Source organism: Rhodococcus sp. MEB041 (genome assembly GCF_030208955.1).
Lineage (GTDB): Bacteria > Actinomycetota > Actinomycetes > Mycobacteriales > Mycobacteriaceae > Rhodococcoides.
Genome location: NZ_JARVSZ010000002.1, coordinates 689,361 through 746,111, shown reverse-complemented (window position 1 = coordinate 746,111; position 56,751 = coordinate 689,361). Strand labels below are relative to the sequence as shown.

56 protein-coding genes, 1 tRNA gene and 2 pseudogenes (1 of these 59 cut by a window edge) are annotated in these 56,751 nt (G+C 68.5%); 39 read left to right on the top strand and 20 right to left on the bottom strand.

All coding sequences use genetic code 11. From position 1 onward, the window contains the following. Positions 1-93 precede the first annotated feature (93 nt). The 3 genes from QRN16_RS07505 to QRN16_RS07495 all read left to right on the top strand — a co-directional run bounded on the left by QRN16_RS07505 (position 94) and on the right by QRN16_RS07495 (position 2,436). Positions 94-732, top strand: coding sequence for a hypothetical protein (locus QRN16_RS07505; protein ID WP_222641506.1), 639 nt, complete (start codon positions 94-96; stop codon positions 730-732). Positions 733-964: 232 nt separating this feature from the next. Next, the gene (locus QRN16_RS07500) at positions 965-1,612 is read left to right on the top strand and encodes a cutinase family protein (protein ID WP_285185424.1); all 648 of its coding nucleotides are present in this window, start codon (positions 965-967) and stop codon (positions 1,610-1,612) included. A 350-nt stretch (positions 1,613-1,962) separates the two neighbouring features. Further along, positions 1,963-2,436, top strand: a complete 474-nt coding sequence (locus QRN16_RS07495) for a WKL family lipoprotein (protein ID WP_261769496.1) — start codon at positions 1,963-1,965, stop codon at positions 2,434-2,436. A gap of 62 nt (positions 2,437-2,498) precedes the next feature. Here QRN16_RS07495 and QRN16_RS07490 read toward each other — a convergent pair whose 3' ends face one another. Continuing rightward, positions 2,499-3,254 carry a hypothetical protein gene (locus tag QRN16_RS07490; RefSeq protein WP_285185421.1) on the bottom strand — a complete coding sequence of 252 codons (756 nt, stop codon included), beginning with the start codon at positions 3,252-3,254 and terminating at the stop codon, positions 2,499-2,501. Further along, on the bottom strand, positions 3,245-4,186 hold the full coding sequence (locus QRN16_RS07485) for a hypothetical protein (protein WP_156380553.1): 942 nt from the start codon (positions 4,184-4,186) through the stop codon (positions 3,245-3,247). Before QRN16_RS07485 ends, QRN16_RS07490 begins: the two co-directional genes overlap by 10 nt. A gap of 69 nt (positions 4,187-4,255) precedes the next feature. On the opposite strand from QRN16_RS07485, the gene lspA reads away from it, so the two are divergent. From lspA to QRN16_RS07470, 3 genes are read left to right on the top strand one after another with little or no spacing between them, the layout of a single operon-like run. After that, positions 4,256-4,834, top strand: a complete 579-nt coding sequence (gene lspA, locus QRN16_RS07480) for a signal peptidase II (protein ID WP_231476321.1) — start codon at positions 4,256-4,258, stop codon at positions 4,832-4,834. After that, entirely contained in the window at positions 4,831-5,757 is a 927-nt protein-coding gene (locus QRN16_RS07475) for an RluA family pseudouridine synthase (protein WP_027505865.1), read from the top strand. Before lspA ends, QRN16_RS07475 begins: the two co-directional genes overlap by 4 nt. Positions 5,758-5,762: 5 nt before the next feature. Continuing rightward, the gene (locus tag QRN16_RS07470; protein ID WP_051613372.1) at positions 5,763-6,389 is read left to right on the top strand and encodes a hypothetical protein; all 627 of its coding nucleotides are present in this window, start codon (positions 5,763-5,765) and stop codon (positions 6,387-6,389) included. Positions 6,390-6,391: 2 nt separating this feature from the next. On the opposite strand, the gene QRN16_RS07465 is transcribed toward QRN16_RS07470, so the two are convergent. Continuing rightward, on the bottom strand, positions 6,392-6,982 hold the full coding sequence (locus QRN16_RS07465) for a CHAP domain-containing protein (protein ID WP_222630607.1): 591 nt from the start codon (positions 6,980-6,982) through the stop codon (positions 6,392-6,394). Between the two features lie 92 nt (positions 6,983-7,074). On the opposite strand from QRN16_RS07465, the gene QRN16_RS07460 reads away from it, so the two are divergent. Both QRN16_RS07460 and QRN16_RS07455 read left to right on the top strand, forming a co-directional pair. Then, the gene (locus tag QRN16_RS07460; RefSeq protein ID WP_502943992.1) at positions 7,075-7,728 is read left to right on the top strand and encodes a SanA/YdcF family protein; all 654 of its coding nucleotides are present in this window, start codon (positions 7,075-7,077) and stop codon (positions 7,726-7,728) included. 96 nt (positions 7,729-7,824) lie between these two features. Next, positions 7,825-7,941, top strand: a pseudogene (locus QRN16_RS07455) (carbonic anhydrase); the annotation flags it as partial. A gap of 13 nt (positions 7,942-7,954) precedes the next feature. Here QRN16_RS07455 and QRN16_RS07450 read toward each other — a convergent pair. After that, positions 7,955-8,608 (bottom strand): hypothetical protein, encoded by a 654-nt coding sequence (locus QRN16_RS07450; RefSeq protein WP_285185407.1) that lies wholly within the window; start codon positions 8,606-8,608, stop codon positions 7,955-7,957. Between the two features lie 186 nt (positions 8,609-8,794). Here QRN16_RS07450 and QRN16_RS07445 point away from each other — a divergent pair, with 186 nt between their 5' ends. Next, positions 8,795-9,562, top strand: coding sequence for an MBL fold metallo-hydrolase (locus tag QRN16_RS07445; RefSeq protein WP_027505869.1), 768 nt, complete (start codon positions 8,795-8,797; stop codon positions 9,560-9,562). Positions 9,563-9,574: 12 nt separating this feature from the next. Here QRN16_RS07445 and QRN16_RS07440 read toward each other — a convergent pair whose 3' ends face one another. Both QRN16_RS07440 and QRN16_RS07435 read right to left on the bottom strand, forming a co-directional pair. Continuing rightward, on the bottom strand, positions 9,575-9,862 hold the full coding sequence (locus QRN16_RS07440; protein ID WP_285186082.1) for a DUF3253 domain-containing protein: 288 nt from the start codon (positions 9,860-9,862) through the stop codon (positions 9,575-9,577). Further along, positions 9,845-9,979: pseudogene (locus tag QRN16_RS07435) on the bottom strand (DUF2256 domain-containing protein); the annotation flags it as partial. The gene QRN16_RS07440 and the pseudogene QRN16_RS07435, both read right to left, overlap by 18 nt. Positions 9,980-10,086: 107 nt before the next feature. On the opposite strand from QRN16_RS07435, the gene rarD reads away from it, so the two are divergent. Both rarD and dnaE read left to right on the top strand, forming a co-directional pair. Then, a complete protein-coding gene (gene rarD, locus QRN16_RS07430) occupies positions 10,087-10,986 on the top strand; it encodes an EamA family transporter RarD (protein ID WP_222631447.1) in 900 nt (299 codons plus the stop codon). Positions 10,987-11,027: 41 nt separating this feature from the next. Next, a complete protein-coding gene (gene dnaE / locus QRN16_RS07425; protein ID WP_051613374.1) occupies positions 11,028-14,594 on the top strand; it encodes a DNA polymerase III subunit alpha in 3,567 nt (1,188 codons plus the stop codon). Positions 14,595-14,601: 7 nt separating this feature from the next. Here the strand turns inward: dnaE and QRN16_RS07420 are convergent, their stop codons facing one another. Both QRN16_RS07420 and QRN16_RS07415 read right to left on the bottom strand, forming a co-directional pair. Continuing rightward, entirely contained in the window at positions 14,602-15,219 is a 618-nt protein-coding gene (locus tag QRN16_RS07420) for a hypothetical protein (RefSeq protein WP_285185402.1), read from the bottom strand. A 235-nt stretch (positions 15,220-15,454) separates the two neighbouring features. Then, on the bottom strand, positions 15,455-15,694 hold the full coding sequence (locus tag QRN16_RS07415; protein ID WP_027505874.1) for a hypothetical protein: 240 nt from the start codon (positions 15,692-15,694) through the stop codon (positions 15,455-15,457). A 141-nt stretch (positions 15,695-15,835) separates the two neighbouring features. Between QRN16_RS07415 and QRN16_RS07410 the strand changes: the two genes are divergently transcribed. Together QRN16_RS07410 and ilvA are read left to right on the top strand one after the other, a co-directional pair. After that, the gene (locus QRN16_RS07410; RefSeq protein WP_027505875.1) at positions 15,836-16,270 is read left to right on the top strand and encodes a nitroreductase family deazaflavin-dependent oxidoreductase; all 435 of its coding nucleotides are present in this window, start codon (positions 15,836-15,838) and stop codon (positions 16,268-16,270) included. A gap of 85 nt (positions 16,271-16,355) precedes the next feature. Further along, complete coding sequence (gene ilvA, locus QRN16_RS07405) at positions 16,356-17,687, top strand: threonine ammonia-lyase IlvA (RefSeq protein WP_285185398.1); 1,332 nt, start codon at positions 16,356-16,358, stop codon at positions 17,685-17,687. A 1-nt stretch (position 17,688) separates the two neighbouring features. On the opposite strand, the gene QRN16_RS07400 is transcribed toward ilvA, so the two are convergent. Further along, on the bottom strand, positions 17,689-18,255 hold the full coding sequence (locus tag QRN16_RS07400) for a TetR/AcrR family transcriptional regulator (protein ID WP_027505877.1): 567 nt from the start codon (positions 18,253-18,255) through the stop codon (positions 17,689-17,691). Between the two features lie 89 nt (positions 18,256-18,344). Here QRN16_RS07400 and QRN16_RS07395 point away from each other — a divergent pair, with 89 nt between their 5' ends. Beyond that, entirely contained in the window at positions 18,345-19,949 is a 1,605-nt protein-coding gene (locus tag QRN16_RS07395) for an MFS transporter (RefSeq protein WP_285185396.1), read from the top strand. On the opposite strand, the gene treZ is transcribed toward QRN16_RS07395, so the two are convergent. Continuing rightward, complete coding sequence (treZ, locus tag QRN16_RS07390; protein WP_285185393.1) at positions 19,925-21,703, bottom strand: malto-oligosyltrehalose trehalohydrolase; 1,779 nt, start codon at positions 21,701-21,703, stop codon at positions 19,925-19,927. The genes QRN16_RS07395 and treZ overlap by 25 nt on opposite strands. A gap of 114 nt (positions 21,704-21,817) precedes the next feature. Here treZ and QRN16_RS07385 point away from each other — a divergent pair, with 114 nt between their 5' ends. From QRN16_RS07385 to QRN16_RS07375, 3 genes are all read left to right on the top strand, one after another. Beyond that, positions 21,818-22,492, top strand: coding sequence for an LON peptidase substrate-binding domain-containing protein (locus tag QRN16_RS07385; protein ID WP_222637780.1), 675 nt, complete (start codon positions 21,818-21,820; stop codon positions 22,490-22,492). A gap of 110 nt (positions 22,493-22,602) precedes the next feature. Further along, the gene (pgm, locus tag QRN16_RS07380; RefSeq protein ID WP_285185390.1) at positions 22,603-24,243 is read left to right on the top strand and encodes a phosphoglucomutase (alpha-D-glucose-1,6-bisphosphate-dependent); all 1,641 of its coding nucleotides are present in this window, start codon (positions 22,603-22,605) and stop codon (positions 24,241-24,243) included. Continuing rightward, positions 24,240-25,565, top strand: a complete 1,326-nt coding sequence (locus QRN16_RS07375; RefSeq protein ID WP_081821272.1) for an MFS transporter — start codon at positions 24,240-24,242, stop codon at positions 25,563-25,565. The genes pgm and QRN16_RS07375 overlap by 4 nt, the downstream gene beginning before the upstream one ends. On the opposite strand, the gene QRN16_RS07370 is transcribed toward QRN16_RS07375, so the two are convergent. Then, complete coding sequence (locus QRN16_RS07370; RefSeq protein ID WP_373428384.1) at positions 25,506-26,258, bottom strand: VIT1/CCC1 transporter family protein; 753 nt, start codon at positions 26,256-26,258, stop codon at positions 25,506-25,508. The genes QRN16_RS07375 and QRN16_RS07370 overlap by 60 nt on opposite strands. 111 nt (positions 26,259-26,369) lie before the next feature. On the opposite strand from QRN16_RS07370, the gene QRN16_RS07365 reads away from it, so the two are divergent. Beyond that, a complete protein-coding gene (locus QRN16_RS07365) occupies positions 26,370-27,128 on the top strand; it encodes a DsbA family protein (protein ID WP_027505882.1) in 759 nt (252 codons plus the stop codon). 93 nt (positions 27,129-27,221) lie between these two features. After that, positions 27,222-27,294: transfer RNA gene (locus QRN16_RS07360), tRNA-Ala, on the top strand. 85 nt (positions 27,295-27,379) lie between these two features. On the opposite strand, the gene QRN16_RS07355 is transcribed toward QRN16_RS07360, so the two are convergent. Continuing rightward, positions 27,380-27,724 carry a histone-like nucleoid-structuring protein Lsr2 gene (locus QRN16_RS07355; protein WP_027505883.1) on the bottom strand — a complete coding sequence of 115 codons (345 nt, stop codon included), beginning with the start codon at positions 27,722-27,724 and terminating at the stop codon, positions 27,380-27,382. A 288-nt stretch (positions 27,725-28,012) separates the two neighbouring features. On the opposite strand from QRN16_RS07355, the gene QRN16_RS07350 reads away from it, so the two are divergent. Both QRN16_RS07350 and QRN16_RS07345 read left to right on the top strand, forming a co-directional pair. Then, positions 28,013-28,813, top strand: a complete 801-nt coding sequence (locus QRN16_RS07350; protein ID WP_502943984.1) for an N-acetylmuramoyl-L-alanine amidase — start codon at positions 28,013-28,015, stop codon at positions 28,811-28,813. A 96-nt stretch (positions 28,814-28,909) separates the two neighbouring features. Next, entirely contained in the window at positions 28,910-29,917 is a 1,008-nt protein-coding gene (locus QRN16_RS07345) for a CobW family GTP-binding protein (protein WP_027505884.1), read from the top strand. Here the strand turns inward: QRN16_RS07345 and QRN16_RS07340 are convergent. From QRN16_RS07340 to QRN16_RS07330, 3 genes are read right to left on the bottom strand one after another with little or no spacing between them, the layout of a single operon-like run. Further along, complete coding sequence (locus QRN16_RS07340; RefSeq protein WP_204868029.1) at positions 29,914-30,327, bottom strand: molybdenum cofactor biosynthesis protein MoaE; 414 nt, start codon at positions 30,325-30,327, stop codon at positions 29,914-29,916. The genes QRN16_RS07345 and QRN16_RS07340 overlap by 4 nt on opposite strands. After that, a complete protein-coding gene (gene moaCB / locus QRN16_RS07335; protein WP_285185367.1) occupies positions 30,324-31,346 on the bottom strand; it encodes a bifunctional molybdenum cofactor biosynthesis protein MoaC/MoaB in 1,023 nt (340 codons plus the stop codon). The genes QRN16_RS07340 and moaCB overlap by 4 nt, the downstream gene beginning before the upstream one ends. Beyond that, positions 31,343-32,548 carry a molybdopterin molybdotransferase MoeA gene (locus tag QRN16_RS07330; RefSeq protein WP_222630635.1) on the bottom strand — a complete coding sequence of 402 codons (1,206 nt, stop codon included), beginning with the start codon at positions 32,546-32,548 and terminating at the stop codon, positions 31,343-31,345. The genes moaCB and QRN16_RS07330 overlap by 4 nt, the downstream gene beginning before the upstream one ends. Before the next feature lie 89 nt (positions 32,549-32,637). Here QRN16_RS07330 and moaA point away from each other — a divergent pair, with 89 nt between their 5' ends. Genes moaA through QRN16_RS07315 form a run of 3 tightly spaced genes read left to right on the top strand, consistent with a single transcriptional unit; the run spans position 32,638 to position 34,710 of the window. Continuing rightward, the gene (moaA, locus tag QRN16_RS07325) at positions 32,638-33,702 is read left to right on the top strand and encodes a GTP 3',8-cyclase MoaA (RefSeq protein ID WP_222630637.1); all 1,065 of its coding nucleotides are present in this window, start codon (positions 32,638-32,640) and stop codon (positions 33,700-33,702) included. 4 nt (positions 33,703-33,706) lie between these two features. After that, positions 33,707-33,952: a MoaD/ThiS family protein gene (locus QRN16_RS07320; RefSeq protein WP_231476463.1), complete on the top strand. Its 246-nt coding sequence runs from the start codon at positions 33,707-33,709 to the stop codon at positions 33,950-33,952. 2 nt (positions 33,953-33,954) lie between these two features. Next, positions 33,955-34,710: a fructosamine kinase family protein gene (locus tag QRN16_RS07315; RefSeq protein WP_027507051.1), complete on the top strand. Its 756-nt coding sequence runs from the start codon at positions 33,955-33,957 to the stop codon at positions 34,708-34,710. Between the two features lie 2 nt (positions 34,711-34,712). Here the strand turns inward: QRN16_RS07315 and QRN16_RS07310 are convergent, their stop codons facing one another. Further along, complete coding sequence (locus QRN16_RS07310; protein ID WP_027507050.1) at positions 34,713-35,309, bottom strand: TetR/AcrR family transcriptional regulator; 597 nt, start codon at positions 35,307-35,309, stop codon at positions 34,713-34,715. Between the two features lie 84 nt (positions 35,310-35,393). Here QRN16_RS07310 and QRN16_RS07305 point away from each other — a divergent pair, with 84 nt between their 5' ends. The 6 genes from QRN16_RS07305 to nrdF all read left to right on the top strand — a co-directional run bounded on the left by QRN16_RS07305 (position 35,394) and on the right by nrdF (position 41,739). Further along, positions 35,394-35,954, top strand: a complete 561-nt coding sequence (locus QRN16_RS07305; protein WP_027507049.1) for an NAD(P)H-dependent oxidoreductase — start codon at positions 35,394-35,396, stop codon at positions 35,952-35,954. Between the two features lie 367 nt (positions 35,955-36,321). Further along, on the top strand, positions 36,322-36,564 hold the full coding sequence (locus tag QRN16_RS07300; RefSeq protein WP_027507048.1) for a redoxin NrdH: 243 nt from the start codon (positions 36,322-36,324) through the stop codon (positions 36,562-36,564). Between the two features lie 135 nt (positions 36,565-36,699). Continuing rightward, complete coding sequence (gene nrdI, locus QRN16_RS07295; RefSeq protein ID WP_037187075.1) at positions 36,700-37,137, top strand: class Ib ribonucleoside-diphosphate reductase assembly flavoprotein NrdI; 438 nt, start codon at positions 36,700-36,702, stop codon at positions 37,135-37,137. A gap of 45 nt (positions 37,138-37,182) precedes the next feature. Further along, complete coding sequence (gene nrdE / locus QRN16_RS07290) at positions 37,183-39,345, top strand: class 1b ribonucleoside-diphosphate reductase subunit alpha (protein ID WP_027507046.1); 2,163 nt, start codon at positions 37,183-37,185, stop codon at positions 39,343-39,345. 311 nt (positions 39,346-39,656) lie between these two features. Then, entirely contained in the window at positions 39,657-40,445 is a 789-nt protein-coding gene (locus QRN16_RS07285) for a DUF8370 family protein (protein WP_502943983.1), read from the top strand. Positions 40,446-40,731: 286 nt separating this feature from the next. Next, positions 40,732-41,739, top strand: coding sequence for a class 1b ribonucleoside-diphosphate reductase subunit beta (gene nrdF / locus QRN16_RS07280; protein ID WP_285185344.1), 1,008 nt, complete (start codon positions 40,732-40,734; stop codon positions 41,737-41,739). A 293-nt stretch (positions 41,740-42,032) separates the two neighbouring features. Here nrdF and QRN16_RS07275 read toward each other — a convergent pair whose 3' ends face one another. Both QRN16_RS07275 and QRN16_RS07270 read right to left on the bottom strand, forming a co-directional pair. Beyond that, positions 42,033-42,506: an NUDIX hydrolase gene (locus QRN16_RS07275; RefSeq protein WP_027507044.1), complete on the bottom strand. Its 474-nt coding sequence runs from the start codon at positions 42,504-42,506 to the stop codon at positions 42,033-42,035. Between the two features lie 24 nt (positions 42,507-42,530). Continuing rightward, positions 42,531-43,601, bottom strand: a complete 1,071-nt coding sequence (locus QRN16_RS07270) for an ABC transporter substrate-binding protein (protein ID WP_027507043.1) — start codon at positions 43,599-43,601, stop codon at positions 42,531-42,533. 244 nt (positions 43,602-43,845) lie between these two features. Here QRN16_RS07270 and ctaD point away from each other — a divergent pair, with 244 nt between their 5' ends. From ctaD to QRN16_RS07255, 3 genes are all read left to right on the top strand, one after another. Continuing rightward, positions 43,846-45,633, top strand: coding sequence for an aa3-type cytochrome oxidase subunit I (ctaD, locus tag QRN16_RS07265; RefSeq protein ID WP_027507042.1), 1,788 nt, complete (start codon positions 43,846-43,848; stop codon positions 45,631-45,633). Positions 45,634-45,714: 81 nt separating this feature from the next. Continuing rightward, positions 45,715-46,965 (top strand): phosphoserine phosphatase SerB, encoded by a 1,251-nt coding sequence (gene serB, locus QRN16_RS07260; RefSeq protein ID WP_027507041.1) that lies wholly within the window; start codon positions 45,715-45,717, stop codon positions 46,963-46,965. Next, on the top strand, positions 46,962-47,750 hold the full coding sequence (locus QRN16_RS07255; RefSeq protein WP_374198517.1) for a peptidyl-tRNA hydrolase: 789 nt from the start codon (positions 46,962-46,964) through the stop codon (positions 47,748-47,750). The genes serB and QRN16_RS07255 overlap by 4 nt, the downstream gene beginning before the upstream one ends. Before the next feature lies 1 nt (position 47,751). Here QRN16_RS07255 and glgX read toward each other — a convergent pair whose 3' ends face one another. Beyond that, on the bottom strand, positions 47,752-49,917 hold the full coding sequence (gene glgX, locus QRN16_RS07250; protein ID WP_285185339.1) for a glycogen debranching protein GlgX: 2,166 nt from the start codon (positions 49,915-49,917) through the stop codon (positions 47,752-47,754). Between the two features lie 43 nt (positions 49,918-49,960). Between glgX and QRN16_RS07245 the strand changes: the two genes are divergently transcribed. From QRN16_RS07245 to QRN16_RS07225, 5 genes are read left to right on the top strand one after another with little or no spacing between them, the layout of a single operon-like run. Then, entirely contained in the window at positions 49,961-50,797 is an 837-nt protein-coding gene (locus tag QRN16_RS07245) for an ABC transporter ATP-binding protein (protein ID WP_027507055.1), read from the top strand. Continuing rightward, positions 50,794-51,612 carry an NUDIX hydrolase gene (locus QRN16_RS07240; protein WP_285185337.1) on the top strand — a complete coding sequence of 273 codons (819 nt, stop codon included), beginning with the start codon at positions 50,794-50,796 and terminating at the stop codon, positions 51,610-51,612. The genes QRN16_RS07245 and QRN16_RS07240 overlap by 4 nt, the downstream gene beginning before the upstream one ends. 10 nt (positions 51,613-51,622) lie before the next feature. Next, entirely contained in the window at positions 51,623-52,402 is a 780-nt protein-coding gene (locus QRN16_RS07235) for an enoyl-CoA hydratase/isomerase family protein (RefSeq protein ID WP_056446209.1), read from the top strand. Positions 52,403-52,435: 33 nt separating this feature from the next. Next, entirely contained in the window at positions 52,436-53,446 is a 1,011-nt protein-coding gene (locus tag QRN16_RS07230) for a class I SAM-dependent methyltransferase (RefSeq protein ID WP_027507036.1), read from the top strand. A 7-nt stretch (positions 53,447-53,453) separates the two neighbouring features. Further along, complete coding sequence (locus QRN16_RS07225; protein ID WP_027507035.1) at positions 53,454-54,641, top strand: THUMP-like domain-containing protein; 1,188 nt, start codon at positions 53,454-53,456, stop codon at positions 54,639-54,641. Here the strand turns inward: QRN16_RS07225 and QRN16_RS07220 are convergent. Next, on the bottom strand, positions 54,626-55,951 hold the full coding sequence (locus QRN16_RS07220) for an outer membrane protein assembly factor BamB family protein (RefSeq protein WP_285185332.1): 1,326 nt from the start codon (positions 55,949-55,951) through the stop codon (positions 54,626-54,628). The two genes, QRN16_RS07225 and QRN16_RS07220, sit on opposite strands and share 16 nt — an antisense overlap. Before the next feature lie 126 nt (positions 55,952-56,077). Between QRN16_RS07220 and QRN16_RS07215 the strand changes: the two genes are divergently transcribed. Then, positions 56,078-56,751, top strand: partial view of an acyltransferase gene (locus QRN16_RS07215; RefSeq protein ID WP_027507033.1) — the 5' portion only. It continues 70 nt past the right edge of the window; only the first 674 of its 744 coding nucleotides appear in the window; its start codon is at positions 56,078-56,080; the stop codon falls past the right edge of the window.

The following is a 56,751-nucleotide window of genomic DNA, read 5'->3' as shown; positions in this document are numbered from 1 at the left end:
CCGAATACGCGTGACTGCGGCGTCTGTCGCCGCACCCGTACGACGAGGAGTGCCCGTGCCCGGCACCGAGTTCACGCTGCGAGCCTCGCTCCCATGGTGAGCGATCAGCGGCACCCGCTCGCGGGTCTGCGCGGAGCCGAGTGGGTCGCCGTCTGTGCAGATCTCCTGCACGCGGACGGAGCGACCGCGGTACTCACCTCCACGCACGCCCCGGACAGCAGGCGCGTGCTGTACCCGACCGCCCACGATGCCGTGCAGCTGGCGGATCTGCAGTACCTCCTGGGCGAGGGACCGCACGCGGAGACGATGGCGGACGGTCGGATGCACAGTGTGTCGGTCGACTCGGCGGCGGATCGCGTGCGATGGCCCCTGCTGGTCGACTGTCTCATCGAGTCGGGGGTGCGATGGGTCCGGACCGTCGCGGTCGGAGCGAGCAGCCGCGTCGGCACCCTGCAGTGCCACGGACGCGGTCCCCTCGGCACACCCGACGAGAGGACCGTCGCGGCGGTGGGCAGACTCGCCGATGTGCTGGGCGACGAACTGGTCACCTCCGGCCTGGCAGGCGTACCGGCGGATCCGGGCGGTGAGTGCGACCTGATCGACGAGGCCATCGGTGTCCTGGCCGGTCGTCACCGGATCGACGCGCCCGCGGCGTCGGCCGTGCTGCGGGCGGCGGCGTTCGCGGCGGATCGCACGGTGGCCCTCCAGGCCCGAGCCGTTCTCGGCGTCTGAGCGGTGCGTCGGCAGCATCTGTCGACGCCCGGGACGACACGAGGAGGTTTCGGCGTCCGAACTGCTCGTCGTGACGGTCTTCCGGCGCTCGTTCCTTCCGTGTCTTCGGCGTTTCCGGTGACATGCGGGAAATGCGTTCGTGCAATTGTGATGTGTGCGAACAAGTACTGTCACCCGACATTTCCGTCCGTTACTGTGACCGAGTCCACTGACCTTCGGGGAAAGGCTCGTCATGAATGTCAGACTTCTCGCTCGGGTGTGTGCAGCGGCGTCTGTCGCCGCTGCGGCCCTGGTCGTTCCCAGCGCTGTGGCCACCGCGGCGCCGTGTACGGACGTCGACGTCTCGTTTGCACGCGGGACCGGTGAACTGCCCGGACTCGGCATCACCGGTGGACCTTTCACCAGCAGTGTCACCTCCACGCTCGCCGGACGGTCCGTCAGCACCTACGCCGTGAACTACGCTGCCGACTTCTCGCAGGCCAGCGCCGGGCCCGGCTCGCGTGACCTGGTCGCGCACATCACCTCCGTCGCAGCAGCATGTCCTGCAACGCAATTCATCATCGGTGGGTACTCACAGGGTGCCACTGTGGTCACCAATGCCGTGGGTCTGCGCACCCCGAGCAGTCTCACCGGTTCCGTGCTGCCCGCCGGCGTCGCCGACAGGGTCGAGGCCGTCGTCGTGTTCGGCAACCCGTTCGGTCTGACCGGGAGGACCATCGAGTCGGCGAGCGGAACCTACGGCCCGCGCGCCCGCAGTTTCTGCAACTTCGGAGACCCGGTGTGCCAGATCGGCGGATTCAATTCCTTTGCGCATCTCACCTACGCGAGCAATGGCAGCGCGGGTCAGGGTGCGACATTCGCAGCCTCCCGAATCAGCTGAATCGCTCATTGTTCGACTGATCGGAGCTCGGTGGACCGAATGTGCGCGGTGCATGCAGGTTCGGCGTCGAACCCGGCATCCTCCACCCGGCCAGGGGTTCGCCCCGTGCGCAGCGCGCGGTGTTCTGCGCAGGATGCAGAGTGCGCGCTACCCCGTGCGGTGCGCGCGGCGGCCACCGCGCCGGCCGACGCCGCCCACCCTGTGACCCCTCTCGAGAGCGCGACGAGCTTTACCGTTTCCTCAGAACTGGTCGGTAAGGTCTGGCCCGACGCTCGATACCGAGTCAACTCACGAGATGTAAGGACGTACACGTGAAGCTTCCCCGTACCGGACGCGCACTGGTGGCAGGCATGGCAGTCGCCGCCGCCCTGACGATGACGGCGTGCAGCAGCGGCGAGGACGGCGGCACCACCGACGCCACCACGTCGGCAGCCACCACCTCCAGCGCAGTTGCCGAGGCACCGTCCGATCTCCCCCCGGTTCCCACCGCCGAGGAGCTGAACACGCGCCTGCAGGAGAGCCTCGATCCCAACGTGCCGCTCGAGCAGAAGGTCCAGTACGTGCAGGGCGCGGAAGCCGATCCGGAGCTCATCAACAAGGTCGCCGAGGCCGCTCGCGTGAACAACGCGAAGATTCAGGTCCTCGACGTGACCGATCTGGGCGACGGCACGCTCAGCTCCAACGCCACCATCGATCTCGGTGGCCAGGTCAACCCGCTCCAGGTCGCCTACGTGGCCGAGGACGGGGAGTGGAAGCTGTCGAAGGACAACGCTTGCGCGATCGTGTCGCTGGCGCAGCTGACCTCGCCTGCCTGCACCGCCTGACACCGCAGTACCGACCACACGACGCCGGCATCACCTTCGGGTGGTGCCGGCGTCGTCGTGTCTCAGCGCAGCCGGTCGGCGGCGGTGCGCGCGAGCGTCCGCACCAGGTCGGGGTCGACGGGCTCGGTCCCGGTGGCCACCAGTTGGCTCAGGGTGGATCCGGAGACGGTGAGGATCGCGTCCGTCGTCAGGGACACGCCGTCGCTGCTCGCCGCGAGTCGCACCGCCACGGAGGCATCGCCGATCGGGGCGACGTCGGTGAGCAGGGTCGAGGCGCCGACGCGGTAGTCCACCCGCACACCGTCGGCGTCCGTGCCGCTGAAGGTCGCGCATCGTGTGAGCGAGTCCTGCACGGCCGTGAACGCGGTGAGGGCGCCGGGACCGTCGTAGCTCGCGGCGTCCTGGTCGATCGACGAGAAGTCGGGTCCGCCGTAGGAGACGGATGCGGCGCTGATGACGCCGGGCACCTGGGTGGCGATGGGCGCCAGCACCGCGGCGCACTCGGCGGGGTCGGTGCTCGACCGGTCCTCGGCCGTCGCGCCCGGAGCGCTGGGGTCGAGCGGAGGCAGGTCGTAGCCGGTGTAGCCGGGTGGGAGGTCGGCGATGCTCAGGAGCCGACCGGCGAGCAGAGCGTTGTCGGTGATCGGGCCGGTGCCGGTGGCCGACGGCGGAGGGACCGGAGTGAAGGCGGGGAGCCCGACGGTGGGCGCCTCGGGCGTGGCCTCGCTCGGTGTGTCGCCGACGTCCCGATCGGTGCCGCATCCGACGAGCACCACCGCGAGCGCTGCCGTGACCGCGCCCAGTCGTCTCAACTCCACGTCACCGTGTTGCTGGTGGTCTGCTTCAGCGTCGTCTGGCTGTTGGCGTCCCGGTAGACCTGGTCGCCGCCGACGGCGACCGTGCCGCCCAGGGGAAGCGGCTTGGACGGATCGATCCGCAGCTGCCCCTGGCCGGTCATCACGAACGACTCGATGTTCAGGGTGCCCTGCTCGTCGGGCAGCTGCCAGATCGGTTCCTCCGGCGACTGGGTCACGGCGACGTCGACCGTCGCGACGCCGTCGTCGAACGAGGTGAGTGTCGCCGTCGTCGTCTGCAGCAGCGAGATCCCGCTGACGACCTCCTGGGTGACGGTCCATCTCGCGCCGACGCCGATGGGCTCTGCCGGGAACGGGACGGCGCGGTACACCGCCTGGGACAGCGCCTGCTCGACGGCTGATCGAGCGATGTCCCGGGCGTCCGGCGACGGATCGATGGTGAGTGCGGTGACGGCACCCGACGGCGTGGTCGCGAAGCCTGCGGACGATCCCGCGGTGGGCCCGAGGCTCGCCTGCAGGGTGGCGTCCGACGTGGTGGCCGCACCGAGTGTCATGTCGACCTGGAGTCCGTCGGACCCGGCCGCCGAGCGTGAGGTCGCCGTCATCGGCAGCGTCAGCGGCGGGGTCGAGAAGTCCTGCGCCTCGGCAGCGTCGATCTGCTGGCTGATGGTCGACTCGGCCACGAGGGTCGCGGTCTGCTCTGCTTCCGACGGGGTCGCGGTGACGACGGTCCGCGGCTCGGCTCCGGCATCGACCAGAGTGGTGGTGACGGCGGAGACCGGGAGGGTGACCGCGGACGTGCTGGGGGTCAGCTCCTCGGTCGCGGGTACGTCGGTGTCGGTCCCGCACGCCCCGAGCGAGAGGACGACGGTGACCGCTGCCGCGGCGACGAGGGTGGTGGAGCGTCGGCGGGGTCGTGTCGAGAGCAGTGTCACGCGCCCGAGGTTAGCGTCGGATCCTGAGCGGCCGGTGAGCGGTGAGGGCAGGTAGTGGACAATGGTGGGGTGACCGACGTGGAGAATCCGGACCGACCCCTGGCCCGACGTACCCGACGGCTGTTCGCTGTCGCGGCGGTCGTGCTCGCCCTGGACCTGCTCACGAAGATCGTCGCGGTCGCCGTCATCGAGCCCGGTCGACCGATCGAGATCATCGGTGACACCGTCACCCTCCGCATGGTGCGCAACGCGGGCGCGGCGTTCTCGATGGCCACGGGCATGACCTGGCTGTTGACGCTGGTGGCCGTCGCCGTCGTGGTGGGTGTGATCCGCATCGGACGCACTCTTCGCTCCGGCTGGTGGGCCGTGGGCCTCGGCCTGGTGCTGGGCGGCGCGCTCGGCAATCTGATCGACCGATTCTTCCGCTCGCCCGGCCCGCTGCAGGGTCACGTCGTGGACTTCGTGTCCATCGGCTGGTGGCCGGTCTTCAACGTCGCCGATTCCTCCATCGTCTGCGGGGCCGTCCTGCTGGTGATCATCACGCTGTTCGGGATCGAGCCGGACGGGACTCGCCGTGCCGACGACAAGGGTGACGACCCCGCGGTGACCGAGAGCGCAGCGGCGACGGAGTCGGAGAAGAAGGCGTGAGGGAGACACGGTCGATGCCCGTTCCGGACGGGCTCGACGGCATGCGCGTGGATGCGGGACTGGCTCGGCTGCTGGGGTTGTCGCGGACCGTCGTCGCGACCCTCGCCGAGGAGGGCGCCGTCCAGGTCGACGGTTCCACTGTGGCGAAGTCCGACCGTCTCGGCGGCGGCACGTGGCTCGAGGTGGAACTGCCCGAGCCCGCGCGTCCGTTGACCATCGAGGCACAGCCGGTGCCGGGCATGGAGATCCTGTACTCGGACGACCACATCGTCGTCGTGGACAAGCCGGTCGGAGTGGCCGCGCACGCGAGCGTGGGCTGGACGGGACCGACGGTGATCGGTGGTCTCGCGGCCGCTGGATTCCGCATCTCGACGTCCGGGGTCCACGAGCGTCAGGGCATCGTGCACCGTCTCGACGTCGGGACGTCCGGCGTGATGGTGGTGGCGACGTCGGAGCATGCGTACACCGTGCTCAAGCGCGCGTTCAAGGAGCGCACCATCGACAAGCGCTATCACGCTCTGGTGCAGGGACATCCGGACCCGAGCAGCGGAACCGTCGATGCGCCCATCGGACGACACCGCAGCAACGACTGGAAGTTCGCCGTCACGGCCGACGGCAAGCCCAGCATCACCCACTACGACACGGTCGAGGCGTTCCAGGCCGCGAGCCTGCTGGACGTGCACCTCGAGACCGGGCGCACTCACCAGATCCGGGTGCACTTCTCGGCGCTGCGGCATCCGTGCTGCGGTGATCTGACCTACGGTGCCGATCCGCGCCTGGCCGAACGGCTCGGCCTCGAACGCCAGTGGCTGCACGCCCGCGCACTCGGGTTCACTCATCCCGGTGACGGCCGCTACGTGGAGTTCTCGAGCCCGTACCCGGCGGATCTGCAGCACGCACTGGACGTGTTGAGAGCGGGCTGAGACGCGTGCGCGCCGTGTCCGCGGCGTCGGTCGTCGCGTTGATCGTCGCGGTGCTCGTGCTCGGTGTCCTCGACCCGGTCCGTGGTTCGTCGGTTCGCACCGATGCCCTCGGTCCCGACAACGACGAGACCGCCGCGCAGTACGTGGCCCGGGTGGACCCGCCCTCCGGCGACGGAGATCGGTGGGCGCTGGTGTCCTTCACCCGGTCGATGCGTGCCGACGAGATCGCGCCCACCGTCGACGGAATCAGGGTCTCGGTCGTCTATGCGCACGTGCCGATCGACCGCGTGCAGACCCCGCTCGTGGTGGTCCCGGTGCCGGACACCGACTCCGTGCTCGCGTCGTCCGTCCGTCTCGCCGCCGGCCTCGTTCCGCCCGGACGCGACCAGCGCGGGAACGCGATCGCGACGGTGGTGCGCGCACGCCTGCAGGCCGACTGTGACTGCGCCGCAGGAGTTCTGGTACGTGCGAGTGTTCCGGAACTCGCCGCGCTCGCGGGCCTGGACGGCATCCGCGCGGTCGAGGCATTGCCGGGGGACGCGGTCTACGGCCGGTTCGCGGTGGCACCGCTGTATCCCGAACGCGACGGCGACGCGGTGCAGCCCGACGACGGCCCGGTTCCCGCCTCCTGACCTCAGGACCCGAGCAGGCCGAAGCCGAGCACCGCCGAGTCGTCCGCCCAGTCCAGATCGTGAATGCGGATCCCGCCCATCTCGTTGCCGCCGACGGTCGTGACCGTGTCCCCGTCCACCGCGACCACGATGTTCGTGTGCTGCCCGACGAGCAGATCCCCGACGGGCCCACCCGACTCGTACAGGACGACGTCGCCGACCGCGGGGGAGTGGTCGCCGACCGGCGCGAAACGGCCCTGTTCCTGGTAGTACTCCGTCAACGTGTAGACACCGGGAATGCGCCACCCACCCGAATGCGGATTGGTGAACGGCTGTCCGGCCTGGCGCATCACGTGACTGACGAAGTCGGCGCACCAGGCCTCGTCGACGCCCTCGGAGTAGAACGTGGCGGGACGGGGATCGCGATACTCACGCTCCACCACCTCGAGCACACGCTGCTGCGCAGGGGACAGGGACGCGTCGGCCGCGGGGAAGTCGGCGGTGTCCCACGGGTACCACCGCTCGGGCGCGGTCCACAGCACCGCCGCGACGGCGACCACCGCGAGGGCGACGACGCCGGCGACGGTACGGCGGACGCGGGTGCTGGTGGGCATGCCTCGACGCTACCGAGCCGGGTCTCCGTGGTCAGGATCGCGGCGCCGATCTTCACGGAACCCTCACATGATGGACTGGGGACATGAGACGTGTGGGGCGCCGACATCTGATCCGTGCCGTCGGCGGGTCCGCCGCCGCGGTGCTCGTCGTCGTGCTCGGATCGGCGGCGTGGGTCGCCGCCTCGTCCCACGGTCGGCTGTACACGGCGGACACCGCGCCGCGCGCTCCCGTCGCCATCGTGCTGGGCGCTCGGGTCCAGGAGGGCGAACCGTCGTCGTTTCTCGCCGGTCGTCTCGACGCGGCACTCGATCTGGTGCGGCGCGGTACCGTGCGCGCACTTCTGTTGTCGGGCAACGCCGCCGGCACGTCGGGTGACGAGGTGGAGGTGATGACGCGCTACCTGGTGCGCCGCGGCGTCGATCCCGACCGCATCGTGGCCGACCCGTACGGTCTGACGACCCACGACACGTGTCGACGCGCTGTGGCGACGTACGGAGTGTCGACGGCCCTGATTGTCAGTCAGGACACCCATGCCGCACGTGCGGTGGCCCTGTGCCGAGCTGCTGGGATCGATGCCGGCGGTGTCGTCGCTCCCTGTGACTGTTCCCGGCGCTTGCTGCTGCGGCAGTTCGTACGCGAGATGCTCGCGCGTCCCAAGGCCGTGCTGGACGTGCTCCGCGGCTCCGCGCCCGCGGTGCAGTCGCCACCGACCGACGCGGTGCGCCGCGCCGTCGAGATCGGCTGACCCGAGTCACTCGGATCACCTCGAGCCCAACCCTGTTCGCACCGTCGCACCGCGAGCAGTCCGGAGACCCGAGCGCGAGTGTTCCTGTCGCGATGCTTGCGGCGACAGCTCCGGCGCATCGAGCTCAGTCCGTTCGTCTCGCGGACGACGTCGTTGCGCGGCTTCGTGTTCGACGTGGCGACCGGTGCGCTGCGTGAGGTTCAGCCGGCCTGATCGAGCGTGTCGGTCAGCCTGCGCTGCCGCGGCGGGCCTTCTCCAGCGCGGCCAGTGTCGACATGACGGTGGCGCGCTGACGTTGCAGGTCGCTGAGCCGGGCACGCGCGGGCAGACCCGACGACGCCTCGGCGTCGGCGATGCCGGTCTCGATGGCGGTGAGCTGCTCGAGCAGACCGGTCACGCGATCGGCGAGCACGGCGACGTCCACCGTGCTGACGGCACCCGACGGAGCGGAGGACGACGAGCGGGACGGGGTGGTGCGGACGGCGGCGGACGCACCGGCGCGGGCCGAGGCCTTCCGGACGTCGGCGGCCGCGGGACGCTTCGGCAGGCGGACCCGGTCGAGAGCGGCACGCGCACTGCGAGCCGCGGTGCGGTGCTCGAGCTCCTCGTCGTCGTCGGACGTCACCGCGCCGCCCAGGGGACGCAGGCCGTACATGCCGATGAAGCGACGCGCCGTGTCGATCGTGTTCTCGTGTTCACGGCACTCACCGCACCGGGGCTCGTCCCGGTAGATCTCGATGTCGGTCCGGCTGCCGCACCACACGCAGCCGCCGGGACTCCACCGCCGGGTGACGGGGGTGTCGTCCGCAGCGGTGTCGTGGGGTGAGGTGGTGGTCATCGTGGAGGAGGCGCCGGAGCCGAGATTTCGATCATCGATCACGTCGAACCAGCGTAGTGCACGACACGAGGCCCGAGGAGCGGGAGCGGCTGTCGCCTCGTGCTTTTCGCGTCGTCGGTGACCAACGTCATGACACACCCGGCTCCGCTCGGTCGTGTCATCGGCGTGTCGCGTCAGCAGACTCGTCGGTCTTCCCCCGGGGCTCCCGACCGTCCATACTCGGCAGTCGTGAGCACACTCGAAGTCACGACCGTCGCCGACGGCGTGCACGTCGCGTTCGGGCCGGACGTCAACTGGACACTGTTGGTCGACGGCGAGGACGTGACGCTGGTCGACTCGGGATATCCGCGGTACGTCGGTGCGGTCGTCGAATCGCTCCGTCGTGTCGGTCGGCGTCCGGAGGACGTGCGGGCGATCCTGCTGACACACGCGCACATCGACCACATCGGCGGCGCCGGCCACTTCGCCTCGACCTACGGCACGCCGGTGCTCACCTCGGACACCGAGGCGCGGCATGCCCGACGTGAGTATCTCGAACAGGCATCGCCGCTCGACGTGGCGCGTAACGTCTGGCGGCGCGGTGCGCTCGCATGGACGGTGCGCATCGCTCGCGCGGGCGGAACCGAATCGGGCGCCGTCGCCGACGCCGAGGGGTTCGACTCGGTCGTCGGATCCGTGCCGGGTGGGCCGTTGGACCTGCCGGGCGGGCCGGTGCCGCTCGACAGTTCGGGTCACACGTCCGGTCACACCGGGTATCACGTGCCGGGTGCGGGGGCCGTTCTGTCCGGTGACGCCCTGGTCACCGGACACGCTTTGAGCGTTCGGACCGGACCGCAGATGCTGCCGCCCCTGTTCGCGCACGATCGGCCGCGGGAGTTCGACGCGCTCGACGCTTTCGTCGGCCTGGACGCCGACGTCCTGATTCCCGGACACGGGGGAGTGCATCGCGGGTCCGTCGACGACGCGGTGCGGCGGGTCAGGTCCGCACGCGCCTGAGTCGACTCCGGGTCAGCGGGGTCGCCGAATGCGGATGGGACCCTTCGCCGTCGACGGGTCGACCACGTTTCCGCCCTGCGTGATCTCCGCCTCGCCCGCGGCGACGAGACGGCGGGCGGCGCGGCGGACGGGTTCCATCAGGGGGCGCCAGTCGTCCGGCGCCACGGCGCGAGCCACGTCGGAGGGACAGATCGACGAATCGCGCGAGCGACTGTCGAGCAGCCGCCGGATCGCGTCCTCGAGGCCGTCGTCGGCTCCCGCGGAGCCCGTGCGTCGGCACGCGTCGCTGCAGTACTTCACCGAGTCCCAGTCGCGTTCCCACTTCTTGCGCCACTCGATCCGTCGACCGCAGACGGCGCAGGTCTTGTCCGCCCGAGCCTCGGCCTCGCCGCTCGGCGCCTTCTTCCTGTGTGCCACCTCGTCGATTGTGCACCGGTCGGGGATAGCGTGAGCGCGTGCGCAGTCTCACGTCCTCTCTCGGCTCCCGGCGCGGTGGAGCTCCCCGGTCGTCCTCCAGCGTCGGCATGGCCAGCGGTGTCGGTGCGTACGGACTGTGGGGACTGTTCCCGGCCTTCTTCGGCGTGCTGTCCTTCGCCGGACCCGTCGAGGTCCTCGCGCACCGCATCGTGTGGACGTTGGTGCTCATGCTCGTCGTCCTGGCGGTGTTGGGACGACTGTCCACGCTGCGCGGTCTCCCGGCGCGCACGTGGGGTGTGGTGGCGTTGTCGTCGGCGTTCATCTCGATCAACTGGGGCGTCTACATCTTCGCGGTCTCGCAGGACCGTGTGGTCGAGGCAGCCCTCGGATACTTCGTCAATCCGCTCGTCAGTGTCCTGCTCGGCGTCGTGGTGTTCCGGGAGCGGTTGGGCCGTGCGCAGATCGCGGCCCTCGCGCTGGCCTTCGTCGCGGTGGTCGTGCTCACCGTCGACTACGGACGGCCTCCCGTCATCGCCCTCACCCTGGCCTTCTCGTTCGCGCTGTACGGCGTCATGAAAAAGGTGGTCCGGCTCGAACCCACCACGTCTCTGACCGCGGAGGGGCTCGTGGGGGCGCCGATCGCGATCGGTTACCTGGTGGTGCTGGGCGTCACCGGGGGAGCGAGCGCCCTCTCGCTCGGGGTGCCGCACGCCCTGCTGCTCGTCCTCGCCGGGCCCGTCACCGCGCTGCCGCTGCTGCTGTTCGGGGTCGCCGCGCAGAAGCTGCCGTTGGTCACCCTCGGTCTGCTGCAGTACCTGACACCGGGCCTGCAGCTCGCGTGGGGAGTGCTGGTGCTGAACGAGGACATGCCCGCGTCGCGGTGGATCGGTTTCGCACTCATCTGGTGCGCGCTGGCGATCTTCACGGTCGACTCCGTGCGGCGTCTGCGGGCGCATCGCGTGGCGTCGGTGCCGGTCGAGGCGGCGTCCGCGGACGCCCCGCGCTAGTCCTCATCCGTCACAGTCGTCACACGCCGCGTGTGCGGAGAATGTTGTCGGCTCGACGACCTAGAGTGGCTCCCGTGTCGGACTTCGTTCATCTCCACAATCACACCGAGTACTCCATGCTGGACGGGGCGGCGAAGATCGCGCCGATGTTCGCGGAGGCCCAGCGCCTGGGGATGAGCGCGGTCGGGATGACCGACCACGGCAACATGTACGGGGCCAGTGAGTTCTACAACGAGGCCAAGAAGGCCGGGGTCAAGCCCATCATCGGGATCGAGGCCTACATCGCCCCGGAGTCCCGTTTCAACAAGAAGCGCGTGCTGTGGGGAGACCGCAGCCAGAAGTCGGACGACGTCTCGGGCAGCGGCGCGTACACGCACATGACGATGGTGGCGGAGAACGCGACGGGTCTGCGCAACCTGTTCAAGCTGTCGTCCCTCGCGTCCACCGAGGGGCAGCTGGGCAAGTGGGCGCGCATGGACGAGGAGATCATCGCCAACCACGCCGAGGGCATCATCGCCACCACCGGCTGCCCGTCCGGCGAGATCCAGACCCGGCTTCGTCTGGGCCACGAGCGTGAGGCGCTCGAGGCGGCGGCCAAGTGGCAGGAGATCTGGGGCCCCGACAACTTCTTCCTCGAACTGATGGACCACGGTCTGTCGATCGAGCGGAGGGTGCGAGAAGGACTGCTGAGCATCGGGGAGCAGCTCGGCATCCCCCCGCTCGCGACCAACGACTGCCACTACGTCACCAAGGACGCGTCGGTCAATCACGAAGCGCTGCTGTGCATCCAGACCGGTAAGACGCTGAGCGATCCCACCCGGTTCAAGTTCGACGGCGACGGCTACTACCTCAAGTCCGCGGAGGAGATGCGCGCCCTCTGGGACGACGAGGTGCCCGGCGCGTGCGACTCCACGTTGCTCATCGCCGAACGCGTCCAGTCCTACGACGAGGTGTGGGAACACCGCGACCGGATGCCGGTGTTCCCGGTGCCGGAGGGCTACACGCAGGGCACCTGGCTCCGCAAGGAGGTCATGGACGGCCTGCACCGCCGCTTCCCCGACGGTCCGACGGAGGAGTACCTCTCCCGTGCGGACTACGAGATCAGCGTCATCCTCGAGATGGGCTTCCCCGCCTACTTCCTCGTCGTCGGTGACCTCATCAACCACGCCAAGGAGGTCGGCATCCGCGTCGGCCCCGGTCGAGGTTCGGCGGCCGGGTCGCTCGTCGCCTACGCGATGGGGATCACCAACATCGACCCGCTCCCGCACGGTCTGCTGTTCGAGCGGTTCCTCAATCCCGAGCGCGTCTCCATGCCCGACATCGACATCGACTTCGACGATCGCCGACGCGGCGAGATGGTGCGCTACGCCACCGAGAAGTGGGGCAGTGATCGTGTCGCGCAGGTGATCACGTTCGGCACCATCAAGACGAAGGCCGCCATCAAGGACTCGGCCCGCGTGCAGTTCGGGCAGCCGGGCTTCGCCATCGCCGACCAGATCACCAAGGCACTGCCCCCGCCCGTGATGGCGAAGGACATCTCGGTCGCGGGCATCACCGATCCGACGCACGAGCGGTACAAGGAGGCCACCGAGGTCCGCTCGCTGATCGACTCGAACCCCGACGTCGCGAAGATCTACCAGACGGCCAAGGGTCTCGAGGGGCTGATCCGCAACGCTGGCGTCCACGCCTGCGCGGTCATCATGTCCTCGGAGCCGCTGACCGACGCCATCCCGGTGTGGAAGCGTCCGCAGGACGGCGCCATCATCACCGGCTGGGACTACCCGTCCTGCGAGGCCATCGGCCTGCTGAAGATGGACTTCCTGGGGCTGCGCAACCTCACGGTCATCGGTGACGCCATCGACAACATCAAGGCCAATCGCGGCATCGACATCGACCTCGACGCCCTGCCTCTCGATGATCCGGCGACGTTCGAACTGCTCTCGCGCGGAGACACTCTCGGCGTGTTCCAGCTCGACGGCAGCGCGATGCGGGACCTGCTGCGCAAGATGCAGCCCACCGGATTCGAGGACATCGTCGCCGTCCTGGCGCTCTACCGGCCCGGTCCGATGGGCATGAACTCGCACAACGACTACGCCGATCGCAAGAACGGTCGTCAAGAGGTCAAGCCGATTCACGCGGAACTCGAGGAACCGCTGAAGGTCATCCTCGGCGAGACGTACGGCCTGGTGGTCTATCAGGAGCAGATCATGCAGCTGGCGCAGAAGGTCGCCGGCTACTCGCTCGGCCAGGCCGACCTGCTGCGGCGCGCCATGGGAAAGAAGAAGCTGTCCGAGCTGGAGAAGGCGTACGCCGGATTCCGCCAGGGCATGCTGGACAACGATTTCTCCGAGGCCGCCATCAAGGCGCTCTGGGACACCGTGCTCCCGTTCGCCGGCTACGCGTTCAACAAGTCGCACTCGGCGGGGTACGGGCTGGTGTCCTACTGGACGGCGTATCTCAAGGCCAACTACCCGGCCGAGTACATGGCCGGACTGCTCACCAGTGTCGGCGACGACAAGGACAAGGCGGCGATCTATCTCGCCGACTGCAGACGGCTCGGCATCACCGTGCTGCCGCCGGACGTCAACGAGTCCGAGCTCAACTTCGCCTCGGTGGGCGAGGACATCCGCTTCGGTATGGGCGCGGTGCGCAACGTGGGCGCCAACGTCGTGGCGTCCATCATCTCGGCGCGCAAGGAGAAGGGGAAGTTCACCGACTTCTCCGACTACCTGGCCAAGATCGATGCGACTGCCTGCAACAAGAAGGTCACCGAGTCTCTCGTCAAGGCCGGTGGTTTCGATTCGCTGGACCATCCACGCAAGGGTTTGATGCTGATCCACGCCGACGCGATCGACTCGGTGCTGGGCACCAAGAAGGCGGAGGCCATCGGCCAGTTCGACCTGTTCGGCGGCGTCGACGCCGACGAGTCCATCACCTCCGTCTTCAACGTGAAGATCCCGCCCGAGGAGTGGGACAGCAAGCACCGTCTCGCTTTGGAGCGGGAGATGTTGGGGCTGTACGTGTCCGGGCATCCGCTGAACGGAGTCGAGCACGTGCTCGCGGCTCAGTCGGACACCGCCATTCCCACGATCCTCGAGGGCAGTCTGAAGGACGGCACGCAGGTCACGGTGGGCGGCATTCTGGCGTCGGTCAACCGACGGGTGAACAAGAACGGTCTGACCTGGGCGTCCGCCCAGCTCGAGGATCTCACCGGCGGTATCGAGGTGCTGTTCTTCCCGCAGGCGTACTCCGTGTTCGGTGCGGACGTCGCCGAGGACGCCGTGGTGCTGGTGAAGGCCAGGGTGTCGGCTCGGGACGATCGGATCTCGCTCATCGCGAACGACATCGCGGTTCCCGATCTGTCGTCCGTCGGTGTCGCCAAGCCCGTCGCCGTCAGCTTGCCGACGCGTCAGTGCACCGCGGACAAGGTCGGGGCGCTCAAGCGGGTGCTGGCCAGCCATCCCGGCACCACCGACGTGCACCTGCGCCTCATCAGTGGCGACCGGGTCACCATGCTCAAGGTGGACGAGAAGCTGCGCGTCACACCGTCATCGGCGCTGATGGGCGATCTCAAGGCGCTGCTCGGACCCGGCTGCCTCACCGTCTGACGCGGCCTCACCGTCTGACGACGGCCGACCGCTCGACGGCTGCCGCGAGGTAGGCATCGGGCTCGACGCCGAACGGGTTGTCCCGCAAGCCCTCCGCGATGACGTCGCGGTAGCGGTCGGCCGGCACTCCGCGTTCTCGCACGTGGCTCGACGTCAGAGTCATCGCCGGGACGCCGTCGATGTCGTCCAGGCGCAGCGCCGCGTCGTACTTGCCGCGGTGCGGCTCGGGCGACACCTCGACCGGCAGCAGCGCCCACGCTCCCGGCCGTGTCGGTAGGGACGCGCGGACGTCGAGTGTCTGCTCCGTCTGCGCGTTCTCCACAGTCGCGATGTGGTCGAGGGCGGCCCAGTCGAGCAGGTAGGCACGGGCGATGCTGTCGGAGTCGGGGGAGGGTGTGAGCGAGAGGAACGCGGACGCGCCGGTCCACCGGGCCGAGACGCCGGCGAAGTACACCGCGTGCGGCACGGTGATCCACCGGTGTTCGCGAGGAAGCGAGAGTGTCCGCGGGGCGGCGTGCGCACCGAATCTGCTGTCGGCCGCGGAGCCGCCCAGGTAGGCGTCGAGGCGTGCGGGCAGGGTGTTCGAGCCGTAGCCGACGTACCAGACGAGTTCGTGACCGTTCACAGGAACGGACGGTACCGTCGGATCGTCACGTCGAACTCGACCGAGAGGGATGATCCCATGATCACGAACTTCATCAACGCCGTGCTCGAACTCGTCGGTGGCATCGCCGCCGGAAGCAGCGGTCTCTACCTGGCCCCCGGTGTCCTGCCGTTCGGTTCCTGACATACGGCCGGACCACACGAACGCCGACGGGGCGCCCACGTGGAGTGGGCGCCCCGTCGGTGTCTGTCCGTGATCAGTGTCGGGTGCGGAACCGCTCGGTCGCGCCGAGGGCCCACCACAGCGTCACGCCGACAGCGGCGGAGGTGAGGACTGCCGTCTGCATGCTGACTGTCAGTGCGAGAGCGGCGAAGAGGATGACGGCGACCATGATGCTCTCGAGCTTGTAGAGCGGCCAGTCGGTGCCGGCCACGTCCACGGTACGAACGCTCGTCGAGTGCCGCGGGCGTGTGAACTGCAGGTCGACCGTGGTCATATTCGCCTCCCGAACCATTCGTGTTCCGTGTGCCGTGCGTTGGTCCCCAGGCTACACGTACATGGAAGTTAGGGCGACCGAAACCTCCTGATCACCCTGCGGATGGTTGCCGGAGACCGCCGAGGTGTGTGTACTGGGACCATGCCGCTGCACGGAGAGTACGAGCCGAGTCCGTCCACCTGGGCCGCCGATCAGGCCGACCTGTACGAGAGCTCGGGAGGGACCGAGGGCACCGAGATGCGGGGGATGCCCGTCATCCTCCTCACGACCATCGGGAACAAGACGGGCAAGCTCCGTCGGACCCCTCTGATGCGCGTGGAGCACGACGGTGCGTACGCCGCCGTCGCGTCGCTCGGCGGCGCGCCTAAGCACCCCGTCTGGTACTTCAACGTGCTCGCGAACCCCCACGTCGAACTGCGGGACAAGACCGAGAAGTGGGACATGGTCGCGCGCGAGGTCCACGGCGAGGAGAAGGCGCAGTGGTGGGAGCGCGCGGTCGCGGCCTACCCCGACTACGCGGACTACCAGAAGAAGACCGACCGCGAGATCCCTGTCTTCGTGCTCGAGCGGGCCTGAGCGCTGATTCGTCACCCCCGCCGGCGGCCGCTCCGCAGGTGAGGGTGGGTCGGTGGTCGTCGCACCACCGTGGCAGCATGTCCGTGTGACCGAGACGACGAGCCGTACCGACGCCGCTGCGCCGACCGCAGACGACATCGATGCCGCGGCCGTCCGGCTGCGGGACGTGGCCACCCGCACCCCGCTCGAGTTCTGCGAGCGGTTGTCCGAGCAGACGGGTGCGCGGATCCACCTCAAGCGCGAGGATCTCCAGCGCGTGCGCTCGTACAAGTTGCGCGGCGCGTACAACCTCATGCTGCAACTCGACGACGACGAGCGCGCGGTCGGTGTCGTGGCGGCGAGCGCCGGCAATCACGCGCAGGGTGTCGCGTTCGCGTGTCGGGCGCTCGGCATCCGCGGTCGCATCTACGTGCCGACCAACACCCCGAAGCAGAAGCGCGATCGCATCGCCTTCCACGGCGGCGACATGGTGCAGGTCATCAGCGTCGGCTCCACCTTCGATGCGGCCGCGGCGGCCGCCCTCGCCGACGTCCGCACCACCGGGGCCACCATCGTGCCGCCGTTCGACGACCCGAGAACCGTGGCGGGACAGGGAACCATCGCCGCGGAGATCCTGGAGCAGCTCGGTGCCGCTCCGGACGTCGTCGTGGTCGCGGTGGGCGGTGGTGGGTGCATGACGGGCATGTCGGCCTACCTCGCCGAGCGGTCGCCGAACACCTCCGTCGTCGGTGCGGAGCCCACCGGCGCCGCATCCATGGCGGCGGCGCTCATGGCCGGCGGCCCCGTCACACTCGACGAGATCGACCCGTTCGTCGACGGCGCCGCCGTGCGCCGGATCGGCGATCTCCCGTACCGGGTCGTGTCGTCGCTCGGCGCGACCGTCGCCTCGCATGCCTCGGTGACGGTCGGTGCGGGCCACGACGGACGCGGGTCGGTGGTGATCACGCAGGTGGACGAGGGTGCCATCTGCACCGCGATGCTGGATCTGTACCAGAGTGAGGGCATCATCGCCGAACCCGCCGGAGCGCTGTCGGTGGCCGCGCTGTCGCAGATCGACATCCCGGCCGGCTCGTCCGTCGTGTGCCTGATCTCGGGCGGTAACAACGACGTCTCGCGCTACGGGGAGATTCTCGAACGGTCGCTCGTGCACAAGGGGCTCAAGCACTACTTCCTCGTCGATTTCCCGCAGGAGCCGGGCGCACTGCGCACGTTCCTCGACGTCGTTCTCGGTCCGGAGGACGACGTGACGCTGTTCGAGTACGTCAAGCGCAACAATCGCGAGACGGGTGCCGCGCTGGTGGGTATCGAGCTCGGTTCGGCCGCGGGCCTGTCGTCCCTCCTCGAGCGGATGGAGACGTCGCCGATGCACGTCGAGCATCTCGAGCCCGGGTCTCCCGCATACCGCTACCTGACCTGAGTCATCCGGCCGACCCCTGACCGCTCGGGTCGACACTGCTCGAACCGCCACCGAGGAGCCGTTCGACCACGTCACGGTGCAGGTCGGGCGGTGTGTGGGGGAGGCCGAGCAGCGCGGCGAGATAGATGCCGTCGCCCACCAGCCGCACGATCTCGGCCTGCACCGGATCGGTCACCTCGCGCTGCAGCGCGCGGTCCCACATGCCCATGACGTCGATGACGGCCTGCTGCACCTCGCCGGGTCTGCCGTCGATGCTGCGCAGCGCGGCGAGAGTGGAGCGGTAGAGCGCCACCTCCTCGGCGGACGAGGCGTCCGGTGGCTGGAGATACCACTGCGCCAGCGAGGTGCCGGCGGCCTCCGCCTCGACGCGTTGGACGTCGGATCGTTCACCGAGGCGACGCACCAGCGCGGCCATCATCGCGTCCTTGCTGGGGAAGTGGTACAGCAGACCGCCTTTCGAGACGCCGGCCCGAGAGGCCACCGCCTCGAGGGTGGCCTTGTCCGTGCCGTCGTCGAGGAGCAGCGTCTCGAGGGCGTCCAGGATGCGGTCGCGTGTGTCGGCTGCCATGACACGCACTGTACCGGCCGGACGGTTGTTGCTACGCTGTCGGTGTCCGTCGACTGTACCGTCCGGACGGTAAACGAAAGAGGTGCCTCGTGTCCGTGTCCCCGGCAGCGTCCGTGCAGCCGAATCCCGACGATCTCGTACCGGCCGGCGCCACCCGCCGCGACTGGCTCGGTCTGGTGGTGCTGGCCGGTGCCGTGATGCTCATCGCCGTCGACGGCACCGTCCTCGACATCGCGCTGCCGTTCCTCAGCGCGGATCTCCGCCCGAGCAGCACCGAGCTGCTGTGGATCATCGACGTCTACTCGTTCGTCCTCGCCGGCCTGCTGGTCACCATGGGCACCGTCGGCGACCGCATCGGACGACGGCGGTTGCTCCTGATCGGCGCGGTCGGTTTCGGGCTGTCCTCGGTGCTCGCCGCCTTCGCGGTCGACCCCGCGATGATGATCGCGGCCCGTGTGCTGCAGGGCATCTCGGGTGCCACGTTGATGCCCGCCACCCTGGGCCTGATCCGCACGATGTTCCAGGTGCGCCGTGAACGCACGCTCGCGATCGGTGTCTGGGGTGCCATGGCCGGCGGCGGCGCGGCGGCGGGTCCTCTGGTGGGCGGGTGGCTTCTCGAGCACTTCTGGTGGGGCTCGGTCTTCCTGATCAACGTGCCGATCATGATCGCGCTGGTCGTCGTGGGTCCGTTCACCATCCCGGAGTCCAAGGATCCGGAACCGGGCCGATTCGACGTACCCAGCGCCGCGCTGTCGATCCTGGCCATCGTTCCCGTCGTCTACGCGATCAAGGAGACCGCGGCTCACGGGCCGCACCCGTCGATGATTCCGGTCGCGCTGGTCGGTCTGGCCGCGGGCACCGTCTTCGTCCGCCGGCAGGGCCGACTCGCCGCTCCGATGATCGACCTGACGCTGTTCGCGCAGCGTCGCTTCGCGACGGCCGTCGCGACGAACCTGCTGTCCGTCTTCGCGCTCGCGGGAGTGCTGTTCTTCGGCTCGCAGTACCTGCAGTCGGTTCTCGGCACGTCCCCGCTGGAGGCCGGTCTGATCATGCTGCCGGGAACGGCGACGAGCATCGTCGCGTCGCTCGCCGCCGCACATCTCGTACGCCGCTGGGAGGCGGGCACCGTTCTCGCCGTGGGACTCGGGGTCTCCGCGGCGGGGGCACTGCTCCTGACACGTCTCGGTCAGACCGACGGCATCCCCGTGTTCATGGCGTCGTTCGTCCTGGTCGGTGTCGGCGCGGGCCTCGCGCTGACGCTGACGTCGGATCTGGTGGTCGCCTCGGTTCCCGCGCCGCGCGCCGGCGCAGCGTCCGCGATCTCCGAGACGGCGTACGAACTCGGGATCGCCCTCGGCGTCGCGTTGCTCGGTTCGGTGGTGATGGCCGTGTTCCGTGGCGGTATCGACACGTCGGCGCTCGACCCGGACACCGCGTCGGGTGCCCGCGAGACCATCGGCGAGGCGGTCTCGCTCGCGCGGACGCTACCGGCGGAACTCGGTGACGCTCTGACCAGTTCGGCAGGCGCCGCCTTCGTCGACGGGATGCACGTCGCGGCGGTGGCCACCGCGATCGTGCTCGCCGCCAACGCTCTCCTCGTGGTTCTGGCTCTGCGTGGCTCGGACGCCGGCGACGCGCGGTCCGAGCCGGAAAGTCACTCCAGCAATACTCACTCCAGCACGACGAAGGAGTGACCCGGAACGGTCGTCGCCGACGCGGTCGCGTTCGGCGTCGGCTCGTCCCACCACAGCAGCGGTGAGCCGCCCACCGGCACTGTCACCGGCGAGTCGGTGAGGTTGCACGCGATGCTCAGACCACGGCCCGCGGTGGGGTGCGCCCGGTGGATCACGATCCATCGGGCGTCCTCGTCGTAGTCGACGTGCACGCCGGTCAACCACGGGTTCGTGATCTCGGTGCGCTGGGCGCGCAACGCCAGAAGTGCTCGGTAGCAGTCGAGTACGCGGGCGTGATCACCCTCGGTGACCTCGTCCCAGTTCAGCTTCGAGTTCTCGAACGTCGCGGGATCCTGCGGGTCGGGGATGTCCTCGCTGTCCCACCCGTGGGACGCGAACTCGGCCTTGCGGCCCTTCGCGGTGGCCTCACCCAGCTCGGGTTCGGGATGGGAGGTGAAGAACTGGAACGGGGTGGAGGCGTCGAACTCCTCACCCATGAAGAGCATCGGGGTGAAGGGGGACAACAGGATCAGCGCCGCCTTGACCGCCAGCTGCCCCGGCGTGAGTGAGAAGCCGGGACGATCGCCGATTGCGCGGTTGCCCACCTGATCGTGCGTCGTGGTGTACGCGACGAGCGAGCTCGCCGGGAGCACCCGTCGGTCCAGGGGTCGACCGTGCACGCGGCCACGGAAGGTCGAATACGTCCCGGCGTGGAAGAAGCCCTGCGTGATGGTGGTCGCGAGGCACTGCATCGAGCCGAAGTCACCGAAGTAGCCCTGACGTTCGCCGGACACCGCTGCGTGCACGGCATGGTGGACGTCGTCGTCCCACTGGGCAGTGAGGCCGTACCCGCCGCCCGCCCGGGGAGTGATGAGCGTCGGGTCGTTGAGGTCACTCTCCGCGATCAGGCTAAGGGGTCGACCGACGTGCGCCGACAGGGCCTCGGTCTCCACGGCGAGCTGCTCGAGGATGTGGGTGGCCGTGGTGTCGGCCAGGGCGTGCACCGCATCGAGACGGAGCGCGTCCACGTGGAACTGCTCGAACCACCGCAGTGCGTTGTCGATGATGTAGCGACGCACCGTGTCCGACTCCGCGCCGGCCACGTTGACCGTCTGTCCCCAGGAGTTCGCACCCTCGGACATGTACGGGCCGAACTTCTCGAGGTAGTTGCCCGACGGACCCAGGTGGTTGTAGACCACGTCGAGCGTGACGGCCAGCCCCCGGGCGTGGCAGGCGTCGACGAACCGCTGGAAACCTTCCGGACCGCCGTAGCCCTCGTGGACGGTGTACCAGAGGACGCCGTCGTAGCCCCAGTTGTGTGTCCCGTTGAAACCGTTGACGGGCATGACCTCCACGAACGTCACGCCGAGGTCGACGAGGTGATCGAGTCGGTCGATCGCCGCGTCGAACGTCCCCTCCGCGGTGAAGGTGCCGATGTGCAGTTCGTACAGCACGCCGCCCGCCAGCGGGCGACCCGTCCACGCGTCGTCGGTCCACGCGAAGGTGTCCGCGGAGTACAGCGCCGACGCCTCGTGCACGCCGTCCGGCTGCCGCGGCGAGCGCGGATCCGGGATCACCGCATCGTCGTCGTCCAGGACGAAGCCGTACCGGGCACCGTCGGCGGCGGGCACCTCGGCGCTCCACCACCCGTCCTTCTCGGTCATCGGGTGCAGGTCGCCGTCGAGGTGCAGTCGGACCCGCTCGGGTGTGGGTGCCCAGACCGCGAACGTCCGGGGTCCAGTGGTGCGGGAAGCGGCGCGAACCGGAGTGCTCATGGACGCATCCTTACCCAGTAGCCGGGCCACCGACACCGGACCGGCGGGGGAGTTGCACCACACCCGGGTCGTCGGGTTCTGTCGCGGTGGTCGCGGTGAGTGCATGCTGGTGGTGTGGACGACGACATGCACGCCCGGTCCGACGACATCTACGAGCTCCCGATGTTCCCGCTCGGCTCGGTGGTACTTCCGGGGGACGACGTGCCGTTGCACGTGTTCGAGCCCCGCTACCGCGCGATGGTGCAGCACTGCCTGGACACCGAGTCGCACTTCGGGGTGGCGCTCATCGAGCGAGGCCACGAGGTCGGCGGCGGGGACGTGCGCGGCGTGGCCGCAGTGTCGACCCGGATCGACCGCGCCCTCCCCACACCGGACGGGCGCTTCGTGCTCGAGTGCCGCGGAGTCGACCGGATCCGCGTGCTGGAGTGGCTGCCGGACGATCCGTACCCGCGGGCGCGTGTCACCGCCTGGCCCGATCTCCCGGCGGGCGACGAATCGCTGGACGAGGTGTACGACCTCGTGCAGGAGCGCACCGACCGGCTGTTCGAGATCCTGACCGGGATCGCACGCTCGCGTGATCTGCCCACACCCGAGGCGCCACGTGTCGACGCGGACGGAACGCGCTCCGGCGCCGAGGTCTGGGAATTCGCGTCGTCTCTGCCGCTCGGCTCGTCCGATCGCGCGAAGGTGCTCGCGGCGGAGACGGTCGGACGACGACTCCACGTCCTCGCGACCGCCCTCGAAGACGTCATCGCGATCGCCGAGTTCTCCGCGCTGCCCGATCTCTGACCGTCCGACGACGCGGTCGGGGTCTCGATCCGACAGTCGTGGTCCGCGGTCGTTGCTCGCCCACTAGGGTTCTCGGGGCGGGGGTACGCAATCGACACAGGAGGACCCGAGTGGCTCACGAGCGAGCGGGACAACGGGCACAGGCATCGGATCTGGTCGATCTGTCGCATCTGGTGACGGCCTACTACAGCGTGAAGCCGGACGTCGAGAATCCCGATCAGCAGGTGGTCTTCGGTACCTCCGGACATCGTGGATCGTCCCTGGACGGCGCCTTCAACGAAGACCACATCGTGGCCACGACACAGGCCATCGTGGAGTACCGGTCCGCGCAGGGCACCACGGGACCGCTCTTCCTCGGTCGCGACACCCACGCGCTCTCCGAGCCCGCGTGGGTCACCGCCGTGGAAGTTCTCGCGGCCAACGACGTTGCGGTGCTGGTGGATTCGGCAGACCGCTACACGCCCACCCCGGCGGTGAGCCACGCGATCCTGCGTCACAACGCCTCGGGTCCGTCGGCGCTCGCGGACGGCATCGTCGTCACGCCGTCCCACAACCCGCCGCGCGACGGCGGTTTCAAGTACAACCCGCCGAACGGTGGACCCGCCGACAGCGACGCCACCTCCGTGATCGCGGCGCGCGCCAACGAGATCCTGCGCTCCGGTGTGTCGTCCGTGAAGCGCGTGTCTCTGGCGTCGGCACTGGCCGGGTCCGTGCAGAAGTACGACTTCCTCACCAGGTACGTGGACGATCTCCCGTCCGTCGTCGACATCGATGCCATCCGGTCCGCGGGTGTGCGCATCGGCGCCGATCCGCTGGGCGGTGCGAGCGTCGACTACTGGGCGGCGATCGCCGAGCGACACCGCCTCGATCTGACCGTGGTCAACCCGCTCGTCGACGCGACATGGCGGTTCATGACCCTGGACACCGACGGCAAGATCCGGATGGACTGCTCGTCGCCCAACGCGATGGCGTCGTTGATCGGCGCCCGGCACGACTACGACGTGTCGACGGGCAACGACGCCGATGCGGACCGGCACGGCATCGTCACCCCCGACGGCGGACTGATGAACCCGAACCACTACCTCGCGGTGGCGATCGACTACTTGTTCTCGCACCGGCCGGGATGGCCCGCCGAGGCGGCGGTCGGCAAGACCCTCGTCAGTTCCTCGATGATCGACCGCGTCGTGGCCTCGCTCGGTCGCACCCTGCTCGAGGTGCCCGTGGGGTTCAAGTGGTTCGTGCCCGGTCTCGTCTCCGGTGAGATCGGGTTCGGCGGCGAGGAGAGCGCCGGCGCCTCGTTCCTACGGACGGACGGATCCGTCTGGACCACCGACAAGGACGGCATCATCCTGGCCCTGCTCGCCTCCGAGATCACCGCGGTGACCGGGAAGACACCGTCGACCCGCTACCGGGAGCTCACCGAGCAGTTCGGTGACCCGTCCTACGCACGCACCGATGCGCCCGCGACGCGCGAGCAGAAGGCCGTGTTGGCGAAGCTGTCGGCGGAGCAGGTCACCGCGACCACCCTGGCGGGGGAGGACATCACCGCCACGCTCACCTCGGCTCCCGGCAACGGGGCGGCTCTGGGCGGACTCAAGGTCACCACGGACAGCGCCTGGTTCGCCGCTCGGCCGTCGGGTACGGAGGACGTCTACAAGATCTACGCCGAGTCCTTCCGCGGTGCGGAGCACCTCGCCGAGGTGCAGAGCGCCGCACGCGATCTCGTGTCGTCCGTCCTGACCGGGGAGTGAGCGCCGCAGCAGGGGCCGGTGCCGGGACGCGGGGGACCGCCCCCGATCCCACCCGCGACATCTGGATCCTCGTCTCGGCCGCGTTCGTCATCGCACTCGGCTTCGGCATCGTCGCGCCCGCGCTCCCGGGGTTCGCGCTCGCCTTCGGGGTCGACGAGTTCGCGGTCACCGTCATCATCAGTGCCTTCGCGGCGACACGGCTGATCTTCGCGCCCGCCAGCGGATCGCTCGTGCAGCGCATCGGCGAGCGCCGGGTCTACCTCACCGGTCTCGTCGTCGTCGCGGTGTCGACCGGGTTGTGCGCACTGGCCCAGACGTACTGGCAACTCCTCCTCTTCCGGTCGCTCGGCGGTATCGGGTCCACCATGTTCACCGTGTCCGCGCTGGGACTGCTCATCCGGATCGCCCCGCCCGATCGCCGCGGGCGCGTCTCCGGCATGTACGCGTCGAGCTTCCTGGCCGGCACAGTCCTGGGCCCGTTCGTGGGCGGCATCGTGCTCGGTGTCGGAGGTCTGCGGGCGCCGTTCGTCTTCTACGCCGTGACGCTGGTCGCGGCCGCCGCCGTCGTCGCGGTGGGCCTGCGAACACCCGCCGCGACCACGGAGGCCGATCGGGACGCGGCGGTGGTGCTGCGGTTCGCCGACGCCCTGCGCTCCCCGACGTACCGGTCGGCCCTGCTGTCCAACTTCGCCAACGGATGGGCGGTGTTCGGCGTGCGCACGGCCATCGTGCCGCTGTTCGTCGTCGCCGCGCTCGGACGCAGCGATTCCATGGCCGCCGTGGCCCTCGCGGTGTTCGCGGTGGGCAACGCGGTGGTGTTGGTGCCGGCGGGGCGATGGTCCGATCGGTACGGGCGCAAGCCGTTCCTCGTCGCCGGGCTCCTGCTGTGCGGCGCATCGACCGCGACCATGGGCATCTCGGGATCGACGGAGGTGTTCCTCGTGATCACCTTCGTCGCCGGGCTCGGGTCCGGGCTGATCACGCCGACCCAGCAGGCGGCGGTGGCCGACATGATCGGCTCGCGCGCCCGCGGAGGCCCCGTCCTCGCCGCATTCCAGATGGCCATGGACGTGGGCTCGGTCATCGGGCCGCTGGTCGCCGGTGTACTCGTGACGGAACTCTCCTACGCGGCCGCGTTCGGGACCTCGGGTGCCATCCTGCTGATCGCCGCGGTCGGTTGGATGGTGGTACCCGACACGCGGTCCGGGCGGGTGTCGCTGACCGGGAAGCCCAGCGCGGTGACGATCGATCCGGACGGCGACTCAGGCGGTGCCGACACCGATGAGGGATCCGACGGCGTAGGTCGCCGCGACGGCGAGTGAGCCGAACAGTAGTTGGCGGAGCGCTCCGACGACGGTCGACCGCGAGGTGAAGTGCGCGGCGAGCGCGCCCGCGATCATGAGGCCCACGGCGCCGCACGCGAGCCCGAGGGCGAGGACGTCCGATCCCAGCAGGAACGGTATGAGCGGAATGATCGCGCCGATCGAGAACAGGACGAAGGACGATCCGGCCGCCACCCACGGTGACGGCTTCTCGGTGGGGTCGACACCCAACTCCCGCGAGATGTGCAGATCCACGGCACGATCGGCGTCCGTGTGGATCTCGCGCGCGGCGACCGTGGCCGTCTCGGTCGACATGCCCATGTCGGTGAGCATGCCCACCAACTCCGCCTGTTCGGCCTCCGGGTACTTCGTGAACGCGGCGCGCTCGGTGGTCACCTCGGCATCGATCTGCTCGTTCTGGGTGGACACGGACGTGAACTCGCCGAGTGCCATCGAGAACGCTCCCGCGACGAGGCCGGCGATGCCGCTGAGGACCAGCGTGTGCGTCGAGACGCCCGCACCGCCGACTCCCGCGATGAGCGAGGTGTTGGTCACCAGTCCGTCCATGGCCCCGAACGTGGCGGCCCGGAGCCAGCCTCCCGAGACGTCGGCGTGTGTGTGATCGATGTCGTGGGGCAGGCCGGGCCCTCCCTCGACGGGCACGGCGGACGCCTGCGGATCACGGGGCTCGATGTGGGTCACGGGGCGAATGTACGCGCGCCGGAACGTCTCTACCAGCAAGCATTGGCATACCTGACATCCAGTTCTCAGCACACTGTCAGTCGCGCGTGACACAGTATTCGCGTGAATGCCTCGAAATCGTCGTCATCGAAATCGTCGAGCAAGTACACGCCACAGAAGTCGTCGAGCACGTCGACCTATGTTCTGGGCGGTCTCGCTCTCCTGGTCATCGCGGCCGTCGTCATCGGCGGAGTGTTGTGGCAGAACTCCCGCAGCCAGCCGCGCGCCGACGGATACGGGTCCGTGCAGAATGCGGCGGTCACCTCCTCGGTCGACGACGACGGCGTGGTGCGGCTGGGTCTCCCGGAGGCGACACGCACGGTCGACATCTACGAGGACGCGATGTGCCCGTACTGCGCCGAGTTGGAGAACACCTACGGCCAGGAACTCGCGCAGAAGATCGACGAGGGCACCATCGCGGTGCGCTATCACATGCTCGACTTCCTGAATCAGTTGTCGCCCAGCGGTGACTACAGCACCCGTGCGGCCGCCGCATCGCAGTGCGTCGCCGCCACGGGCGACGGGCCCGCCTACTCAGCATTCCACTCGGCCCTGTTCTCGCCGGACTTCCAGCCGGAGGAGAAGGGCAGCGCGGACCACACCGCCGACGAGCTCGCCGCCCGCGCCACGGAGGCGGGAGCCTCCGACGAGGCGGCACAGTGCATCACCGACGGAACGCGAGTGGCGGACGCCGCCACCGACGCTGCGACGGGAAGCGCGGCGCTCGCAGCTGCCGGCGCGCGAGGCACTCCCACCGTCATCGTGGACGGCGCGATCGTCGACACCACCACCAACTCCGCCTGGGTGTCCGATCTCGGCTGACGCTGATTTGGACCTCGTCGAACCGATGGTGTAACTTCGGTCGAGCGTTCTTCGAGCGGTGCGAAACACTCTTTCTCACGGTCAGAAGAGCACGGGGCTATGGCGCAGCTGGTAGCGCACCACACTGGCAGTGTGGGGGTCAGGGGTTCGAGTCCCCTTAGCTCCACCGAGTAACAGCTCCACCGAAGTTGGCAGACACGCGAAAGGCCCCGTACCGGTCAGGTACGGGGCCTTTCGCGTGTGATGTGGTGTCAGTGCGCTGCGTCGTACGCGCTCTGCACCTCGGAGGGAATGCGCCCGCGGCTCGACACCGTGAATCCCGCGTCCACGGCCCATTCGCGCACGGCCCTGGTCTGTTCGGGACTGCGTCGTCCCATCGGCTTCGTGCTGCGTCGTCCGCTGTGCGTTCCGGCCGACACCTTCGCCGCGTGCTCGATGTAATAACCCAGAACACGTCGGAACTCGGCGGCATTGTCGGGCCCGAGGTCGATCTCGTAGTGCGTGCCGTCGACCGCGAACGTGATGTGTTCGCCGTCGTCCTCGAGAGGTGTTCTGTCGATGTCGTCGACCAGCTGAACAACGACCTTCTTCGCCATGTCTTCTGCTTTCGTCGCTGAGCTCGGTTAATCACGCTTTGCCGAGACCATACCGTGTGAACCGCCCTTCCAATTCGGTCGGGGGCGCCGCGATACACGTCATTTTCTCGGGGCGCGGAGCCATTGTGCACGGATATCGCGATTCACGCTGTCCGGACTCGCGAACGGTCACGACGGGGTCACGGACGGCTACCGATCATCACACGTTCAACCAATTCGCCGTGCCATTCTTGGAAATCGCGAGAACATCGTGTCGGCGCACGTGCGCCGAGGTGGGAAGTGGGGCGTATGCGATCGTCGGTTGCACGACACTGTGGTGTCTCGATCCTCGCGGTCGCACTGGTCTCCGTGGCGGTCCCGCCGGGGGCCGCTGCGATCCCGGTGACACCGGACGCACCGCTCGCGGGCACCGTGATCTTCCTCGATCCCGGACACCAGGGAACGGGCCACGGGGAGAACCTCGCAGCGCAGGTGGACGACGGCCGGGGCGGTACGAAGGACTGCCAGACGAGCGGGATGACGGCGCTCGGCGGAACGCCGGAACACACCATCGTCTGGGACGTGTCGCAACTGGTGGCCTCGCGCCTCGAGAGTCTGGGTGCCGAGATCGTGCTGAGCCGGCCGGACGACACGGGATGGGGTGGGTGCGTCACCGACCGTGCGCGGGCGGCGAGTGCATCGGGCGCCGCGGTGGCGGTGAGTGTTCACGCCGACTCCACCTCACTCCGGTCCGACGACGCGCATCACGGATTCCACGTCATCGTCCCGGCGCTGCCGGTGCCGTCCGCCGACGTCGACGAGGTGCAGTCCGGTGAGGGACGGCGTGCATCCACCGCCATGCGGGACGCGTACGAGCGAGCCGGATTCACACCGGCGAACTATGCGGGGGTGGACGGGCTGCAGGTGCGATCCGACGTGGCCGCCCCCGCTCTCACGACCGTCCCCGTCGTCTTCCTCGAGATGGGCAACGGGTCGAACCCGTCGGATGCCGCCGAGCTCGAGAGTGCCGAGGGTCGCGCGTCCCATGCGGCGGCGATCGCGACCGGGATCGTGGATTTCGTGGCGGGAAGGCCGGAGGCCGGTCGGTGAGGGCGGGAAGGCCGGAGGTCGGTCGGTGAGGGCGGGAAGGCCGGAGGCCGGTCGGTAGGGGCGGGAAGGCTGAATCGGCTGACGTACCCTGACGCGGTGTCTCGCAGCGCTGTTCCGGTCGTCCTCGTCGCCGGGTACCTCGGATCCGGTAAGACGACGTTGCTCAACCATCTCCTCCGCCGCAATCACGGCATTCGAATCGGTGTGGTGGTCAACGACTTCGGCGCCGTGGACATCGACTCGATGCTGGTCGCCGGGCAGGTCGACTCGATGATCACCCTGGGCAACGGCTGTCTGTGTTGCGCCGTCGACACCGAGGATCTCGACGAGATGTTCGGAGCCCTCACCGCGACCAGTGCCGCCGTCGACGCGATCGTCGTCGAGGCCAGCGGTGTGGCGGAGCCGCGTGCTCTCATCAGGATGGTCGTCGCGAGCACCGACTCGCGGATCCGGTACGGCGGCATGGTGATGGTCGTGGACGCCCTGCACGTACTCGAGTCGACGGCCCGGCACCAGCACCTCGCTCAGCATCTCGGACTCGCCGACCTGGTGGTGGTGAACAAAGCGGATGCGGTGGGACCCGGACGCATCGACGAGGTGCTCACGCTGGTGCGCGACGCGGCTCCCCCTGCCCCGACGGTGGTGACGTCGCACGGAGCCGTGGACGTGTCGCTCCTTCTCGATCCGCCGGAGCGCCCCGACGACGGGCCCCGGCAACTCGCGCTCGACGATCTGTTGCGGGAGCAGGACGATCCCCACGACCACCTGCACGCGAGTTACGAGACGTTCAGCGTCGAGACCAGCGACTGCCTCGATCCGCGGGCGTTCTTCGAGTTCCTCGAGAACCCGCCGCCGGGGCTGTACAGATCCAAGGGATTCGTTCGATTCGGCCGTGGCGCGGCGCGATTCGTCGTCCAGACGGTCGGCGTCCACATCGACGTCGAGACCGCCTCGTCCCGTGGAGACACCGCGCTGGTCTTCATCGGCTCGGGACTCGACGTCGCGGCGGCGCGTGCCCGGATCGAGGCGATGATCCGCACCGAGAGTGCGACCGACGCAGAATCACTCGTGGTGCACAGGTTCCTGCGCACCAGCGACCGCTAGAGCCCCACCCACTCGCTGGTGCCGCCGGGGAACTGCTGGCGCTTCCAGATCGGCACCTCGGTCTTGATGCGATCGACCAACGCCTGCAACGCTGCGAATGCTTCGGCGCGATGGGGAGACGCGACCGCGGCGACGAGAGCGGTGTCACCGATCGTCAGGTCGCCGACGCGGTGCACGGCCGCCGTCGGCAGGCCGGACGACGCGGCCGCGTCCTCGCAGCAGCGACGCAGGAACTTCTCGGCGTCGGGGTGGGCTCGGTACTCGAGTGCCGACACCGACTCGCCGTGGTCGTGGTCGCGGACGACTCCCCAGAACACCAGCACGGCACCGTGTTCAGGACCCGAGACGGCGTCGGAGACCTCCGCCGGATCGATCGGATCGCTCGAGATCCGGGCGAGAACCGTTGTCATTCGTGAGCACCGCCTCCGCGTACCTGGGCGACGAGATGGTCCACGATCGGATCCAGCACCGTCAGTCCGTCCTTCACTCCGCCGGGTGATCCGGGCAGGTTCACGATCACTGTCTTCCCAGCGACGCCCACCAACCCGCGGCTGATCGAGGCGTGCACGGTGGCTGCCAGTCCCGTACGTCGGATCTCCTCCGCGACGCCGGGTAGTTCGCGGTCGAGCAGTGGCCGGGTGGCGTCGGGTGTGGCGTCGGTGGGGGAGACGCCCGTGCCGCCGGTGCTGATGATCAGGGCGGGTCCGCCGGTGAGGGCGTCTCGTAAGCCCGCGGCCACGTCGGCGTCTGCCACCACGAGAGGTCCCCGAACGTCGAAACCGCGGTCACCGAGCCACGACACGATGCGCGGTCCCGTGGTGTCCTCGCGCGTCCCGGCTGCGCCGCCGGTGGACGCGACGACGACGACCGCAGTTCGATCACCGAGAGGCGTTGCTGTGGAGGAGGTGTCGGGCTGGTGGTCGTCGCGCGTCCACACACCGCGCTTGCCACCCTCCTTGCGGATCAGACGCACCGACTCGATCGACGCTGCCGGATCCACGGCCTTGACCATGTCGTGCAGCGTGAGCCCGGCGATGGACACCGCCGTCAGTGCTTCCATCTCGACGCCCGTCCGCCCGGTCGTGACGGCTGTGGCCTCTATCGTGATCGTGTCGTCGGTGAAGCCGAAGGACACCGCGACCGAGGACAGCGGAAGCGGATGGCACAGCGGAATGAGATCGGACGTCCGCTTCGCTCCGGCGATGCCGGCGATGCGCGCGGTCGACAGGACATCGGCCTTCGGCATGCCGTCGGCACGCACCAGGGCGATCACGTCCCGAGTCGTCCGCAGGGACCCGGCGGCGACCGCGGTGCGCGTGGTCTCGCTCTTCCCGCTGACGTCGACCATGCGGGCCCGGCCGTCGGAGTCCAGGTGCGAGAGCCCCGTGGAGGAACTCCCGGACGAGTGCGCAGCGGATGAATCGTTCACAGCGGCCACACTCGCACACTGTTGCCCGCGGGCACCTCGACGGTGTCCGCGGGGACGTCGACCAAAACATCGGCGGCGGCCATCGACACCACCAGGTGCGACCCCGGTCCGGACGACACCACGACGCCGGTCTCTGTGAGTCGGCCCCGCAGGAACTGACGCCGTCCGGGCAGGGATCGGACTGCCTCGTCGGCGATGCGCTCGGTGACGGTCGCGTCGGGGAGGCCCGAGAGCCTCCGGATCGCCGGACGGGCGAAGACGAGGTAAGACACCAGGGTGCTCACGGGATTGCCGGGGAAGCTGATCACCGGGGTGCCATCGAGGTCGGTCCACCCCTGCGGCCCACCGGGCTGCATCGCGACGTGGGTGAAGGTTCCCCCGCGGGGGCCGAGCACGTCCCGGACCACCTCGAAGTCGCCCATCGACACACCCCCCGAGGTGATGATCACGTCCGCGTTCTCGGCGGCCTCGGACAGCATCGCGGAGAACTCGTCGGCGGTGTCGGTACTGCGGCCGCGGAACGTCACCACGGCGCCGTCCGCGGTCACCGAGGTCGCGAGCGTGAGACCGTTCGAGTCGTACAGCTGACCGGGTCCGAGTGCACTGCCCGCCTCGACGAGTTCGGCGCCGGTCGCGATGACCGCGACCCGCAGCCGGGGGCGGACGGTGACGTCGGATCGGCCGACGGCCGTGAGAGCGCCGAGGTGACGGGGGCCGAGCGTCGTGCCGGCTGTGACGACGACCGACCCCGCCGCGATGTCGCTGCCCTGCTCCCGCACGTACTCACCCGAGCGCCGTGAGCCGAGGACGCGGACACCGTCCCCGTCCATCTCGGTGTCCTCGACGGGTATCACCGCGTCGGCGCCCTCGGGTACCGGAGCGCCGGTCATGATCTTGCGTGCCGTGCCCGACCGATGCCGTTCGTCCCCGGCATCGCCGGCGGCGAGAACGCCGGTGACCGGCAGTGTGACCGGTACGCGGGCAACCGATTCCGCGTCGACCGCGTATCCGTCCATCTGGGAGTTCCGGAAGTTGGGGACGTCGATGAGGGCCTCGATGTCCGCGTGCGTCACGCGGCCGAGCGCATCGGTGAGCGGAACCGTCTCCGGGGGGCGAGCGGACCACGCGCGGGTGATCATCTCGTCGATCCGAACGGCGTGATCCTCGACCGAGCGTGCCGACGTCGTGTGCGCATGGCCCATGCGGTCATCCTAGAGCGGGAATGAGGACGGTCGGGTTCCCGTTGCCCCGAACGGGCATACTGACGTGAACGGCGAGTGGAGGTGATCGAATGACGACTGTGAGCATGGGAATTCCCAGCCTGCCCGGTGTCGTGCGCGCGCCGTCCATGGTCGGCCGTCCGGACGTTCCGCACCTGCTGGACAGTTTCGGTCGCATCGCGCGGGACCTGCGCATCTCGGTCACCGAGAAGTGCTCGCTGCGATGCACCTACTGCATGCCGGCCGAGGGGCTGCCGAACCTGGAGTTCGAACAACTGCTCACCGCGCAGGAGATCGCCCGCCTCGTCGGCGTCGCCGATCGACTCCTCGGTGTGCGCGAGGTCCGCTTCACCGGCGGCGAGCCGTTGGTCCGCAAGGACATCGTGGACATCATCGCCCTGACCTCTCAGCACGCACCCGGTGTCGAACTGTCGATGACCACCAACGGCATCGGCCTCGAACGCCGAGCGGAGCGTCTTCGCGAGGCGGGTCTGACCCGGGTCAACGTCTCTCTCGACACGATCGACCGCAAGCACTTCGCATCGTTGACCCGGCGGGACCGGTTGCCCGCCGTGCTCGGCGGCATCGACGGGGCCCTGGCGGCCGGACTGACGCCGGTCAAGATCAACGCCGTTCTCATGCGCGAGACTCTGCACGGCGCTCAGGACCTGGTGCAGTGGTGCCTGGACCGAGGTGTCGATCTGCGGTTCATCGAGCAGATGCCGCTCGACGCCGACCGGGAGTGGGCGCGCTCGACGATGGTGTCGGCGGCGGAACTGCTCGATCTGCTCGGGGAGCGGTTCACGCTCACCGAGATCGGCCGCACCGATCCGTCCGCGCCCGCCGAGGAGTGGACCGTGAACGGTGGCCCCGCCACGGTGGGCATCATCGCCTCGGTCACCCGGTCCTTCTGCGCCGACTGCGACCGGACCCGGTTGACGGCGGAGGGGACCGTGCGGTCCTGCCTGTTCAGCGACTCCGAGACCGATCTGCGGGTGGCGTTGCGCGGGGGTGCGACCGACGAGGAGATCGCGGACCTCTGGCGTGGAGCGATGTGGAACAAGTGGGCCGGCCACGGGATGGAACGTGAGGACTTCGTGCCGCCGGAACGCTCGATGGGTGCCATCGGTGGTTGAGTCCGTGACTGTGGACGTGCGGTACTTCGCGGGGGCCGCGGACGCTGCGGGCACCACGCAGGAGTCGTACGACCTGAGGGTCGGCGCGACCGTGGCGGACGTGAAGTCGGCGCTGCGTGGACGCCACGGGCAGAAACTGAATCGTGTGCTGGACGTGGCGGTGTTCCTCATCGGCGACGAGATGGTCCGCGACGAGGCCTACCCCGTCGGTTCCCGGATCGACGTCCTCCCGCCCTTCGCCGGCGGCTAGAGATGGCGTTCGTCAAACGGCGTGAGGACGCGCATCCCGACTTCTTCGCCGCCGAGGCTGCAGGTCTGCGGTGGCTCGCCGACGGGGGAGCGCCTACGGTCGACGTCCTCGAGGTCGCGACCGACCACATCGTTCTCGAACGCCTCGACTCCGTCCGGCCGACGCCGGACGCTGCTCGCCGCTTCGGCGCACTGCTCGCCCGCACCCACGACAGCGGTGCCCCCCGGTTCGGCTCGCCGCCTGCAGGTTTCGACGGAACGCTGTTCATCGGATCGCGCACCATGTCGTCGGTGGAGCACGACCGCTGGGGTGAGTTCTACGCGCAGGAACGGGTGCTGCCGTATCTCCGTGTCGCGGTCGACGCCGGCACGGTCACGCGGGACGAGGCCGACCTCGTGGAGCGTGCCTGCTCCGTCGTCGCGGACGGGTCGTTCGACTCGACCGACCCTCCGGCGCGTCTGCACGGCGACCTGTGGACCGGCAACGTGCTCTGGACGCCCGGCGGCGTGACGCTCATCGACCCCGCGGCGCACGGCGGACACCGCGAGACGGACCTCGCGATGCTGTCTCTCTTCGGCTGTCCGCACCTCGAGCACCTTCTCGACGGCTATCAGGAGCAGCACGAGCTCGCTCCGGGTGCCGAGGAACGGGTGCCTCTGCATCAGCTGCATCCCCTCGCCGTGCACGCGGCGGGTCACGGCCGGAGCTACGGCGTGGCACTGGCCGACGCCGCGACGCGAACCCTCGCGCTGGCCTGAGGTCAGGCGGAGGCGATGCGGCGGGCGAGATCCTCCCAGCCGTCGGCGAGGCGCTCGGTGGTCATTCCGGCGTCGCGTTGCAGGTGCAGCACCAGAGTGGCCTCGAGCGGGGCGAGCAGCGCGTAGGCCAGCAACGTGACATCGCCCGACACGCCGATCTGCCGCAGCAGTGTGCTCACGTGGGTCAGGCCGACCGCGTGGGCGGGCGCGGAGAAGCGCGAGACGGGCGAGTTCTCGGCTGCCCGCAGCACCTCACCCTGCACGGCGACCAGGTCGAGGCGGGCACGGCCGAACGCGACGAGTCGATCGAGCGGTGGTGCGCCGGGGCCCAGCGGGGGAGGACCGAAGAGGAAGGCCTGTTGGAGTTCGGTCTCGGTGTGGTCCAGAAGAGCGAACATCAGACCCGCACGACTGCCGAACCGACGGAACACGGTGCCCTTGCCCACACCTGCGCGGGCTGCCACGGCGTCCATGGTGACGGAGTCCGCTCCGCGCTCGTCGACCAGCCCGATCGCGGCGTCGAGGAGCAGACGGCGGTTGCGCGCGGCGTCGCAGCGCTCGCTGTCGTCGGCCGCCATCGGCAGAGGGGCATGTGTCACACCGTCAGGATAGCGCGTCACGGAAGAAAGTGGACTACGGTCCGGTTGTAGATCACGGACACACTTCGTCGAAAGGACCCACCCATGAGCCGCGTCATCGCACTCGTCGGCAGCCTCCGCGCCGCCTCCATCACCCGTCGTCTCGCCGAGACCGCCGCGTCAGTCGCACCCGAGGGCGTCGAGGTCGTCATTCACGAGGGCCTCGGAGGCCTTCCGTTCTACAACGAGGACATCGACACCCCCGAGTCGGTCGCTTCGCTCGACACCGTGACCGCTCTGCGCGCGGCCGTCCAGGACGCCGACGCCGTGTTGCTGCTCACGCCCGAGTACAACGGCACCATCCCCGCAGTACTCAAGAACGCCATCGACTGGCTCTCCCGCCCCTACGGCAGCGGCGCCATCTCCACCAAGCCGACCGCCGTCATCAGTTCCTCGCCGAGCTCGAACGGCGCCCGGTGGGCCAAGGAGGACACGGAGAAGGCGGCGCGGATCGCCGGCGCGAGCGTGCTCGACGACGTCGATCTCGCCATCGGTGGCGTGGTGGCCGCGATCGACGGGGGCCATCCCCGTGACAACTCACAGATCGCCGCGGACATCGCCGAGGTCGTCACGGCGCTCACCCGCGCGGAGCTCGTCGATGCCTGAGGCTCGAGGCCCCGTCTGCAGCGCGGTCTCGCGACGCGCCCGAGGGGTCGCGACACGCCGGAGTTTTCCGCGTCCGACCAGGTAATTCCACCAGTGTCATTACAAAGTGTGGTGTTGCCTTGCACTGTCGGACACTAGGTGTAGTGTCTTGAACACCGAGAGGCCACAACGGCTCGAGGCCCGCATCACCCCCTTTTCGGAGGGGTGGATGCGGGTCCGGCCCGGTCTCTCGGACAGGTTGTCAGTGGTGTGCACGGCAGAGTCGGCGGGTCTCGCTTTCTCCAGTGCGATCCCACAGCAGCAGTGCAGGACAGCTCTCGGGCGAACAGCGAGCGCATCCGGACACAGGATGCGGAGAAGAGGATTCATGAGCGCCACCACCGTCACCGTCTACACCAAGCCCGCCTGCGTGCAGTGCAAGGCCACGTACCGCGCTCTCGACAAAGAGGGCATCGAGTACGACGTCATCGACATCTCGCAGGATCCCGAGGCACGTGACTACGTCATGGCGCTCGGCTACCTGCAGGCACCTGTCGTCGTCGCAGGCGAGGACCACTGGTCCGGCTTCCGTCCCGACCGCATCAAGACCCTCGTCACCGCCGCTGCCTGAAGCGCGTCCGCCGCGTCTTCCGACGAGGAGGCCGGCTCGGGTGAGTTCCCGACTCACCGCTGACGGCCGACCCACCCGGTCCGCGCCGTCGCGAATGTCGAAGAAGTGCGCAGAGTCGGCGGAGGATGGAGCATCGTGTCCGAATCGCTGGTCTACTTCTCGAGCGTCTCGGAGAACACCCACCGGTTCGTGGAGAAGCTCGAGATCCCCGCGACGCGCATCCCCGTCCGCTATCCCCGCGACGACGTGGAGATCGACCGTCCGTACGTCCTGATCCTCCCGACCTACGGCGGCGGCACCACCGCGCTGGGGCGCGACACGAGTTACGTCCCCAAGCCCGTCATCCGGTTCCTCAACGACGAGCACAACCGGTCCCTCATCCGCGCCGTCATCGCCGCGGGCAACACCAACTTCGGCGATTCGTACTGTTTCGCCGGGGACGTGGTCTCGGCAAAATGTCAGGTCCCGTTCCTCTATCGCTTCGAAGTCATGGGTACCCCGGAGGACGTGGAGCGGGTCCGCACCGGACTCGCCGAGTTCTGGGACCGGCTCGACGCGACCTGCACCATCTGATCGTCCGCACCAGTACCGCCCATCATCGATCTCAGGAGTACGCACATGGCACCGACCATCACCGACTCGTCTCCCGCCGTGTCGCGCCGTGACGACTCGGAGCTCGACTATCACGCTCTGAACGCGATGCTCAACCTGTACGGGCCGAACGGCGAGATCCAGTTCGAGAAGGACCGGGACGCCGCGCGGGCGTACTTCCTGCAGCACGTCAACCAGAACACGGTCTTCTTCCACAACCTCGACGAGAAGCTCGACTACCTCGTGGAGGAGAACTACTACGAGGCAGAGGTTCTCGACCAGTACTCGCGATCCTTCGTCAAGGGTCTGATCGAGCACGCCTACTCGAAGAAGTTCCGGTTCCCCACCTTCCTGGGTGCGTTCAAGTACTACACGTCCTACACACTCAAGACGTTCGACGGGAAGCGCTACCTGGAGCGCTTCGAGGATCGGGTGTGCATGGTCGCGCTGACGCTGGCCGCCGGCAACGAGACTCTCGCGACCGACCTGGTCGACGAGATCATCGCCGGCCGCTTCCAGCCGGCCACTCCCACGTTCCTCAACTCGGGCAAGAAGCAGCGCGGCGAGCCCGTCTCCTGCTTCCTCCTGCGCATCGAGGACAACATGGAGTCCATCGGTCGCTCCATCAACTCGGCACTGCAGCTGTCCAAGCGTGGTGGCGGAGTCGCGTTGCTGCTCAGCAACATTCGTGAATCCGGTGCGCCGATCAAGCGCATCGAGAACCAGTCTTCGGGCGTCATCCCCATCATGAAGCTGCTCGAGGACTCGTTCTCGTACGCCAACCAGCTCGGAGCGCGGCAGGGTGCCGGCGCGGTGTACCTGCACGCGCACCACCCGGACATCTACAAGTTCCTCGACACCAAGCGCGAGAACGCCGACGAGAAGATCCGCATCAAGACGCTGTCCCTCGGCATCGTCATCCCGGACATCACGTTCGAGCTGGCGAAGAAGAACGAGGACATGTACCTCTTCTCGCCGTACGACGTCGAGCGCATCTACGGCAAGCCCTTCGCCGACGTGAACGTCAGCGAGACGTACCACGAGATGGTCGACGACGCGCGCATCCGCAAGACGAAGATCAAGGCGCGCGAGTTCTTCCAGACCCTCGCCGAGCTGCAGTTCGAGTCGGGCTACCCCTACATCATGTTCGAGGACACGGTGAACCGGGCCAATCCCATCGAGGGCAAGATCACGCACTCGAACCTGTGCTCGGAGATCCTGCAGGTCTCGACGCCGTCCACGTTCAACGAGGATCTCTCGTACAGCCATGTGGGCAAGGACATCTCGTGCAACCTGGGTTCGCTGAACATCGCGAAGACCATGGACTCGCCCGACTTCGCGCAGACCATCGAGGTCGCCATCCGCGGCTTGACGGCCGTGTCGGACCAGACCCACATCTACTCGGTGCCGTCCATCGAGCAGGGCAACAACACCTCGCACGCCATCGGCCTCGGCCAGATGAACCTGCACGGCTACCTCGCTCGTGAGCGCATCCACTACGGCAGCGAGGAGGGTGTCGATTTCACCGACATCTACTTCTACACCGTGCTGTTCCATGCGCTGCGGGCCTCGAACCGTCTGGCGAAGGAGCGCGGCAGCTACTTCGGAGGCTTCCCGCAGTCCAAGTACGCGTCGGGCGAGTTCTTCGACAAGTACACCGAGCGCGCCTGGGAGCCCAAGACAGCGCGTGTCCGAGAGTTGTTCTCCCAGTCGGGAATCAGCATCCCGACGCAGGACGACTGGGTCGAGTTGAAGGCGTCGGTGCAGCAGCACGGCATCTACAACCAGAATCTGCAGGCCGTCCCGCCGACCGGCTCCATCTCGTACATCAACTACTCCACCAGTTCCATCCACCCGGTGGCGTCGAAGATCGAGATCCGCAAGGAAGGCAAGATCGGCCGCGTCTACTATCCGGCGCCGTACCTGACCAACGACAACCTGGAGTACTACCAGGACGCGTACGAAATCGGCTACGAGAAGATCATCGACACGTATGCGGCAGCGACGCAGCACGTCGACCAGGGCCTGTCCCTCACGCTGTTCTTCAAGGACACCGCGAGCACCCGCGACATCAACAAGGCGCAGATCTACGCGTGGCGCAAGGGAATCAAGACGCTGTACTACATCCGGCTGCGCCAGATGGCCCTCGAGGGGACCGAGGTCGAGGGTTGCGTCAGCTGCATGTTGTGACAACAACGATGGGCGGGAAACCCGCTATGTAAGTTTCGGTCTGGCTCCGCGCCAACGGAGCCAGACCGATCTCGGCCCGGAAGCGCGAGAGTGACTTATCCAGTCCACTCCAGCGTAGCGGATTTTAGAGAGGCATTGGGCCTCTTGTCCGTCTCCGGGTCTAAAAGGCCAGGAGGCCCCGCATATGACAACGATCACTAGCCACTTCGGCATCGCCGGTCCCGTTCCGTTCGAGGACATACACGTCGACGTGGACAACCGCGTGTTCCTCGACCCGCACGCGATTCGGCTTCAGGGGGCACCTGCTCCCCATGCCGCAAGCGCTGTCAGATGTATCGACAGCTTCTTCGATACCCTTGCAAGATTGGCGATGTCACCGTCCAAGTCGAACCATAATTCTGGGCGAAGCCATGCTGAGAAGCTTCCCTGAGCCCTGGGAAACCCGATGTGGTTTGTCGAGTAATGGTTACTACGGTCATGGGGGCGCTGCTGACGTAGGGTCATGGATCTGGGAAGCGTTAACCCAAAACTTGGAAGTACTTCTACGTGTTGGTGTTCTCAAACACTTAGAGGACCTACCGTTGTTCGTTGACGGCATCGATAAGGACATCACGTCGGACGTCACCACTCGTATTGTTTATGTCGCCTTGGCCGAGTTCACAAGTGAAATGATTGCTCGCTTCCCGGAGTTCCGCCGTGGCCCGAACGCGACCGTCGCAAAGCGCGTGCAGATGTGGGACCCACTTGCATTGTCCTGGACGACTAGGACCGTCAATGTGCCCAGTGTCAACGGGGCGCCGCTACTGCTGATTCCGCGCGGTTGGGGTCGACCACAACTGATGATGTCTGCCCAACGATATTATGCAACAAGTCTTTTGAGTTACGTGCAGGTGGAACAAGCGATTACGACAAGCCGTGGCAAGGTGCTCTACCTGCCGAAGGGGCAACTCAGGGCGCAACCTGCGTTGGCGCCGAGTCGCCGGACGAACGTTGCCGTGACGCGGCGCGCGATCGAAAAGTCCGACGATCTAGTCGAAGTCTTTAAACGCTTCGTTCTCTCGAAGTACGAGCGAGTTGAGCGGGAGAGTTTGGCCGGCTAAGACCGTCGAATACGTGATTGCTTATCCGTCAAGTATGTCAGTCGCTAGATTGGCTCGGGTGTAGTTATCGAAAAGTAGGGCGACACGCATGGCGTGTCGCCCTACTTTTCGTGACGCCAAAAGTCGACGCGCGGCACGGCAGTTGCACTGTCTAAGTGACACGGGTGTAGTTTGAAGAGGTTGAACGAGTGTGCGAGATGCGTCATCGCCCCGGCTTGTTGCCCAGCTGGGCGAAACGCACTTAGATTCGTTCTAGCCGAACTTACCTACTCCGTGGGGAACCTCAATGACAACCGCTTCCAAGCCGCACAGCCCAGCGGGCGGCAACCCGCTCAAGCTCATCGATCGTGTGTCCGCGATCAACTGGAACCGTGTCGTAGACGACAAGGATTCCGAGGTCTGGGATCGGCTCACCAGCAACTTCTGGCTGCCCGAGAAGGTGCCGATCTCGAACGACATCCCGTCCTGGGAGACGCTGACCGAGGTCGAGAAGCAGCTGACCATGCGGGTCTTCACGGGGTTGACGCTGCTCGACACGATTCAGGGCACCGTCGGCGCCGTGTCGCTGATCCCGGACGCCATCACTCCGCACGAGGAGGCGGTGTACACCAACATCTCGTTCATGGAGTCGGTGCACGCCAAGTCCTACTCGTCGATCTTCTCGACGCTGTGCTCAACTCGCGACATCGACGATGCGTTCCGCTGGTCCGAGGAGAACGCGAACCTGCAGCGCAAGGCGTCCATCGTCATGGACTACTACAAGGGCGACGACCCGCTCAAGCGCAAGGTGGCCTCCACCCTGCTCGAGTCGTTCCTCTTCTACTCCGGCTTCTACCTGCCGATGTACTGGTCCTCGCGGGCCAAGCTCACCAACACTGCCGACCTCGTGCGCCTGATCATCCGCGACGAGGCCGTGCACGGGTACTACATCGGCTACAAGTACCAGCGCGGACTCGAGACCCGCTCGCCCGCCGAGCGCGAGGAGCTGAAGAACTACACGTTCGATCTGCTCTTCGAGCTGTACGAGAACGAGACCGAGTACACGCAGGACCTCTACGACGAGGTCGGTCTGACCGAGGACGTCAAGAAGTTCCTGCGCTACAACGCGAACAAGGCGCTCATGAACCTCGGCTACGAGGGCCTGTTCCCGAAGGACGAGTGCGACGTAAACCCGGCCATCCTGTCGGCGCTCTCACCCAACGCCGACGAGAACCACGACTTCTTCTCGGGTTCGGGAAGCTCGTACGTCATCGGCAAGGCAGTCAACACCGAGGACGACGACTGGGACTTCTGACCCACCTCACCTCGGGGCACCGTCCGCTTTGCGGGTGGTGCCCTGAGTCATGTCTGGTGAGCACGTCTCGCGAGTGCGAGGTGCTCCGGTTCCCGCAACCCGCTTCGGTTGTAGCAGGAGCGGGTTGCGGAAACCGGAGCACGTGCGCCGTTGCGCCCTCCTGCAACGGTTGTAGCAATCTGCACCGGTTGTGACCGGTGAAGGTGGCCGAAATCGGTGAGGGTGTGCGGGCGCGCCGGACACTGAGCAGCGGTGCACACAGGACGCGGCAGGACGGCACGGTCCGGCGCCACCTACCGCCGGAACCAGGCCTCCGGGCCGTGGTCCAGCGCCTTCGCGATGCGGAGAGTCGAGGTGTCGGTGATGTCCGCGGGCAGCGCATCGCGCGCGAACCACTGCACGTCGAGGTTCTCGTCGTCCGCGACCCGCGCCTCGCCGGCGACGTACCGGGCGAGGAAGCAGACGTCGAGGTACTGGGTGCGGTCGCCGTTCGGGTAGACGATGGGCTCGGTGACGTCGACACTCGTCAACCGCACGAGCTCGGCCGTCACGCCCGTCTCCTCCAGGATCTCCCGGAGGGCGGCCGGTCCGGGTTCCTCGCCGGGCTCGAGGACGCCGGACACCACGGCCCAGAGCTCGTTGTCCTTGCGACGCGTCAGCAGCAGCCGATCGTCGGCGTCGAGCACGACGGCACTGACACCGGAGAGCCAGAGCGGATCGTGACCGATCTTGGCGCGCAGGGTGGTGATGAACTCGGGTATCGGCACTCCCGGAACGCTACCGCCGACGCGTCAGACGTAGCCGTTCAGCGTGTTCGACACGTCGGTGAGGACCGCGCCCGCAGCCACGAGGCCCTCGCCCGACCACACCGTGTCGTCGACGCTGAACACGCGACTGTCCGTCGCGGCGCCGAGGTCCTTCCAGGCGTCCGAGTCCATGACCTCGGTGCCGCGTTCCAGCCCCGCCTGTCCGTCGAACATGACGTAGATCAGGTCGCCCTCCGCGTCGGACAGATCGTCCTGCGGGAGTGCGCGGGTCTCGCCTAGCTGAGGCCCCGGTCGTCGCACGCCCGCCTGCGCGAGTACCTGCCCCGCGAAGCTGTCGTCGCCGAGCAGTTGTGTGCCGTCGGCGCCGAAGCGCACGAGAGACGCCTCGGTGATGCGGGAGTTCTGCTCGCGGCCCACGGTCTCGGCGCGTGCGCGGTACTGCTCCGTCGCACGGGTGGCGGCGTCACGTCGTCCCATCGCCGCGGCCGCGAGCGTGGACCGTTCGAGCCACGACGACGACGCGCGCGTGAGAACGGTCGGGGCGATGCCGTCGAGTTGCGCGGTGACGGCGGGGTCGAGGGCGTCGCCGCCGATGATGACGTCCGGAGCCAGTGCTCGGATCGCGTCGACGTCGGGGGAGCCCTCGGGTCCGACGCCGGCGATCTCGGCGATGCCGGTGCCGAGGTAGTCCGGGCGCAGCAGGCCGGACGGGGGAGCGGTGGGAGCGAGCGGCGCCGTGGGTGCGCCGACGACGCGCTCCCAGGTGCCGACGGCGCACGACGCGTCGAGTGCCGTCATGGTGAGAACCACGACACGTTGCGGATCGGCGGGCACCGTGGTCGCACGGCCGCTGCCGACGACGAGCCGGGTGTCACCTTGCTGACCGACCGAGTCGACCGGCTGCGGGAGCGCGCACAGGCCGGCGGTGTCACGTTCGATGCCGACGACGCCGGCTCCGGCCACGTTCGTGGTGGTCCGCACAATGGTGGAGGCGTCGTCACTCGAGGTGTCGCCGCAGGCAGAGAGGGCGAGCATCGCGGGAATCGTCGCGAGGGCGACGACCGATCGAGCGTGACGACGAGAGCGATCCGACATGGCCGAGACCTTACGGGCAGTCCGGAAGCCGGTCGCTCGGCGAGTGGCGGGCAGGCCGTGCTCCGGTCGTGGAGGCCTTCGGAAGAGGGCCTCCCGCGGGCCGGAAAATGCGACACCCGGGTGGAAGTACGACACTTCGTAGGACCCGTGCCGCAGTTCGTGTGTCATGGGGTTACGATCCATAGAGCGCACGAATTTCATGCGTCCACCTCGGGCACGGGGAGACGCGCTTTCAGGAGGATCAGTGACTGCCCTAGCGCCCCAGCCAGTCCCCGAGCTGACGGCTTCACGGCCGTACCCGCCCCGTATGGGGCCCAAGGGATCGTTCATCCACAAGATGGTGACGACCACCGATCCGAAGACGCTCGGGATCATGTACATGGTCACGTCGTTCGGCTTCTTCTTGTTCGGTGGCGTCCTCGCCCTGCTCATGCGTGCGGAGCTCGCCCTCCCGGGCATGCAGTTCCTGTCGAACGAGCAGTACAACCAGCTCTTCACCATGCACGGCACGATCATGTTGCTGCTGTACGCGACGCCCATCGTGTTCGCGTTCGCCAACTACATCCTCCCGCTGCAGATCGGTGCGCCCGACGTGGCGTTCCCACGTCTGAACGCGTTCAGCTACTGGCTGTACCTGTTCGGCGCACTCATCGCCTCGGCGGGCTTCATCACCCCCGGTGGCGCTGCAGACTTCGGCTGGACGGCCTACACGCCGCTCACCGACGCCGTGCACTCGCCGGGCGTGGGCGCGGACTTCTGGATCATGGGCCTCGCGCTCTCGGGCCTCGGCACCATCCTCGGTGGCGTGAACATGATCACGACGGTCATCTGCCTGCGTGCCCCGGGCATGACCATGTTCCGGATGCCCATCTTCACCTGGAACATCTTCGTGACGATGATCCTCGTGCTGCTCGCCTTCCCGCTGCTCACCGCGGCACTGCTGGGACTGGCGGCCGACCGACACCTGGGTGCGCACCTGTTCGATCCGGCCACGGGCGGTGTGTTGCTGTGGCAGCACCTGTTCTGGTTCTTCGGTCACCCCGAGGTGTACATCATCGCGCTGCCGTTCTTCGGCATCGTGTCGGAGATCTTCCCGGTCTTCTCCCGTAAGCCGCTGTTCGGTTACACGGGCCTGATCTACGCCACCATCGCCATCGCGGCGCTGTCCATCGCCGTGTGGGCCCACCACATGTACGCGACCGGTGCGGTGCTGCTGCCGTTCTTCTCCTTCATGACGTTCCTCATCGCCGTCCCGACGGGTGTGAAGTTCTTCAACTGGATCGGCACGATGTGGAAGGGCCAGCTGACGTTCGAGACGCCGATGCTGTTCTCGGTCGGCTTCCTGGTCACGTTCCTCTTCGGTGGTCTGTCCGGTGTGCTGCTCGCCAGCCCGCCCATCGACTTCCACGTCACCGACTCCTACTTCGTGGTGGCGCACTTCCACTACGTGCTGTTCGGCACGATCGTGTTCGCGACCTACGCCGGTATCTACTTCTGGTTCCCGAAGATGACGGGCCGGATGATGGACGAGGCTCTCGGCAAGTGGCACTTCTGGGCCACCTTCGTCGGCTTCCACGCCACGTTCCTGGTGCAGCACTGGCTCGGCGCCGAGGGATTCCCGCGTCGCTACGCGGACTACCTCCCGTCCGACGGCTTCACGGTGCTCAACTCGATCTCGACGGTCGGTGCCTTCGTCCTCGGCGCCTCGACGTTGCCGTTCCTCTGGAACGTCTTCAAGAGCTACCGCTACGGCGAGGTCGTCACGGTCGACGATCCGTGGGGCTACGGCAACTCCCTGGAGTGGGCGACCAGCTGCCCGCCGCCGCGCCACAACTTCGTGGAGCTCCCGCGTATCCGCTCCGAGCGCCCCGCGTTCGAGCTGCACTACCCGCACATGGTCGAACGCATGCGAGACGAAGCGCATGTGGGACCGGGCCACGGTGGAGGCAAGACCACCGAGGTGCTCGAGCAGGCACGCCGCGCGCCGATCGCGACCAGCGATCACGAAGGTTCGGGCGACCGCGACAAGTAGTCCTCTCGTTCCACGACCGTTCCAGCGACGAGCCCCTCTCCTCACGGTGAGGGGCTTTTCGTGTGACAAGGAGATACCTCGATGGTGGAGACACCACCCCCGCCGACGTCCGTGCTCGTGACGGTCACCGGCGGTGACAAGCCCGGTGTCACATCCGTGCTCTTCGCCTCGCTGGCGCGACACGACGTCAGCGTCGTGGACGTGGAGCAGGTGGTCATTCGCGGTCGCCTGACGCTCGGTGTCCTGGGCAGTTGCCCCGGGGACGTCGAGAGTTTGCAGGAGCACCTCGAGGAGGCCATGGGCACGGTGGGTGTCCACGTCGACGTCGAGGTCGGGGGAGCGCACGGTCGTTCGCCCCTCTCCACCCACGTCGTCGTCGTGTTGGGACGGCCCGTCACCGCGCGAGCCATCAGCGTGCTGTCGAGCGAACTCGCGCGACAGGGCGCCAACATCGACTCGATCCGCGGTATCGCCGACTACCCGGTGACGGGACTCGAGCTGTTGGTCTCGGCCCGTCCGCAGGAGGAGGGCGGGCTGTCGAGCGACGAGGCCGACGAGGCGTTGCGGTCGGCGCTCGCGACCGTGGCTGCCGGAGTCGGTATCGACGTCGCCGTCGAACGGTCCGGACTGGCTCGTCGAGCGAAGCGCCTCATCGTGTTCGACGTCGACTCGACGCTGGTGCAGGGCGAGGTCATCGAGATGCTCGCGGCGCGGGCCGGAGTCGAGGACGAGGTCCGAGCCGTCACCGAGGCGGCCATGCGAGGCGAGATCGACTTCGCGGAGTCACTGCACCGTCGAGTCGCGACCCTCGCCGGGTTGGACGCATCGGTCATCGACGACGTCGCCGAGGATCTCGAGCTCACGCCGGGCGCGCGCACCACCATTCGGACGTTGCGACGACTCGGCTATCACTGCGGCGTGGTGTCGGGCGGTTTCCGGCAGGTGATCGAGGGCTTGGCGCACGAGCTCGAACTGGACTTCGTGAAGGCGAACACCCTGGAGATCGTCGACGGCAAGCTCACCGGCCGCGTGATCGGCGATGTCGTCGATCGCGCGGCGAAGGCGGTGGCGCTGCGCCAGTTCGCCTCACAGGTCGGCGTGCCGATGGAGCAGACGGTGGCGGTCGGCGACGGTGCCAACGACATCGACATGCTCACCGCGGCGGGTCTCGGCATCGCCTTCAACGCGAAGCCGGCGCTGCGCGAGGTCGCGGACGCGGCGCTGTCCTATCCGTTCCTCGACGCGCTGCTCTTCGTCCTCGGTGTCACCCGCAGTGAGATCGAGGCCGCCGACTCCCTCGACGGCGGGGTTCGCCGCATCCCCATCCCGTGATCGACGAGGGTCCCCTGGAGGACGTCCGGCCGTCCACCCTCGAGGAGCGCCACGCGGTGCTGGTGGCCGGGACGAGTGCGGCCGGTTCCTACGGCTCGCGAGTCGATCCGCCCGATCCTGCCGACGTGCGCGCGATGCCGCTGGTGCTCCACATCCCCAAGGTCGATCCGCCGGCCCGGTCCGACCTGCTGGCCGCGGCGGCGTCCGCGACGCTGCAGGTGTGCCTGGACGAGCGCATCGCCCCGGGCGGTCCCTGGCACGAGGAGTACACGGCGTGGCTGGGTGCGCGGATCCGCAAGGTGTCCCGTCGCGCGCGGGGCGCGCAGTGGACGGCGGCGCAGGAGGTGGACGGCGTGACCGTCGACGCGGGCGGGGCGTCGGCTCGGGCCTACGTGCCGTGCCGTGTGGGTGATCTGGACTCGAGGCTGCGCAAGCTCCAGGTGGGAGGCACCGACCTGCCGGCCGACGACCCGGGACCGCACGCCGAGGGTGCCGTGCGGCTCTGGGTGGACGCGGAGCTCGAGATGACCGTCGGCAAGACCGCCGCCCAGGTGGGACACGCCGTGATGCTCGCTGCCGGTGCCATGACGGTCGAGGACGTCCGGGTGTGGCAGGACGCGCAGTGGGCCGTCAGCGTTCGTGATGCCGATGCCGAGACCTGGTCTCGCCTCGTGGCCGAGTGCGAGCGCGGCACCGCCGTCGGCGTGCGGGACGCCGGCTACACGGAGGTCGCCCCCGGGTCGATGACCGTGATCGCCGAGCTGGACGTCCCGCGCACCGCCTGAGTCAGGACGGGATCGTCGAGATGTAGACGAGCACGATCGGACCGGCCACTCGGACGGTGCTTCCCGCGGTGACGGGCGACGCGTCCACCGGTCGACCGTCGGGTGTCGCGGAGTCGAAGACGGGAACGTAACCGGGTGCCTCGTCCGGCCCGTGTCGACGGTGATCGGGGAGGACGATGTTCGCATCGCCTCCCGAGTGCACCACCAGCAGAGCCGAATCGAAGGTCTCCGCCTCGACCCCTGCGTGTCGGAGCGCGGGGATGCGCACGTCGGATCCGTCGACCCAGGCCTGCAGGGTCCGGGCGTGATCGTCGTTCCACCGATCGCCGACGATCTCGGCCCCGTCGTGGTCGAACCACATGAGATCCGGTTCGCCGCTGGGTGTGTCACGACCGGCGAAGAACTCCTGTTGGCGCAGAACGGGTGCCGATCGACGCAGCCGCAGTGCTCGTCCCAGAGTCGCCGTCAGGGCGTCGTCCCGTCTCGACCAGTCGATCGCGTGCGCATCCGCGGCCGATGTTTCCTGCGGCACGCAGTAGGCATTGTTGTTGCCGTGCTGCGTGTGTCCCAGTTCGTCGCCGGCCAGGAACATCGGTGTCCCGGTGGACAGGGCCAGGGTCGACAGCAGCGCACGCACGTGTCGATCGCGCGCCGCGAGCACGGCGGGGTCCTCGGTCTCGCCCTCGACGCCGTGATTCACCGAGAGGTTGTTGTCGGTGCCGTCGCGGTTGGACTCGCCGTTGGCCTCGTTGTGCTTGGCGTTGTAGGACACCAGGTCTCGCGCGGTGAAGCCGTCGTGAGCGGTGACGAAGTTGACGGACGCCCACGGCCTGCGTCCGGTCGGCGCGAACAGATCCTCGGATCCCGCGAGGCGTGACGCCAGCTCACGCACACCGCCGTGCCCGGCGAAGAAGCGGCGCAGCGTGTCTCGGTAGCGGTCGTTCCACTCGCTCCACACGCCGCCGAACCCGCCGACCTGGTACCCGGGCCCGGTCGCGTCCCACGGCTCGGCGATCAGCTTGGCACGGCACAGGATCGGGTCGGCGGCGATGGCGCTCAACATCGGGGCGTGCGGATCGAAGCGCCATCCGCCCGGCCTGCCCAGAGTGCTGGCGAGATCGAAGCGGAAGCCGTCGACCCCCAGTTCGGTGACCCAGTACCGCAACGAGTCGCAGACCATCCGGACGACGGCCGGGGACGCGGCGTCGACGGTGTTGCCGCATCCCGTCAGATCGATGTCGTGACCGCGGGCGTCCAGCAGGTAGTACCCGCGCGCGTCCAGGCCGCGCCACGAGAGGGAGGGGCCGTCGACACCGCCCTCGCAGGTGTGGTTGTAGACGACGTCGAGGATCACCTCGATACCCGCCTCGTGCAGCGTGTCCACCATCGTGCGGAACTCGGTGACCTCGGCGCCGGGGACCGAGGCGTACGACGGTTCGACGGCGAAGTACGAGCCGGTGCTGTAGCCCCAGTGGTTGCGCATCCCTCGGGCGCGCACACCGGGTTCGGTGAGGCACGCGTGCACCGGAAGCAGTTCCACCGCCGTCACACCCAGCGTACGAAGGTGCTCGAGCACCGCAGGGTGAACGAGTCCGAGGTAGGTGCCGCGCAGATTCTCGGGGACGTCCGGATGGGCACCGGTGAACGACCCGACGTGCACCTCGTACACGACGGTGCGGTCCCAGTCGGTCTCGAGTCGCGGTGCGTCCGAGGCCGGCAGGGGAGCGGTGACCACCGCGAGGGGAGCGTGTCCCAGCGAGTCGACCGTCGACTGCGGCCCGAACGGGTCGTCGCGATACGGCAGGAGGGCTCGCGCGTCGCCGAGGCTGCCGACGATGCGCCGTGCGTAGGGGTCGAGAAGGATCTTGTGCGGATCGAACCGGTGACCGGCCTCGGGATTCCACGGTCCGGAGACGCGGTAGCCGTAGACGGATCCGACGCCGGCCTCGGCGACCATACCGTGCCAGATGCCGTACGTGCGCTGGGTGAGGAGGTGACGCGACTCCCGTGAGTCGGGGCCTGACCCGTCCACCAGACACACCTCGACGGCGTGCGCGTCGGGTGCGTGCACGGCGAAGCAGACGCCGCCCTCCACGGGGTGGGCGCCCAGCGGGAAGGGCGTGCCCGACGCGGCGGCGGACTTCGGTGAGTTCTGTTCGTGCGACACGCGTGCTGATCCTGCCGTGGATGCACCCCGCGCGTGCGGGAAGATGGAAGGCGTGTCCTCTCCTGACCCAGACCTGCTCGTCGAACTCGCCGATGTCTCCGTCGTCCGCGGAGGGACGACCCTCGTCGGCCCCGTCTCCTGGAACGTGGAGCTGGACGAGCGGTGGGTGGTCCTCGGACCGAACGGTGCGGGCAAGACCACGCTGCTGCGCGTCGCCGCGGCGGAGATCTACCCGACCTCCGGCACCGCGCACGTGCTCGGCGAGACACTCGGGCACGTCGACATCTCGGAACTCAAGCCGCGCATCGGCCTGTCGTCCTCTGCTCTCGCCGGACGCATCCCGTCCGACGAGGTGGTGGCCGATCTGGTCGTGTCGGCGGGGTACGCGGTGCTCGGTCGCTGGCGTGAGAAGTACGACGAGGTGGACGACGAGCGTGCGGTCGACATGCTCGAGACGGCCGGTATCGAGCATCTCGCTCGCCGGACCTTCGGGACGCTGTCCGAGGGCGAACGCAAGCGTGTCCTGATCGCCCGCGCTCTGATGACGGACCCCGAGTTGCTGCTGCTCGACGAGCCGGCCGCGGGTCTCGACCTCGGAGGCCGCGAGGATCTCGTCGCCATCCTCACAGACCTCGCACTCGACCCCGACGCCCCCGCGACGGTGCTGATCACGCACCACGTGGAGGAGATCCCACCGGGCTTCACCCACGCGATGCTGCTCAAGGAGGGCGGAGTCGTGGCGCAGGGTCTCATCGACGACGTCATCACGGAGGAGAACCTGTCCACCGCGTTCAGTCAGGCCATCGCCCTCGAGCGCACCGACGGGCGCTTCTTCGCGCGGCGCAAGCGGTCTCGGTCGTCCCATCGGCGAGCGCGGTGACCGAACCGGTCGCGCTGCGGGACGCCTCCACCGTCATCCTGCTGCGCGATGCGCCGGCAGGGCTCGAGGTCTTCCTGCAGCGGCGAGTCGGACGGATGGCGTTCGCCGCCGGCATGACGGTCTTCCCGGGTGGCGGTGTGGATCCGACCGATCGCACGCCCGCGGACGGGGAGGACCGGTGGGCCGGCCCGTCACCCGCGTGGTGGGCGGCACGGTTCGGCACCGACGACGACGCCGCGGCGCGGGCCCTGGTGCTCGCCGCGGTGCGCGAGACCTTCGAGGAGTGCGGTGTCCTGTTCGCCGGGCCCGACGAGCACACCGTCGTCGCGGACACGTCCGATCACGCCGACCGGCGTCGTGCCGTCGAGAAGCATGAGATCTCTTTCGGTGAGTTCCTGGCCGAGACCCGACTGGTGGTGCGCTCCGATCTGCTGCGCCCGCACGCCCGTTGGATCACGCCCGAGGGCGAGACGACCCGTCGGTACGACACCCGCTTCTTCGTCGCGGCGCTCCCGTCCGGGCAACGTCCCGACGGCGAGACGTCCGAGGCCGTCGACGCCGCGTGGGTGCGGCCCGCGGATGCCCTCGACGAGTTCCGTCGCGGCGACCGCATGCTGATGCCGCCCACCTGGGCGTGCCTGCGGCATCTCGCCGGTCACGGGTCGGTGGCCGAGGCCATGGCCGCAGAGGCCGATCTGGCGCCGGTGCAGCCCGTCATCAGCGGATCGGGTGGATCCGTGCGGGTGAACTTCGACGGCGCCGACGAGTATCGCGCCGACCTCCCCCCACGCACCGAGCGGACGTCGAACAGCTAGCGTGCTGGCCATGGCTGAATTCGTGACTCTCGACGTGACCGACGGCATCGGCACCATCCGGCTCTCCCGGCCGCCGATGAACGCCCTGAACCGCCAGGTGCAGGGTGAGCTCCTGGAGGTCTCGCGGGCCGCCGCCGAGGATCCGGACGTCAAGGCGGTCATCGTGTACGGCGGTGAGAAGGTGTTCGCCGCCGGCGCGGACATCAAGGAGATGGCGGAGATGTCCGCGGGCCAGATGACCGACGCGATCGGTGCTTTGCAGGCCGGTCTCGGAGCGATCGCGTCCATCCCGAAGCCCACCGTCGCCGCCATCACCGGATACGCCCTCGGCGGCGGTCTGGAGGTCGCCCTCGGTGCCGATCGCCGCATCGCGGGCGACAACGCGAAGCTCGGCGTCCCCGAGGTGCTGCTCGGCGTCATTCCCGGCGGTGGCGGCACCCAGCGACTCGCCCGGCTGATCGGCCCGAGCCGCGCGAAGGACATGGTGTTCACCGGCCGTTTCGTCGGGGCCGAGGAGGCGCTCGCCGTCGGTCTCGTGGACGAGGTGGTGGCCCCCGATGCCGTGTACGAGGCAGCGCGCACGTGGGCCGGTCAGTTCGTCCGCGGTGCCTCGCGCGCCCTCGCCGCAGCCAAGGCGGCCATCGACGAGGGTCTGGACACCGACCTCGCGACTGGCCTGAAGATCGAGGCGCACGTCTTCGCCTCGCTGTTCGGTACCGAGGACCGCGCGATCGGCATGGCGTCGTTCCTCGAGAACGGCCCGGGCAAGGCCGACTTCACCGGCAACTAGCCTCCCGCGCTCGTTCAGATAGGGTTCCCTTCCATGACCGCTCGTGAACCGCACACCGACACCGCCGCCTCGACCGCACCGTCGGATCCGGCGCCGCGCCCGCACGCGAGTGCCGAGGAAGTGCAGGCCGCACGGTCGGACACCAAGCTGGCCCAGGTGCTCTACCACGACTGGGAAGCGGAGACCTACGACGACAAGTGGTCGATCTCCTACGACCAGCGCTGCATCGACTACGCCCGCGGCCGTTTCGACGCGGTGGCCGGATCCGAGGCCCTGCCGTACGGTCGCGCGCTGGAACTGGGCTGCGGTACCGGCTTCTTCCTGCTCAACCTCATGCAGAGCGGCGTCGCCGCGACCGGGTCGGTCACGGACCTGTCGCCGGGCATGGTCAAGGTCGCGCTGCGCAACGCCGAGAACCTGGGCCTCGACGTGGACGGCCGCGTCGCCGACGCCGAGACCATCCCGTACGAGGACGACACGTTCGATCTCGTCGTCGGTCACGCGGTGCTGCACCACATCCCGGACGTGGAGCAGTCGCTGCGCGAGGTGCTGCGCGTGCTCAAGCCCGGCGGCCGGTTCGTGTTCGCGGGCGAGCCGACGACGGTGGGCAACTTCTACGCGCGGTGGCTGGGGCGTCTCACGTGGGAGGCCACGACCCGCACGACGCGGTTGCCGTTCCTCGCGGACTGGCGTCGCCCGCAACAGGAGCTGGACGAGTCGTCCCGTGCCGCGGCACTCGAGGCCGTCGTCGATCTGCACACCTTCGACCCGACGGAGCTCGAGAACATCGCCGTCGCCGCGGGCGCGGACGACGTGCAGGCCAAGACCGAGGAGTTCGCCGCAGCGCTGCTGGGCTGGCCGGTCCGCACCTTCGAGGCGGCGGTGCCGGCGGAGAAGCTGGGTTGGGGCTGGGCGAGGTTCGCGTTCAACGGCTGGAAGTCGCTGTCGTGGCTCGACGAGAACGTGCTGCATCACGTCGTGCCCCGTGGCTACTTCTACAACGTGATGATCACGGGCACGAAGCCGGACACCGGCGCGCTCTGACGCGTCGGTGGGATACTCGTTCGACCTCGACGACGTCGAGTACCTGGCCGGGGCGTCCGACGCGCTGGCCGCGGTCGGTGACCGTGCGCTGACGCCCGCCACGCTGGTCTCGGACATCGGCCGGATCCGCAGTGCCTTCGGTGACCGCGCCGCCGCGCTGATCGAGACGGTCACCCTGCGCCGCAAGGCCGCGACCAAGCTGCCGTTCGCCGGAACGTGGTTGGTCACCGACGACGCGGTGCAGCAGGCCACCACCGAACAGGTGTCCCGGCACCGGGCCGAGCGGCTGCGCGGACGTCGCATCCACGACGTCACCTGCTCGATCGGCACCGAACTGCACACCCTGCACTCGGTCGCGGACATCGTGGTGGGCAGCGATCTCGATCCGGTGCGGTTGGCCATGGCACGACACAACGTTCCCGACGTGGCCGTGCTGCGTGCCGACGCGGTGGTCCCCACCACGCGCGGCACCGTCGTCGTCGCCGACCCCGGCCGCCGCGCCGGCGGCCGCCGCCGTCACGACCCCGCAGCCCTCGAACCCCCGCTTCCGGACCTCCTCGACGCCTATGCCGGCCGCGACCTGGTGGTCAAGTGCGCACCGGGTCTCGACGTCGACCGTCTCGACCTCACGAGCCGACACACGCGGGCCGAGGTCGAACTCGTCTCCCTCGACGGCGCCGTCCGCGAGGCGTGCCTCTGGCTGGGGGAGGTGGCGGACCCCGCTGTGCGTCGCCGTGCGACGGTGCTCCGGTCGGACGGTTCCGCGTGGGAGGTGACGGACGCCGACTCGGACGCCATCGACGACGATCGTGCCCCTGGCAGGTACATCGTCGATCCCGACGGCGCCGTCGTGCGGGCCGGTCTCGTGCGCCACTACGCCGCGAGACATGGACTGTGGCAACTGGATCCACGCATCGCGCACCTCACGGGAGACGCGATACCGGAGGGGACGACGGGCTTCGAGATCCTCGACAGGTTGCCCTTCACCGAGAAGGTGTTGCGCAAGCGGCTCGCGGAGCTGGGATGCGGGTCGCTCGAGATTCTCGTCCGTGGCATCGACGTCGATCCTGCGTTGCTGCGCCCCCGGCTCGATCTCCGGGGCACCGTGCCGCTGGGGCTCGTGATCACCCGGATCGGGCGCTCGGGGGTGGCCTTCGTGTGCGGGCCGCGCACCGGGCCTCAGCGGAACGAGTAGAGGGATCCCAGCGCGGTCGGGACGACCACCTCGCCGTTCGAGCCGACGACGACTCCGGGGCTGTAGCCCTCGGCGCCGGGGAGCGCGTCGGTGTCGACCGTCTCGCCGGTGGCCGTGTCGAAGGTGACGAGTGCGAGCCCGTCACCGTCGCCGACCACCGTGTAGCCCGTGGTGCCACCCGCCAGTGCGGAGGAACCCTGTGTCACGAGATCTGGCCGCTCCCAAACCATTTCGGGTCGCTCGCCCGCATCGCGGATCGCCCGCAGATGCGACCCAGCGCCGCCCGCGGGGACGATGGTGCCGTCCGCAGCGACGGACACACTTCCTGCCGCGCGGTCACCGACGAAGTAGGACCAGATCTCGGAGCCGTCCTCGGTGGAGTACGCACGCACGGTGCCCTCGACGTCCGTGAGGTACACACGGTCACCGTCGGGTGACACCACGGGGCTCGATGTCACGGCGGCGGGAAGCAGGGGCGACGACCACGCCTCGGTGAGGCCGGGGGAGTCCCCGCCGGTATAGGAGAGCGCCACGAGCTGGGGAGCGATGGCGCCGGCGCGCCACAGGACGAGGTAGACGGTCGAGGACTCCAGATCGACGGCCGGTGCCGCCGCGACGGCGCAGTCCGGCCCACCGCCCAGGCAGGCCAGCAGACCGTCGTCCGCGGGCCGCAGCGTGGTGTTCGGCGCGTCCAGGGGCGTGGGATTGGGGTTCAGGTCCAGTACGGGTGCGACCGCGTTCCCGGTCTGGTTGCTCAGCACGTTGATCTGACCGAACTGGGTGACCACCAGGACGTTGCCGTCGGGCAGGAACTGCGGGGTGCGCGGTACCCCGTAGACCGGTGTGCGCCAGCGCAGTTGACCGTTCTGGTTGATCGAGCTCATGCTGCCGTCGTCACCGGCGTAGAGGTTGGACGCCGAGTCGGCGACCGCGGTCGACGAGACGCCGGAGGGTCCGAGCGAGTTGCAGAACCGCTTGCGTCCGGTCTCGCCCTGGAACGATCCGAGCGCGCAGCCGGCGTCTCCGGTCATCGTCACCGTGATCTGACCGTTGGGCGCGACGGAGGGACGTGTGGACGTGGGAGCGCCGAGAGGGCGGGTCCAGTCGAGAGCGAGGGAGCGCCTGCCCTCGGTGGTCACGGAGGCGGAGTTGTGGGCGTCGGCGAGACCGCCGCGCCAGCCCTCGTCGCCCAGGATGTCGATGGGCCCGGAGTCACTGCCACAGGCCCCGAGGGCGAGGGCGCCGACCGCGAGGAGAGCGGCACCGGCTCGACGAGTGCGCACCGAGGTACGCGGGTTCTCGTCGTGCATGCACTCTCCTGATGTCGGGTGATCGGCTCGCACGAGACTAACGGCTGAAACGATGCGTCACGGTTCCGACCCCCGGTGGTCGGCCCCCGGGTTCCCTGCGGCGGCGCCGACAGTAATGTGCCGCCCATGACCAGCATGTGGAACGCGCCGTTGCGCACCCGGTGGCGAGGATCGCGGCGACGCGACCCCGACCAGGCGCGCTTCCTCACGCTCGCGTCGCTGCGCTGGGTGATCGGCCACAAGGCGTACACGCCCTGGTACCTGGTGCGGTACTACCGCCTCGCGCGTTTCAAGGCCGCGAACCCGCACGTGGTGCTGCGCGGAATGGTGTTCCTCGGCAAGAACGTCGAGATCCACGCGACGCCCGAGCTGGCGCGACTCGAGATCGGTCGCTGGGTGCACATCGGTGACGGCAACGCGATCCGCTGCCACGAGGGGTCGCTGCGCATCGGTGACAAGGTGGTGTTCGGCAAGGACAACGTCGTCAACACCTATCTCGATATCGAGATCGGTGCGTCCACCCTCGTCGCCGACTGGTGCTACATCTGCGATTTCGATCATCGGACCGAGGACATCACGGTGCCGATCAAGGATCAGGGCATCGTCAAGTCGCCGGTGCGGATCGGCCCGGACACGTGGATCGCCGCGAAGGTGACCGTGCTGCGGGAGACCGTCGTCGGTCGCGGCTGCGTCCTGGGCGCGCACGCGGTGGTCAAGGGTCACGTGCCCGACTACGGGATCGCGGTCGGCGCACCCGCACGAGTGGTCCGGAACCGTCGCACCGACTGGGAGGCCGGCGC

Coding starts and splice junctions, on each gene's coding strand:
- QRN16_RS07270 (WP_027507043.1), bottom strand. CDS start 43,601: ATGTCGGATCGCTCTCGTCGTCACGCTCGATCGGTCGTCGCCCTCGCG.
- QRN16_RS07350 (WP_502943984.1), top strand. CDS start 28,013: ATGCGATCGTCGGTTGCACGACACTGTGGTGTCTCGATCCTCGCGGTC.
- QRN16_RS07330 (WP_222630635.1), bottom strand. CDS start 32,548: ATGGGCCATGCGCACACGACGTCGGCACGCTCGGTCGAGGATCACGCC.
- QRN16_RS07285 (WP_502943983.1), top strand. CDS start 39,657: ATGCCGCAAGCGCTGTCAGATGTATCGACAGCTTCTTCGATACCCTTG.
- QRN16_RS07235 (WP_056446209.1), top strand. CDS start 51,623: ATGGCTGAATTCGTGACTCTCGACGTGACCGACGGCATCGGCACCATC.
- rarD (WP_222631447.1), top strand. CDS start 10,087: ATGGCCAGCGGTGTCGGTGCGTACGGACTGTGGGGACTGTTCCCGGCC.
- treZ (WP_285185393.1), bottom strand. CDS start 21,703: ATGAGCACTCCGGTTCGCGCCGCTTCCCGCACCACTGGACCCCGGACG.
- QRN16_RS07315 (WP_027507051.1), top strand. CDS start 33,955: ATGGCGTTCGTCAAACGGCGTGAGGACGCGCATCCCGACTTCTTCGCC.
- QRN16_RS07245 (WP_027507055.1), top strand. CDS start 49,961: ATGGAAGGCGTGTCCTCTCCTGACCCAGACCTGCTCGTCGAACTCGCC.
- nrdF (WP_285185344.1), top strand. CDS start 40,732: ATGACAACCGCTTCCAAGCCGCACAGCCCAGCGGGCGGCAACCCGCTC.
- moaA (WP_222630637.1), top strand. CDS start 32,638: ATGACGACTGTGAGCATGGGAATTCCCAGCCTGCCCGGTGTCGTGCGC.
- nrdE (WP_027507046.1), top strand. CDS start 37,183: ATGGCACCGACCATCACCGACTCGTCTCCCGCCGTGTCGCGCCGTGAC.
- QRN16_RS07415 (WP_027505874.1), bottom strand. CDS start 15,694: ATGACCACGGTCGACCTGCAGTTCACACGCCCGCGGCACTCGACGAGC.
- QRN16_RS07500 (WP_285185424.1), top strand. CDS start 965: ATGAATGTCAGACTTCTCGCTCGGGTGTGTGCAGCGGCGTCTGTCGCC.
- QRN16_RS07495 (WP_261769496.1), top strand. CDS start 1,963: ATGGCAGTCGCCGCCGCCCTGACGATGACGGCGTGCAGCAGCGGCGAG.
- serB (WP_027507041.1), top strand. CDS start 45,715: ATGGTGGAGACACCACCCCCGCCGACGTCCGTGCTCGTGACGGTCACC.
- QRN16_RS07305 (WP_027507049.1), top strand. CDS start 35,394: ATGAGCCGCGTCATCGCACTCGTCGGCAGCCTCCGCGCCGCCTCCATC.
- QRN16_RS07230 (WP_027507036.1), top strand. CDS start 52,436: ATGACCGCTCGTGAACCGCACACCGACACCGCCGCCTCGACCGCACCG.
- QRN16_RS07355 (WP_027505883.1), bottom strand. CDS start 27,724: ATGGCGAAGAAGGTCGTTGTTCAGCTGGTCGACGACATCGACAGAACA.
- QRN16_RS07300 (WP_027507048.1), top strand. CDS start 36,322: ATGAGCGCCACCACCGTCACCGTCTACACCAAGCCCGCCTGCGTGCAG.
- QRN16_RS07220 (WP_285185332.1), bottom strand. CDS start 55,951: ATGCACGACGAGAACCCGCGTACCTCGGTGCGCACTCGTCGAGCCGGT.
- QRN16_RS07465 (WP_222630607.1), bottom strand. CDS start 6,982: ATGCCCACCAGCACCCGCGTCCGCCGTACCGTCGCCGGCGTCGTCGCC.
- dnaE (WP_051613374.1), top strand. CDS start 11,028: ATGTTGTCGGCTCGACGACCTAGAGTGGCTCCCGTGTCGGACTTCGTT.
- QRN16_RS07400 (WP_027505877.1), bottom strand. CDS start 18,255: ATGGCAGCCGACACACGCGACCGCATCCTGGACGCCCTCGAGACGCTG.
- QRN16_RS07340 (WP_204868029.1), bottom strand. CDS start 30,327: ATGACAACGGTTCTCGCCCGGATCTCGAGCGATCCGATCGATCCGGCG.
- QRN16_RS07505 (WP_222641506.1), top strand. CDS start 94: ATGGTGAGCGATCAGCGGCACCCGCTCGCGGGTCTGCGCGGAGCCGAG.
- QRN16_RS07410 (WP_027505875.1), top strand. CDS start 15,836: ATGCCGCTGCACGGAGAGTACGAGCCGAGTCCGTCCACCTGGGCCGCC.